The organism is Pseudomonas sp. C5pp (genome assembly GCF_000814065.1).
Classification (GTDB): domain Bacteria; phylum Pseudomonadota; class Gammaproteobacteria; order Pseudomonadales; family Pseudomonadaceae; genus Aquipseudomonas; species Aquipseudomonas asiatica.
In genome coordinates this window covers 171590-226600 of sequence record NZ_JWLN01000004.1, presented here as the reverse complement: position 1 = coordinate 226600, position 55011 = coordinate 171590, and the positions used below count along the sequence as shown (strand labels likewise).

Here is a 55011-nt window from a genome sequence, read left to right as displayed (position 1 = left end):
TCAAACGAGCGATAGTTGTTATCTGCGCGACAGCGCAGCCCAAAAGGAGCTTCGCCCCCAAAGGCCTTGGCCAATGGGCATTCAGTCCATCTCTCCCGATTTGGACGCAGGCGGCTCTTCGCCACCGGTGAGTCCGTGCCGCACCGCATACATCAGCAAGTCGATGCGGTTGGTGAGGTTGAGCTTCTGATAGATGCTGCTGAGGTGATTGTGCACGGTGTGTTCGCTGATGCCCAAGCGCCCGGCGATGCACAGGTACTTGGCAGACGGATCGCCAACGATGGCGCGAACGAGTTCCCGCTCGCGCAACGTCAGCCGTGCATGTTTCGCCTGCGCCGGATTACACCTGAAGGGTATATGCCTGGCCGAAGCATAACCGGAAAGCCCACTGACCCAGGCCCTGTCCAGCCCGATGTCGCAATGGTGGACTTTGATGATGGCCTGGATAATCGACTCCGTTGAATCCTCGGCCAGCACGATGCCAAGCGCGCCCGCCTCAATGGCCTGTGCAACGGGGGCGGCCTCATACACCCCTTTGAGTACCAGCACTTTCATGTCGCCAGAGCGCGCGAGTTCGGCAACTACCTCGAGCGGGTCCAGCGCATCTGGAAAAAAGCTGAAGAAAATGACATCGGGCCGCAACTGGTCGGCAAGTTCCAGCGCATGGGTATAGGTGGTGGCCTGACCACTCACTTCCATACGGGGCTTTCTGGCATTTATCAGATCGTGAAGCCCCAGGAGCACCAGAGGCCGACAATCGATCAGCATCACACGTATCATCTTTATATGGTCCGGCATCATCTGCTTGCCTCCCATGAAAAACGTTCCATGTCCTCCCCTTGTAAGCCTTTTCCTACAGACCCTTCGGTGGAGTCTAGGCGAACCTTGCCTGCTGCCAGTCCCTCGCGCCGGCAGGCAGCACCTCAAGACCCATGTGGATGGGAGCCATGCTCACCCCGTCCCGCCGCTGAAAATCAATGGCTTGGGCTCATCGGGCGCCCCCATGAGGGCACTTCTGCATTCGACGAAAAGTCAACTAATCGACGAATGGCGCGAAGTTACACACGTTAAAATTATCTCGTCAATTTACCGCCACACAGGTTTTCCCCGCAGGCTTTAGCCGGATGGCGCCTGAACCGTTAAGATGGTGTTTCTTCAACCAGATGCAGACCACAATGTCCAACGACGCACCCATCGGCCCGGGCCGGCCCAAGGACCTGGCCAAACGCGAGGCAATTCTCGAAGCAGCCAAAGCCCTTTTCCTCAGCCTCGGCTACGCCAACACCAGCATGGATGCGGTCGCTGCGGCGGCAGGTGTTTCAAAGCTCACCGTATACAGCCACTTCACCGACAAGCAGACGCTTTTTGGCTCGGCGGTCATGGCAACCTGCCAGATCCAGTTGCCCGACATGCTGTTCGAGTATCCCGAGGGGGTGCCGGTGGAAGAGGTGCTACTGACCATTGCCCGTGGTTTCCAGGCGCTGATCAGCAGTGATGAGGCGGTCAAGCTCAGCCGCTTGATCATGGCCCAGGGCAGTCTGGACCCGAGCTTTGGCGAGTACTTCTACGAAGCCGGGCCCAAGCGCGTGCTGGCGGGGATGGAAGCTTTGCTGCGCGGGGCGCATGAGCGCGGGCTGCTGCGCATCGACAACCCGCTGCGAGCTGCCGAACACTTCTTCTGCCTGGTCAAGGGCGCGCCGGATTATCGGTTGCTGCTGGGGTGTGCCGGGCCGCTGGAAGGTGACGAGGCGGAAGCGCATGTGCGCGAGGTGGTGGGGGTATTCTTGCGAGCTTACCAGGCCTGAGGCATCTGCTGGCAAACGCGGTCTTTTTGCAGGCGTAACTTTCTTGCACACCCTCGAAAGCTGTCGCGGTCCCTGTGGGAGCGGCTTTAGCCGCGAACACCGGCAAAGCCGGTGCCATCCACCACGTCAGCTTCTTCGCGGGTAAAACGCTCCCACAGGCCCAGCGCGGCCTTCAAAGGCGGCATAGTGCCTGCAGGAACGCGTCCGTCAATCACCGTGCTGGAAACCAGCACACTTACCTGACAGTTTTGCCAGTATCCAATTAGGCATCTTCGTGACAGGCTCGCATGCACACCCTGCACATGAGCGTCACCACCATGCGATTGCAAGCACTCAAGCTCTTTTACAAGGGCAGCAAACTCTCGGTATTGCATACGAGCGGTGCTCACCACACAGTGGTCAGTGCCAACCACCAGAACCTGTGCGAAACGAATAGTAAAACTGCGCAAAAACGACTACTGGCCACCGATGCACAAGATTCAACAGTCGCAATCAATTCGCAAGGCCAGACCACCATTGCCTACAGCCCCTTTGGCAAAGACAGTTACCCACTTGGCAGCTCATTGTTATCCCGATTCACGGGCCAGAGTTTGTTGGCCTCTGGAATAGGTTACTTACTAGGTAATGGCCACCGCCTTTTCAACCCTGGAATAATGCGTTTCCATAGCCCGGACAGTTTGTCGCCGTTTGATAGAGGTGGTATCAATGCCTATGCCTACTGCGCCAACGACCCCATAAACAGAGTAGACCCTAGTGGTAAATCTTTCAGATCAATTTTCAAATGGAAACGTGGTGGATATTCATACGAAAAGCTTGCGCCACGATTGGAGGAAAGAAACCCTACACTTTCTAAAAACGAATACAAGGCTTTAAAAAAATCAATCGCAAAACGCGAAAAGCAAGTGATAGAGGAGCTGAACTGGGCTCTCTCAAACGGCGAGCAGAGCACAGTAAACAATACCATCGCCAAAAATGATATTCTCCAAGGACAACGCAGCAAACTGGACAATTTAGTGCTCGACGAGCACAACCGATATAATCCAGACATTATCAAAGAATTTATTGACAACGTCCCGAACTTGAAAAATACAACCGGCATACTTTCTGAAGAGCTACTAGCCCCTCCGACACCACAATCGCTTATCAATATGATACCGGAGGATCTGCTAATAGAGGATATGCAGGTACGCTTGCGCCGTCTGCGTGATGGCTAAGCCTTTAACGCTTTCTTCGGATAAATGTCATACCGACTCGACTTGCCCTCCAGGCTATGGCTCGGCTTCGGCCCGTCGATGATCGGCGCCTTGCGCGGCCGCTTCACCACCACCCGGTGGCTGGCCAGGGCCAGGGCAGCTTCGAGCAGGGCCGGGGCATCCAGGTCATCACCGACCAACGGGCGGAACACACGCATTTCCTTCTTCACCAGCGCACTCTTGTCCCGGTGCGGGAACATCGGGTCGAGGTAGATCACCTGGGGCGCCTCGCCTTCCCAGGAGCGCATGCGCTCGATGGCGTTGCCGGTCAGCAGGCGCATGCGCCCCACGATCGGCCCCACCTCTTCATCCGACCGCGCCCGCGCCAGGCCGTCCTCCAGCAGCGCGGCAATCAGCGGCTGGCGCTCGATCAGGGTCATCTGGCAGCCCAGGCTGGCCAGCACGAACGCGTCCTTGCCCAGCCCGGCAGTGGCATCCAGTACCTGCGGACGCACGCCCTGAGCAATGCCCACCGCCTTGGCGATCATCTGCCCGTTGCCACCACCGAACATGCGCCGGTGCGCGGCCTGGCCTTCGACAAAGTCCACCCGCACCGGCCCCGGGGCCTGCGGGCCCAATTGCTGGATCTGCAAGCCATCAACGCCCACCTGCACGGCGAACCCGGCAGCATCGTCCTGCAGCGGCAGCTCAAGGCGCTCGGCCCACGCAGCAGCTTGCGCCTCGAATTCAGCCGACATCGCCTCGACCCGGATACCTGTGCCCTGCTCTTCCATCATTCACACCTAGAAATTAAACCCAGCCCTTAATGTATCGGCTACTTCGGCCGATACAGGCAATATCCCGCTATTCTGCCAGAGCACAACGCGCGCGACTGCCATGTCAGATACTCTTCCCATCGGCTTGACCTACCTGTCGCCTGTCGGCAACTACAGTCAGCACAACACTCAGGCACTCGGGGGCGTCAGCCACCTGTGGCAGGATTTCTTTGCCCGGGCCATGGCCGAGCAGCAGGAAGAGCCCGTAGACAGCGTCAGCCAGTCGTTCGTGCAATACGACCAGAGCAGTGGCGAGCCGATCGGCGGCGCCCGGGCGCTAGCCCTGATCGACGCCCAGCGTGCCTGCCCGGTGCATGACACCATCGTGGCACCGCCCGAGCCACTGTTCCTGCCCAAGGCAGAACTCGAAGCCAACCTGCTGCCGCCCGCCCCCGAGCCGTTCAGCGCAGTCGAGCTGATCGAGCAGCAGCGCCAGCTCGATATCAGCAACAGCTGGCTGCGCCCGGTGGTGATGAGCCAAGGTCACCCGATTGCCGAGCCCGGCCCCGGCCCTGCTCCGCGCTCGCTGTTCCTGCCGATCGCCGAGTTCGAGACCAACCTGCTGGACCCGGCGCCCGAACCGTTCGATGACGCCACCCTGGCCAAGCAACAGAACGACCTGGAGTTCGACATCCACTGGGCACGCCCGGTGGTGCTTAACAACGTGCGCGCCCACGCCTGAACGCGCCCACGCTCAGCGACAGATCTGCCAGCGGCCCATGTCCACATGAAAGTGGTTATGGTGTGCAGCGTTGTAGTCCGGCCCCAGTACCGTGCTGAAGCTGTCGCAGGCCGCCCGCTGCACCTGTCGAAGGAATTCCGCTTTCTGCCCGCCCGCCTGCCAGTCCCGCGCAAGGACGATGCGCTGGCCGTCCCGCAGGCGAAAGCCACTGATGTCCAGGGCATCGGCCGTGGCGTGCTGGCTCAGCCGGCCCTGCTTGCGGTGGTAGACATTGCGGCAGGCAAAACTGCCCAGGTGGTCGACCTGAGCCACCGGCTGCCCCAACACCCGTTGCGCCACAGGCTGCAGCCCATGGTTTTCGAACAGTGCATATGCCACTGCCAACGGACAACTGGCCAGGAAGCTGCCGCCGAGCCGCGCCTGACCACTGTCGATACGCCATACATTCCGCAATGGGCAGTTGGCAGTAGCCGAACTGTCGGCTTGTGCCCGGTAGCGCAGCTGGCTGGTTTGAAGTGCCAGGCGACACAGCATCGGGTCATCGCGAAGGCGGGACAACTTGTATGGGGTCAGCAGGTTGGGGGGCTGACGCACGTCCAGCGGCGCCCACGGGTTCCACGCGGCGGGCAGCCGCCAACCCAGGTGCCAGGCCAGCCCCGCAAGCAGCGGCAGGCTGGCCAGCAACGCCAGCACGGCCCTCATCAGCGGCGGAACAGGTCGTTGAGTTGTGCGAACGGCAGCGCCTGCTCCCCATAGCCGAAGGTGCCCTCATCGCGAATCTCCAGCGCGGCACGGTGGAAGGCCCCCAACGCGGCACGGGCAAGCGACGAGCCGACGCTGATGCGGCGTACACCCAGATCCTGCAACTGGTTGACGCTCAGCGGCACGCCCGCCATGCCCATCAGCACATTCACCGGCCGCGGCGCTAGGGCCTGCACCACCGCGCGGATTTCCTCGACAGTACGCAGCCCTGGCGCGTACAGCACATCAGCACCGGCCTCGGCGTAGGCCTGCAGGCGCAGGATGGTGTCGTCCAGGTCCATGCGCCCGTGCAGCAGGTTCTCTGCCCGGGCGCACAGGGTGAACGGGAACGACAGGCTACGCGCTGCCTGCACAGCTGCACGAATGCGCTCCACGGCCAGCCCGAAGTCGTAGATGGGCGCTTCACTGCGGCCACTGGCATCTTCGATGGAACCGCCTACCAGGCCAGCCTCGGCAGCGCGCAGGATGGTCTGGGCACAATCTTCGGGCAGGTCACCAAAGCCGTTCTCCAAGTCGGCAGCCACCGGCAGCGGGGTGGCATCGACGATCTCCCCGGCATTATCAAGGGTATCGTCCAGGCTCAAGGCGCCTTCGGCGTCCGGACGGCCCAGGCTGAAAGCCAGGCCTGCACTGGTGGTGGCCAGCGCCTCGAAGCCCAGGCTGGCCAGCAACTTGGCCGAGCCGGCATCCCACGGGTTGGGGATGACGAAGGCGCTGTCGCGCTCGTGCAGGGCCTTGAAGGCTTCGGCTCGCAGGGTTTGCACATCCATGGTTCAACCTCCGGCAGTCAGGGGAAGGTCAGAGTAGCCCCAATTGTTCGACCTCGGGGGTGCGCGGCAATTCCGGCAACGCGGCAAGGCCTGGCAGGCGCTGCATCAGGCGTTGATGAAAGCGCTGGGCCAGCGCCGCGGCCAGGTGGTTGTCCGAGGTGTGCAGGAAGATGTATGGGTTGCGGCCTTCCTCGATCCAGGCGGCGACCTTGTCCACCCAGGGGGTAAGAAAGGCCTCGTTGGCCTCCAGCTGCGGGTGGCCGATGAAGCGCACCTGCGGGTGCTGGGTGAAGGCTGCCGGGCGAGGCGGTACTTTGGGCTTCTTAGCCTGCGCATGCAGCACGGCAGGGTCACGAGAGGTGCAGCTGAACAAGGCGCGCGGGTCCAGGCAGATACGCTCCACACCGCGCTCATGCAGCAGGCGGTTGAGCAACCGCTCTTCTTCACCCTTGGCGAAGAAAGCCTGGTTGCGCACCTCCACGGCCACCGGCACTCCGACTTCGTCAAGGAAGTGGCAAAGCTCGCCCAGCCGTGCGGGGCTGAACTGGGCCGGCAACTGTAGCCAGTACGGCGCTACGCGCTGGCCCAGCGGGGCCATCAGGCGGGTGAAGTCAAAGGCCGGTTCCAGCTGATCGCGCAGGTCGCCTTCATGGCTGATGTCCCGGGGGAACTTGGCAGTGAAGCGAAAGTGTTCGGGCATGATCTGCGCCCAGCGCGCAATGGTGCCGGGTGCGGGACGTGCGTAGAAAGTGGTATTGCCCTCGACGGCGTTGAACACCTGGCTGTAGTAGCCGAGCATTTCACCGCTGTTGGCGTCGGCGGGATACAGGTAGTCGCGCCAGGCGTTTTCGCTCCATGACGGGCAACCGAGAAAATAAGGCAGTGGTGATGGACTCATCCACTAAATGTACAGGTCGAGCCCCAGTACTTCCATGTCCCAGTCGGTAAAACCGGCAGTGCTCAGGTAGCTGGCCAATGCGGTAGCGGTGCGGCGGTCACGGGCGCGGGGGAAAATCATGTCCTGCTGGCGGGCTGGCAGGCCACCGCTGCGACGGCGGGCGGTGGCTTCCTGAGGGGCGGTTTCGACCTCCTCGATCACCTCGGCATCATCGATGGCCTCGTCACGCACCGCTGCCTTGCGCGGGGTGCGCTTGATCGGATAGGACTGCGATGAGAAACCGTCGATACGCATGGCATGAGCACTCAGAACCAATGATGGCAATTTAGCAGCATCAGGGTTCCATCGCTAATGCTCGAGTGATAACTGGACCACAGATCGCGCAAAAGGTTTTAGTGTCATCGGCGATAACCGACGAACAACACTCAGCGCTTCTTGGGTGTCGCTACATTATCGCGCAGGTAGACCGGTTGCGCCTGTTCGGCAACGATCGCCTCGCCACGCGCCCAGGCAAAGCTGGCCAGGCTGAGGATGTCCAGGGCGTTGGGCAAGGCACTGGCATTGCTGGCGGCCACCTGCACTGCCAGGCGCTCGGCATAACCCCAACCGGTACCGGCGCCGAACCACTCGCCAGCGCTGCCCACCGGCAGCGCCACCTGCTCGGGCGGCAGCACTGCCTCCTGGCCGACCAGGCGCATTTCACCTTCGGCGGCCTGGTAGCAGCCCCAATACACTTCATCCATGCGCGCATCAATGGCGGCCGCCACTTGCTGTACACCGTGTTCGCGCAGCGCGCCCTGGGCCAGCGCGGCCAGGTTGGACACCGGCAAAACCGGGCGTTCCAGTGCGAAGGCCAGGCCCTGGACCACCCCGATGGCAATGCGCACGCCGGTGAAAGCGCCCGGCCCACGGCCAAAGGCGATGGCATCCAGCGCATTCAGCGCCACGCCGGACTCGGCCAGCAGCTGCTTGATCATCGGCAGCAGCTTCTGGGCATGCATGCGCGGGATCACCTCGTAATGGCTGGTTACCTTGCCGTCATGCAAAAGTGCGACGGAACAGGCTTCGGTGGCGGTATCCAGGGCCAGGAGGGTGGTCATCGAACGGGTATCCAGGTACTAGGGGGAAAAGAGCGGCAGTATAGAGCAGCGGCGGCGTTGTGTCCCGAAGGGGCAGCTGTACGGCCATTGCCCGCTCGGCTGGCGCGGTCCCTGTAGGAGCGGCCTTGTGTCGCGATGGGCCGCAAAGCGGCCCCTGCAATTTTCGCGGCGAAGCTGAGTTTTTGGGGCCGCTGCGCGCCCCATCGCGACACAAGGCCGCTCCTACAGGGATCGCATTTGGCAACAGGGCCACAAACGACAACGGCCCGCAAGCGGGCCGTTGTCGAGGTGCGTCAGGCGCTGGATCAGCTCAGGGCTGCCAGGACCTTGGCGGTGATGGCTTCGACCGAGCCGACGCCTTCGATGTGGCTGTACTTCGGCTTGCCGGCATTGGCGGCCGACAGCTTCTGGTAGAAGTCCACCAGCGGCTTGGTCTGGCTGTGGTAAACCGACAGGCGATGGCGAACGGTCTCTTCCTTGTCGTCATCACGCTGGATCAGGTCTTCACCAGTCTCGTCGTCCTTGCCTTCCACTTTCGGCGGGTTGTACTGAATGTGGTAGGTGCGGCCCGAAGCCAGGTGCACGCGGCGGCCAGCCATGCGGCCGACGATTTCCTCGTCGTCCACGGCGATTTCGACCACGGCGTCGATGTCGACACCGGCAGCGACCATGGCTTCGGCTTGCGGGATGGTGCGTGGGAAGCCGTCGAACAGGCAGCCCTTGGCGCAATCAGGCTGGGCGATGCGCTCCTTGACCAGGCTGATGATCAACTCGTCGGAGACCAGCTGGCCGGCATCCATGACTTTCTTCAGTTCCAGGCCCAGCGGGGTACCAGCCTTGACGGCGGCACGCAGCATGTCACCGGTGGAAATCTGGGGGATACCGAACTTTTCGGTGATGAACTTTGCCTGAGTACCTTTACCGGCCCCGGGAGCTCCCAGCAGAATTACGCGCATCTCGTGCTCCTCAAATTTTGTTATGAAATTCAATGGATTCGGCGACCAGGGCCAAGTCCGGAAAATCGGGTATGACCATAAATCGGTCAGAAGGCTGCTCAAGATACACAGCGCCCGGCAGCCAGACAAGCGTCCCAAAGTTGCAGGATTGCGCCACCTACGGCTGGCCTGGCAGGCGGTTGCGCCCGGCGCAACCACCCTCTTCGCCCACTTGCATCCCCCGCACGGCACCTGCCCGGTGCTCCCCGGGCCTGCCCTCAGCCGGTGTTGCGCAGGCCGGCCGCAATACCCGCCACAGTGACCAGCAAGGCCTGCTCCAACGGGCTGTCCAGAGCGGCTTCGCGGCTGCGCGAGCGGGCCAGCAACTCGGCCTGCAGGCGGTGCAACGGGTCCAGGTAGGTATTGCGCAGGCTGATGAATTCCAGCGTCTCGGGGCTGTGCGCCAGTAGCACCGGCTGCCCGGTAAGGCCCAGTACCACCTGGCAGGACTGCGACAATAGGTCGCGCAGGTGCGCACCCAAAGGCAGCAGGTGCGGTTGCACTAGACGTTCGTCGTAGGCCTCGGCGATCTGCGCATCGGCCTTGGCCAGCACCATCTCGAGCATGTCGATGCGGGTGCGGAAGAACGGCCATTGCTCGCGCATCTGTGCCAGCAGTTCACCCTGGCCACGCGCCAGTGCATTGTTCAATGCCGTTTCCCAACCAAGCCAGGCTGGCAGCATCAGGCGGGTCTGGGTCCAGCCGAAGATCCACGGGATGGCCCGCAGGCTTTCGATGCCACCGGCGCGGCGCTTGGCCGGGCGGCTGCCCAGCGGCAGGCGCCCCAGTTCCTGCTCCGGGGTGGACTGGCGGAAGTACTCGACAAAATCGGGGTTCTCCCGCACCACGCCGCGGTAGGCCTTGACGCCATCGGCGGCCAGTTGGTCCATCACCTCGCGCCAGGCCGGCTGCGGTGGTGGCGGTGGCAACAAGGTGGCTTCGAGCACGGCGGCCAGGTACAGGTTCAGGTTCTGCTCGGCGATGCCCGGCAAGCCGAACTTGAAGCGAATCATCTCGCCCTGCTCGGTGGTGCGGAAGCGTCCCGCCACCGAACCGGGTGGCTGCGACAGTATCGCCGCGTGGGCCGGGCCACCGCCGCGGCCTACCGTGCCGCCACGGCCGTGGAACAGCAGCAACTCGACCTGGTGCTCGGCGCAGATACGCACCAGGTTTTCCTGGGCCCGGTACTGCGCCCAGGCCGCAGCCGTGGTACCAGCGTCCTTGGCCGAGTCGGAATAGCCGATCATCACTTCCTGCGGGCCGCGCAGGTTGGCGCGGTAGCCTGGCAGGCCGAGCAGGCGCTGCATCACCGGGCCGGCATTGTCGAGGTCGGCCAGGGTCTCGAACAGCGGCACCACGCGCATGGGCCGAGTCAGGCCGGCCTCCTTGAGCAGCAACTGCACCGCCAGCACATCCGAGGCAGCACCGGCCATCGAGATGACGTAAGAGCCCAGCGAGGCGGCCGGCGCAGCGGCAATTTCCCGGCAGGTGGCCAGTACCTCGGCGGTATCGGCCTGCGGCTTGAAGTGCGCGGGCAGCAGTGGCCGGCGGTTTTTCAGCTCGGCCTGGAGGAACTCGATGCGCTGCTCTTCATCCCAGTCGGCATAACGCCCCAGGCCCAGGTAGTCGGTAATCTCGCTCAACGCATCACGGTGGCGAGCGGCGTCCTGGCGCACGTCCAGGCGGCCCAGGAACAGGCCAAAGGTCACGGCGCGGCGCAGGCAGTCGAGCAACGGGCCTTCGGCGATCACACCCATGCCGCAGGCGTGCAGGGACTGGTAGCACAGCTCCAGCGGCGCGATCAGGTCGCGGTTGTCCACCAGCACCTCGGCGCTGGCCGGCTGGCTGCTGGTCAATGCCGAATGCGCCCACGCGCGCGTTGCTCGCAGGCGATCGCGCAGTTGCTTGAGCAGGGAGCGGTAGGGTTCGGCACTGTCGCCGACCTGCTCACGCAGCGCATCGTCCGCCTGCTGCATGGACAACTCGGAAGCCAGCGCATCGATGTCGCGCAGGAACAGGTCGGCAGCCATCCAGCGCGCCAGCAGCAGGACTTCGCGGGTGACCGCTGCGGTCACGTTGGGGTTGCCATCGCGGTCACCGCCCATCCACGAGGCGAAGCGGATCGGCGCCGCCTCCAGCGGCAGGCGCAGGCCGGTAGCCTCCAGCAGGGCCTTGTCGACCTTGCGCAAGTGGCTGGGGATGGCGTGCCACAGCGAATGCTCGATTACCGCAAAGCCCCACTTGGCTTCGTCCACCGGCGTCGGTCGGGTGCGGCGGATTTCTTCGGTGTGCCACGCCTCGGCGATCAGCCGGCGCAAGCGCTCGCGCACCTGCTGGCGTTCCCCCGGGGTCAGGTCGCGGTGGTCCTGGGCAGCCAGTTGGCCGGCGATGGCGTCGTACTTCTGGATCAGGGTGCGGCGAGCCACTTCGGTGGGGTGCGCAGTGAGCACCAGTTGGATGTCGAGCTTGGCCAATTGCCGGGCCAGGGCATCATTGCTGTGCCCGGCCTGCTTCAGGCGCGCCAGCAACTCGGGCAGCACCCGGGCCTCGAACGGCTCGGGCTGGTCGGCGTCGCGGCGGCGGATCAACTGGTACTGCTCGGCCATGTTGGCCAGGTTGAGGAACTGGTTGAAGGCCCTGGCCACGGGCAGCAAGTCTTCATCGGCCAGGTCCGCCAGGGTCGAGCTCAGTTGCTCGCCGGCGCTACGGCGGTCGGCCTTGGCACTGTGACGGATGTCCTCGATCTTCTGCAGGAACGCCTCGCCATGCTGCAGGCGAATGGTATCGCCAAGCAGTTCACCCAACACATGGACATCTTCACGCAAACGCACATCGATATCGGTCATTGGCCCTCTCTCCGGCGCGGCTCTGGCGCATTGCATCCCTTTTTCAGCCCTTACGCGATCCCCTGTGGGAGCGGGTTCACCCGCGAAGGATCCAGCGCGGTGCCTGGCACCGGCGGCGCCGGTGTTCGCGGGTGAACCCGCTCCCACAGGGGGCTCGGTATTCGCTCCAAGAGTGCCCACAGCCAGGCGCCGATGGCAAGCCGTGATCGGCCAAAGCAAACTAAAGTGAAAGCACGACACTCCCATGCATTGCAGCCCTTTCAGGCGTCAACAGAGGTCAGCATGAAAATCCGTGAACTCGCCCAGCACTGGGAACAGAATGCCGCCGGCACCCTCAGCCCCACGGGCCATGTCCTGCATCTGGACCTTGAGTCCGAAGCGCGACTGGCCGCGCTGATCGACATGTACCCCAAGCGCACCGCCGAGGAACTGCTCGGTGAGCTCGTCGCGGCAGCCCTCGAGGAACTGGAAGCCAGCTTCCCCTATGTGCAAGGCCGCCAGGTCATTGCCATCGACGAGGAAGGCGACCCGCTGTACGAAGACATCGGCCCTACTCCGCGCTTTCTGTCACTGTCGCGACAGCATCTGCACGCCCTGAGCAACCCGCCAGCCGACAGCGAGAAGTAACCCGCCGCCCCCGCTCCGGGCCTGGCAAAGGCCCGGAATACCGCTACGCCGCGCGAAAGTTCCAGGCGAATCGCACTGACCGATTAGTCAGAAATAGTTATCCGCTCAGGATGATTTTTTCTGAACTATCCGAAAAACGCGTCAGTCACAGCCAATAGCCATCACGCTAAAACCCTGCACACCTGCCGTTGTGCACCGTTGAGCTGAAGCGCGCGCACGTGTCAGGGAACGAGCGATGGACTGCTACGGACAACGTCGTAAACAGGAGTGATCCAATGGAACTGACCACCAAGAACACCCGCATCTACAAACCCTCATCCACTCATGTGCGCGGGTTCAAGCTGGCAGCGCTGGCCTTGGGCAGCAGCCTGGTCCTGGCCGGCTGTGCGGGCAACCCGCCCACCGAGCAGTATGCAGTCACCCAGTCCGCCGTGAACTCGGCCGTCAGCGCTGGCGGCACCGAGTTCGCCGCCGTGGAAATGAAAGCGGCCCAGGACAAGTTCAAGCAGGCCGAGATCGCCATGCATGACAAGAAGTACGACGACGCCAGGCGCCTGGCCGAACAGGCCGAATGGGACGCCCGCCTCGCCGAACGCAAGGCCCAGGCGGCCAAGGCCCAGAAGGCCGTGCAGGATGCCCGCCAGGGCGTTCAGGACGTACGTGAGGAAGGGCTGCGCAGCGCTCAGTGAGCCCTGCCCCGCCCACCTCGGTCTTCGCACACGATCAAAGGATGAACACTATGCGCAACTACGTCATGATTCCCGCCCTGCTGGCCCTGAGCGTCGGCCTTGCCGCCTGCTCGCACGACCCTAACGCCAACCTCGAATCGGCCCGCACCAACTTCTCCTCGCTGCAGAGCGACCCGCAATCGAGCAAGGTTGCGGCGCTGGAGACCAAGGACGCCCAGGACTGGCTGAACAAGGCCGACAAGGCCTACATGGACCGTGAAGACGAGAAGAAGGTCGACCAATTGGCCTACCTGACCAACCAGCGCGTCGAAGTGGCCAAGCAGACCATCGCCCTGCGCACTGCCGAAAGCGAACTGAAGAACGCTTCGGCCCAGCGCGCCCAGGCCAAGCTTGACGCACGCGACGCACAGATCGCCAAGCTGCAGGACAGCCTCAACGCCAAGCAGACCGACCGCGGCACGCTGGTCACCTTCGGAGACGTGCTGTTCGACTTCAACAAGGCCGAACTCAAGAGCAACGCCTACCCGAACGTCACCAAGCTGGCGCAATTCCTCCAGGAAAACCCGGAACGCAAGGTGATCGTCGAGGGTTACACCGACAGCGTCGGCTCGGCCAACTACAACCAGGGCCTGTCGGAGCGCCGCGCCAACAGCGTACGCATGGCACTGGTACGTGCCGGCGTCGACCCGGCGCGCATCGTCGCCCAGGGCTATGGCAAGGAGTACCCCGTCGCGGACAACTCGAGCAATTCGGGGCGTGCGCAGAACCGCCGGGTGGAGGTGACCATCTCCAACGACAACCAACCGGTGGCACCTCGCTCTGTGAGCCAGGTACAGCAGTAAGGCTGGCTAGCTGAACTGACAAGCCCCGCGATCGAAGCGGGGCTTTCTTTTGCCTGTGCTGGCCCTTTCGCGGCTGAAGCCGCTCCCACAGGGACTGGCGCGGTCCTTGTAGGAGCGGCTTCAGCCGCGAAAGGGCCAGCACAGGCAGCAGAGATAATGGCTCACTGCACCTGCTGCGGGGTTTCCTCGCCCATGCAACGCACCGCGCGCTTGCGGTTGTCCACCAGCACCCCTGTCAGGCCTTTCTGCTGGGTATCGAACAGCACCAACACGCCGTCGACGCACTGGGCCATTTGTGGTGCCGGGTCCAGCGAGACCTTGTAGTCCTCGCCGGGGATGGTCTTGAGCATGGTGAAGTCCTGCAGCAACAGGGCATCTTCGGGCTTGGCGAAATGCAGGTAACCGTAGTACCACAAGGCCCCCACCGTCACGATGATGCTCCCGACACCGGTCAGGATCAGCGGGATGGCGTTGTGTTCTTCACTCATTGCTTGTTCTTCTCGTCAGGGTAATTGGGCACTTCGGCCAGCCGCCGCAGGCCGTTGAAATGGCTGGGGTCGTCAAGAAAACGCAGCATAACCTGGCGCCAGGTCGGGTCGGCGAAGGTCTGCACGTGGCCACCACGGGTCAGTTGCAGCACCCGCGGCGCTGGCGCGTGCTGGTACAGGCGGATGCCGTTGTCCATCGGCACCAGGGTATCGTCGATGCTGTGGAAGAACAGCTTGGGCGGGCTGCTCAGCTGCTCGATCGAGCGGATCGCGCTGTCGCCGTCCGGCACCAGCCACGACAGCGGCACCTGCAGCGGCCAGGTCATCCACGAGGTGCTGAGGGCAAAGCGCCCGACCGCACGGTAACTGGCCGGCACACCATCGAACACCAGGGCGTTGAAACGCTGGCGCTGCTCCGGATGGGCCGCCAGGTAGTGAATGGCCATGGCCCCGCCAAGGCTCTGCCCCAGCAGCACCAGCGGCTTGCCCTTGACTTCGGGCGCCTGCTCCAGCCAGGCCATGGCCGCGGCGATGTCCTGGTACACCTCGGGCAGGCTCGGCTCGCCCTGGGACAGGCCATAGCCGCGGTAATCGATCATCAACACCTGGTAGCCCTGCTCCGGCAGCCAGTAGCTGCCGCCCAGGTGCCCAGGCAGGTTGCCGCCATTGCCATGCAGGTGCAGCACCGTCCCCTTGACCTCGACCCCGTCCTTGGCCGGCAACCACCAGCCGTGCAGGCGGATACCATCAGCAGTGATCAAGGTGACATCGCGGTACTCGAGCCTGGCCCGCTCGGGCGTGAACGGCTGGCCGCGCTCGGGATAGAACAGCAGGCTGCTGCAACCGCCCAGGCCCAGCAGGATCAAACCCAGGGCCAACAGGCGGCAGCACTCAGAGAATGTTCGCGTAATCGGCTTCAATACGGTCCAGGCTCAGGTGGTTGAGGAAGTTGGAGAAGCACATCCAGGCCGACAGCGCATTGAGGTCGCGGAACTGCTCGGGCAGGTACTTGGGCGGCTCGACCAGGCCTTCCTCGACCAGCTGTCGCAGGGTACGCATGTCTTCCAGGGTGGTCTTGCCACAGAACAGCAACGGGATCTGTTCGAGCTTGCCCTTCTTCACGGCCAACTGAATGTAGTTGTAAACCATGATGAAGCCTTTGAGGTAGGACAAGTCCTTGGTAAATGGCAGGCCATTGGGCACCGACCCGCGGAACACACGGCTGGCGTTGCTGTAGCTCTGCGCCATCTCGAACCCCTGCTCGCGGAAGAAGTTGTAGATCTGCATGAAATCGGCACCCTCCTCGACCATGTGGATGGCGCGGGTGCGGTTGGTGAGCTTGCGCAGGCGGCTGGGGTAGGAGGCGAAGGCGATCACCTCCATGAGGATGGCCAGGCCTTCCTGGGTGACCGTCGACGAGGGCGGGCCCTTGGCCAGGAAGGTACAGATCGGCTGGTTCAGGCCGTTGAGCGTGGTGCCGACATGCACCAGCCCTTCGTGCACCTCCAGGGCGCGCACGTCACGGGAGTTGAACATGGCGTCGGCACGCACCTTGATGTAGTCGGCCCCGGCCGCGGCATCGGCGACGATACCGTCGGACTCGAACACACGGATGGTCTCCTCGGCCTCGCCGAATACCTTGTTCAACCGGTGCTGGAGGATTTCCACGGCTTCCTTGGCAGTGAGGTTCTTCGGCTCGTCCTTGAGGTCGCCACGGCCATCGATGTTGTTCAGGTAGTCCGACAGCATCAGGCCGAGGTCGGCCAAGGTCGGATCACCAGCGTGAAAGGCATCCGAGGCAGCGCCGTACAGTTCCTGGGAGATCAGCCCGAAATCCTCGGTTCCACGCGCTTCGAGCATGCGCACCACCATGCGGTATTCGCGGCACATGCGCTTCATGATCTGCCCGACCGGGTTGAACTGGCCGAGCTGGCGAATGATGTCGCGCTCGATGCCCTGAAACTCGGCCTTTACCGCGCTGGAATCGAACGCCAGCGGGCGCGACTGGTAGTAGGCACGGTCGACAGCCGGCGGCTCCTTGCCCTTGGCCTTGAGGAACCCCTGGCGGATGTTGTCGTCCCACTTCACCGCGTCCAGAACCCGGATCGGGGTCTGTGCCGCAACGATGCGGTCGGACAGGGCACGGATGGTTTGCTGGTATTCGTCCACCGGGGACTCCTTTCTAGTACAAGAAACCTGTACCGGCCTCTTCGCGGCTAAAGCCGCTCCCACAGGTACTGCATCAGGCTCGAAACCGGTGCGGTCCCTGTGGGAGCGGCTTTAGCCGCGAAGAAGCCAGCACGGTCATTTGCCTGAGCGCTGGAACCGCGCCACTTCAACGAACAGGTCGGAGTTGGCCGGGTCGTCCAGGTACGCCAGCACCCGCGCCGACGGGCTGTCGATCAGCACGCCGTCGCCGTTGTCTTCCGGCACTTCGGTGCTGCGCCCGGTCAGCTCCTTCTTGTCCACCGCCTGCTGCACCTGCTCGACATCCAGGTTGTAGACCACCAGTTCCTTGCCATCGACGATATCGAAACCGCCGATCAGGAAGTTGCCACCCAGGCGCTTCGGCACGCCAGCCGACAGGTACCAGCGGTTACCGTGGCGTGACACGGTGAACACGTATTCCTCAGGGGCCTTGCCCTTGGCCGTGGCCACCGCCTTGTAGGCATCGCCGCCGCTACGGCTGATTACCAGCTTCAGCGGCTCGCCCCAGGCGTCCTTGCTGCTCCACTTGCCCAGCAGGGCCTTGGGCGCTGCCTGGTTGCTCGGCAACGGCTCGTGGAAGGTCACCAGACAACCGCCCAGCAGCAGGAATGACAAAGTCAACAACACCACACGCCAGGCTTTCATCAGGTTCTCCTTGAAAAGTCGGTCTCGGCTCAGGCCGATGCCAGCACCAGCTGCAGGTATCGGCTAAGCATAGCGAGCATCTGCCCATCGGCTTGCGCGTTCGCATCCTTGAGCAGGCCCTGATATTCCATCTGCTCGATAATCGCCGTCAACATTTGGGCGTCCTGTTCCGGTTGCTGCGAGCCCACCACCTGCAGCAATTGGCGGGTGCCATGCAGCAGGATCTGTTCATGGGCGCACACCAGTTGAGCCAGGCGCGGGCACAGCAGCGCCTCCTGGCGGAAGGCCTGCTCGGCCATCAGGAAATCGCGGCGGGTCAGCAACTGTCGCTGCACGTAGTCGGCAGTCATGCGTGCTACCTCGTCAGCCAACCGCGCCCGCGCCTGCGGGCTGCCGTCACCCTGGGCCAGCAACTGGCGCAACAGCACCTCGGTATTGGCCCACAGCTTGGCCATGTAGGCGGCGCTGCGTTCGACGTACTGGGCGAAGGTATCGGTCAGCAGGTCCTCGATATCCTTGAAGTAGTAGGTGGTGGCCGACAATGGCACACCGGCCTCGGCGGCGACGGCGCGATGGCGCACACCGCGTACGCCATCGCGCACGACGATGCGCATGGCGGCGTCGAGGATAAGTTGGCGACGCTGCTCGCTGCCCTGGCGGGCAGTCTTGCGGCCTTGGTATTGCACGCTTTCGGCGACGGCGGTGGCGATGCCGGCGGCGCCCTGGTGAGGCATTGCGGGTGTCACGGGGGGGTACCTCATGGACAGTGTTTCGTCAGTGCCGGCCTCTTCGCGGCTAAAGCCGCTCCCACAGGGACCGCACCAGCCTGAGGGTAGTGGGGTCCCTGTGGGAGCGGGCGTGCCCGCGAAGAGGCCGGTACTGACAACATAAAGCTTCAGGCAAGAAAAAGCCGCCTCGAAAGGCGGCTCGTTCAATTCACTCAGGCCTGCGGACGCATGTGCGGGAACAGGATCACGTCGCGGATCGACGGCGAGTTGGTCAGCAGCATCACCAGGCGGTCGATACCGATACCTTCACCTGCAGTCGGCGGCATGCCGTACTCCAGTGCGCGAACGAAGTCGGCGTCGTAGTGCATGGCTTCGTCGTCACCGGCGTCCTTCTCGGCCACCTGGGCCAGGAAGCGCTCGGCCTGGTCTTCGGCATCGTTGAGCTCGGAGTAGGCGTTGGCGATCTCGCGGCCACCGATGAACAGCTCGAAACGGTCGGTAACAGCCGGGTTGTCGTCGTTGCGACGGGCCAGCGGCGATACTTCGAACGGGTACTCGGTGATGAAGTGCGGCTGCTCCAGCTTGTGCTCGACCAGCTCTTCGAAAATCATCACCTGCAGCTTGCCCAGGCCTTCGTGGCCCAGCACCTTGGCACCGGCCTTTTTGGCGATGTCGCGGGCGCGGTCGACGTCCTGCAGGTCGGCAGCAGTCAGCTCCGGGTTGTACTTGAGGATCGAGTCGAATACCGACAGGCGGGCGAACGGCTCGCCGAAGTGGAACACCTTGTCGCCATACGGCACGTCGGTAGTGCCAAGTACCAGCTGCGCCAGCTCGCGGAACAGTTCCTCGGTGAGGTCCATGTTGTCGCGATAGTCGGCGTAGGCCTGGTAGAACTCGAGCATGGTGAATTCAGGGTTGTGACGAGTCGAAACGCCTTCGTTACGGAAGTTGCGGTTGATCTCGAACACCTTCTCGAAGCCACCAACCACCAGGCGCTTGAGGTACAGCTCCGGCGCGATGCGCAGGAACATGGCCATGTCCAGGGCGTTGTGGTGGGTTTCGAACGGCTTGGCTGCGGCACCGCCCGGGATGGTCTGCAGCATCGGCGTCTCGACTTCGAGGAAGTCGCGCTCGATGAGGAACTTGCGGATGTGCGAGATCACCTGCGAACGCACACGGAAGGTGTGGCGGGTTTCTTCATTGACCATCAGGTCGACGTAACGCTGGCGGTAGCGCTGCTCGGTGTCGGTCAGGCCGTGGTGCTTGTCGGGCAGCGGGCGCAGCGACTTGGTCAGCAGGCGCACGTTGGTCATTTCGACGTACAGGTCGCCCTTGCCGGAACGGGCCAGGGTACCTTCGGCGCTGATGATGTCGCCCAGGTCCCAGGTCTTGACCGCGGCCAGGGTTTCTTCCGGCAGGGTCTTGCGGTTGACGTAGACCTGGATACGGCCGGTCATGTCCTGAATGACCATGAACGAGCCGCGGTTGAGCATGATGCGGCCGGCAACCTTGACCGGAATCGCTGCAGCTTCCAGTTCTTCCTTGGTCTTGTCCGCATACTGCTTCTGCAGGTCGTTGCAGTAGCTGTCGCGACGGAAGTCATTGGGGAAGGCATTGCCCTTGGCGCGCTCGGCGGCAAGCTTTTCCTTGCGCAGGGCGATCAGGGCGTTTTCTTCCTGTTGCAGGTCTTGCGCTTCGGTCTTGAGGTCGCTCATTTCGTCATTCTTTCCATCAGGTGTTCGGTGCCCCTTTCGGGCAGGGCACGCGGTACCGGCCCATGCCAGGTACCGCGGCGGTTGTGTGCGATTTACAGCCCTTGCTTGAGGCTCGCTTCCAGGTACTGGTCGAGATCGCCGTCCAATACCTTCTGGCAGTCGCTGCGCTCTACACCGGTACGCAGGTCCTTGATACGCGAGTCATCCAGCACGTAGGAGCGGATCTGGTGACCCCAGCCGATGTCCGACTTGCTGTCTTCCAGCGCCTGCGAGGCGGCATTGCGCTTCTGCATTTCCAGCTCGTACAACTTGGCCCGCAGCATTTTCATGGCGGTGTCCTTGTTGGCGTGCTGAGAGCGTTCGTTCTGGCAGGCCACCACGGTGTTGGTCGGTACGTGGGTAATACGCACCGCCGAGTCGGTGGTGTTCACGTGCTGACCACCGGCACCGGAGGAACGATAGGTGTCGATACGCAGGTCGGCCGGGTTGATCTCGATCTCGACCTTGTCGTCGATCTCGGGCGACACGAACACCGCCGAGAACGAGGTGTGGCGACGGGCACCGGAGTCGAACGGGCTCTTGCGCACCAGGCGGTGCACGCCGATCTCGGTGCGCAGCCAGCCGAAGGCGTACTCGCCCTTGACATGCACGGTGGCGCCCTTGATGCCGGCGACTTCACCTTCGGAAAGCTCGATGATGGTGGCATCGAAACCACGCTTGTCGGCCCAGCGCAGGTACATGCGCAGCAGGATGTTGGCCCAGTCCTGCGCCTCGGTACCACCGGAGCCGGCCTGGATGTCCAGGTAGGCGTTGTTCATGTCCATCTCGCCGCTGAACATGCGACGGAACTCGAGCTGCGCCAGTTTTTCTTCCAGGCCTTCCAGCTCGGTCACGACGTCGCCGACGGCGCCTTCGTCATTTTCCTCGACGGCCATGTCGAGCAGGTCCTGGCAGTCCGCCAGGCCGCCGGACAGCTTGTCCAGGGTCTCGACGACCTGTGCCAGCATGGCACGCTCGCGGCCCAGGGCCTGGGCGTACTCGGGCTTGTTCCAGACGTTGGGGTCTTCCAGCTCGCGGTTGACTTCGATCAGGCGGTCATGCTTGTGATCGTAGTCAAAGATACCCCCGAATGGACTGGGAACGCTCGGTGAGGTCCTTGATGGTGTTCAGGATCGGTTGGATTTCCATGGGCTGGCTACTCGCACGAATTCGGTGAAAAGCCTGCGAGTATAACCGAGTCCGCCGCAGGGCGGCAGACCCGCCGGGCGCCGAATGGCCGCAATTACCGTGCAGGCCCTGTCAGGCGATGCCAACCTGGTTGCGCCCGCCATTCTTGGCCTGGTACAGGCCTTTGTCCGCAGCCGAGATCAGTTGCCGGCTATGGCTGCCGATGGACGGAGTCTGGGTGGCCAGGCCAATGCTCACGGTCAGATACGAGTCGGGCACCGGCGCGGTGTGCGGGATGCCCAGGCCGAGCACGGTCTGGCGCAGCTTCTCGGCCACCAGGCGTGCCCCACCCGGCGAGGTGTTGGGCAATACCAGGACGAATTCCTCGCCGCCATAGCGCGCCGGCAGGTCGGTCGGCCGCGAGCACGAGCCGCGGATCGCCTCGGCCACCTGGCGCAAGGCCTCGTCACCGGCCAGGTGGCCAAAGCTGTCGTTGTAGGCCTTGAAGTAATCCACGTCGATCATCAGCAGCGACAACTGTTGCTGCTCACGCATGGCTCGGCGCCATTCCAGTTCCAGGTACTCGTCGAAGTGGCGGCGGTTGGACAACCCGGTCAGGCCATCGGAATTCATCAGCCGCTGCAGCATCAGGTTGGTATCGAGCAGTTGCTGCTGACTGACGCGCAAAGCACGGTAGGCCTCGTCGCGCTGCAACAGGGTAAGGTAGGAACGCGAGTGATAGCGGATGCGCGCCACCAGCTCGATGGTATCCGGCAGCTTGACCAGGTAATCGTTGGCCCCGGCAGCAAAGGCTGCGCTCTTGACCAGCGGGTCCTCCTTGGTCGACAGGACGATGATCGGGATATCCTGGGTAGCCGGGTTGTTGCGGTATTCACGCACCAGGGTCAGCCCGTCCAGGCCAGGCATGATCAGGTCCTGGAGGATCACCGTAGGCTTGATTCGCACGGCCTGGGCCACTGCCTGGTGCGGATCGGCGCAGAAGTGGAAGTCGATGTTCTCTTCGTTGGCCAGGCCACGCCGCACCGCCTCGCCGATCATGGCCTGGTCGTCGACCAGCAGCACCATCGCCGAGTTCTCGTTGGGGGTCGTGAAACCTTCGATCGGTAAATCATTCATACCTGTTCACCCGATCACTGCCGGCCTGGCGGCGTGATTCAATACACTTCGTCATTTTGCGAAAAATTCCATCAAGCGCCCGGCTATGCGTTCCAGCGGGCGGATCTCCACTGCGGCATCGATGGCCGCAGCGGCCTTGGGCATCCCGTATACCGCGCTGCTGGCCTGGTCCTGGGCAATGGTCAGGAAGCCCTGCTGGCGCATCAGCTTCAGGCCCTGGGCACCATCGCGGCCCATGCCGGTAAGCAACACACCCACCGCATCGCCGGTCCAATAGCGCGCCACACTCTCGAAGAACACATCGATCGAGGGCCGGTAAATTTCATTGACAGGTTCGGCAGTGTAGGCCAGTTGGCCGTTCTGTAGCAGGCGGATGTGGTGATTGGTGCCGGCCAGCAATACCTGCCCCGGCTGTGGTGGCTCGCCCTCACGGGCCAGGCGCACCGGCAAGCCGGCGGCGCTGCTGAGCCATTCTGCCATGCCCGCGGCAAATACCTGGTCCACATGCTGGACCAGCACGATGGCCGCCGGAAACGCCGCCGGCAGGCCCTTGAGCAGTACTTCGAGGGCCGCCGGGCCGCCAGCGGACGAACCGATCGCAACCAGCCCGCGGTGCTGTGACGCCGCCCGCACGGGTGCGGCGACCGGGCGTGCGGCCGGTGCGCGCTGCTGACCAATCAACCAGCTTATGTTGAGGATCTTGCGCAGCAGTGGCGCTGCCGCTTCACGCGGATCGCCCGCCCCCAGCGCCGGCGTGTCGACCACGTCGAGGGCGCCGTGGCCCATGGCCTCGAATACCCGGTGCACGTTCTGCTTGCGATCGACCGTGACGATGACGATGGCGCAAGGGGTTTCGGCCATGATCCGCCTGGTGGCCTCGACGCCATCCATGACCGGCATGATCAGGTCCATGAGGATCAGGTCTGGCTGCTGCTCGGTGCAGCGCTGCACCGCCTCGGCGCCATTACTGGCCACCCACACCACCTGGTGCGCCGGTTCGAGGGCAACCGCCCGGCGCAGCGCCTCGACGGCCATGGGCATGTCGTTGACGATGGCGATCTTCATCCCTGAGCACCTCCGATCAGCTCAACCACAGCATCCAGCAACGCATCGTCATGGAAACTGGCCTTTGCCAAATAGTAGTCGGCGCCGGCATCCAGGCCCCGCCGTCGGTCTTCCTCACGGTCCTTGTAGGACACCACCATCACCGGCAGCGATTGCAGGCGCTGGTCGCGGCGTACCAGGGTGACCAGCTCGATGCCGTCCATGCGCGGCATGTCGATGTCGGTGATCAGCAGGTCGAAGTCCTCGCCACGCAAGGCGTTCCAGCCGTCCATGCCATCCACCGCAACGGCCACGTCGTAGCCACGGTTGCCGAGCAGCTTGCGCTGCAGTTCACGCACGGTCAGCGAATCATCAACCACCAGGATGCGCTGGCGCGCCACGCCACGGGTGCCGCTGCTGCCGCGGTCGATGCGTTCCAGGCTGCCGGTGCTGAGCAGCTTCTCCACCGAACGCAGCAGATCCTCCACATCGACGATCAGCACCACCGAGCCATCGTCGAGCAGGGCGCCGGAAGAGATGTCCTGCACCTTGCCCAGCCGTGGGTCGAGCGGCATCACCACCAGCACCCGCTCGCCCACCAGTCGCTCCACGGCCACCCCGTACAGCTGCTCGCGCTCGCGGATCACCACCACGCGCAGGTTGCTCTGCTGCGTTTGCCCGGCCGGGCGATTGAGCAGTTGGCTGGCCGCGACCAGGCCTATGTGGCGGCCTTCGTGCCAGAAATGCTGGCGCCCCTCGATCTGCACGATCTCTTCGGCACTTACTTCGAGCGTGCGTTCGATATGAGCGAGCGGGAAGGCATAGACCTCGCCACCCACCTCGACCACCAGGCTGCGCACAACCGACAAGGTCAGTGGCACCTGCAAATGGAAACGACAGCCCTGCCCGGCCAGCTGGGTCAGCTCTATCGAACCGCGCAGCTCCCGGATCATGTGCTGCACCGCATCCAGGCCGACACCGCGCCCGGACACCTCGGTGACTTTGTCGCGCAGGCTGAAACCGGGCAGGAACAGGAATGTCAGCAACTCTTCCTCGCTCATGCGCGCCACCGTGTCAGCGGGCGACAGGGCGCGCTCGACAATGCTGCTGCGCAGGCGTTCGAGGTCGATGCCGGCACCGTCGTCGATCAGTTCAAGGCTGAGCATACCGGCCTGGTGCGAGGCCCGCAGGCGGATCACGCCCTCCTCCGCCTTGCCCGCCAGCAGGCGTCGCTCGGGCAGCTCGATGCCGTGGTCGACCGCATTGCGCAACAGGTGGGTCAACGGTGCCTCGAGCTTTTCCAGCACATCACGGTCGACCTGGGTCTTCTCCCCTTCCACCAGCAGCCGCACCGGCTTGCCCAGCGAACGGCCAAGGTCGCGCACCATGCGGCTCTGGCCGGTCAGCACATCGGCAAACGGCCGCATCCGGCAGGCCAGCGCGGTGTCGTAGAGCAGTTGTGCGCGCTGGCTGGCCTGCCAGCCGAACTCGTCCAGGTCGGCAGCCTGCTGCTGCAGGATTTGCTGGGTTTCTGCCAGCAGGCGCTGGGTTTGTGCCAGGGCTTCGAGCACCTCGCTGCTCTGGCCACTGTCCTCCAGTTGCATGCGCAGGCCATCAAGCGCTTGCATGCCCTGGCCGTGCATGCGCTTGAGGCGCTGCAGGGTGGCCAGGTAAGGCTTGAGCCGCTGGGTTTCCACCAGCGACTTGCTGGACAGGTCGAGCAGGCTGTTGAGGCGATCGGCGGTGACCCGCAGCACCCGCTCCGTACCTTCGCCGGTGCGCTTGCCGGCCTTGCGACGCGGGGCCAGCTCGGGCTCGGGCTCAGGCTCCAAGGGTTCGACGGGCAGCGGCAAAGGTTCGGCTTGCACGGTTTGCGCCGGCGTTTCCGGCAGCGCTGGCACGGCTGGCGGCGCGGGGGGCAAGGCTGCCGCCCCCGGGTCGAGCAGGTTGGCCATTTGCGCAAGGAACACCGGCAGGGTCGCCTGTGCCCCGGCATCGCCAGGCGTGGCGATGCGCATCAACAGGTCGGTGCCCTGCAACAGGGCATCGATATGCTCGGCGCTCAGCCGCAGGCGACCCTCCTGGGCGGCTACCAGGCAGTCCTCCATGACATGGGCGACGCTGACGCCAGCGTCCACTCCGACGATCCGCGCCGCGCCCTTCAGCGAGTGGGCCGCGCGCATGCAAGCCTCAAGCTGGTCGGCCTGCGTGGGATTACGCTCCAGCGCCATCAGGCCGGCACTGAGCACCTGGGTCTGCGCCTCGGCCTCCAGGCTAAACAGTTCGAGCAACGATGCGTCGCGCATTTGCTCTGGGGTCATGACAGGCTCCGCTGCACGGCAGACAGTAAATGTTGATCGTCCAGCACCCGCACGCTGCGGCCACGCCATTGCAGGACCGCTGCGGTGAAGTGGGAGGCGTCCTGCCCGCTGTTCAGCAGAAGCGGGTCGAGCCGGTGAATGCCGTCGATTTCCTCGACCGCCATCACCACCGGCCCGCCCTCCGCGGCCAGGATCAGCATGCGTGGCATCGCCCGGCCGCCACGTTGCTCGGCAGCGCTGGCCTGCACACCCAGCAAGTCAGCCAGTGACAGGCACGGCACCAGCGCACCACGTACGTTGGCCACCCCCTGCAGCACCCGCGAGCGCTGGTGCGGCAGCGAATGCACCGCCTGCAGCGGGGCAATTTCGGCCAGGCAGGCGGTGGGCAGCGCCAGCCATTCTTCGCCAAGGCGGAACAGCAGCATGGAGCGGCCAGTGTTCTCCTCGACCGGTGGCGCCGCGGCAGCCTGGTGGTCCTGGATCAGCGCGTAGCGGTCGAGCAGGCGTGTGGCCGCTGCGGCATATACCTCGCAGTTGCGGCAGTGAACGTGACGCTCCAGCAGCGGGCACTGCTTGTCGCCGTGCACGCCAATGCGGTTCCAGCAGTCGTCGATGTGCGCGTCATCCTCGGCGAGCAATTGCATCGCGGATTCCTTCATCGTTCAGACTCCCTGCCAACCCGTGCGGCGCGCTCCTGCAGGCGCCGGGCACCGGCCAGGTCACCCTGGGCTGCCAGCAAGGCAGCCAGGTGTACCAGCGCCTCGGAGTGCTGCGGTTCCAGGTACAGGGCTTTGCGATAATGGGTCAGAGCCTGCTGCGCATCGCCTTCGGTGTCGCTGAGCAGCCCCAGCCAGTAGTAAACCTGCGCCGAAGGCGCGAACTGGCCCAGGTAGCGCTGGCATTCGGCACGGGCCTGCTCGCTGGCGCCGGCATTGGCAAGCCGGGCGATGCTGGCCAGCAACTCGCTTGCCTCCTCGCGCTTGTGCTCGCGCGCTGGCGCTGGCTTGGAGGGCACGGGCAGCACCCGCAGTGGGCGCGGCGACGACGCTGCGCTCGGTAACGGATAGCCTGGCTTGGCCGGTGCTGGCGATGTGCGCCGCAAGGGCTGGACCGGGGGCGTAGCCAGCGCAGCGCTACCGCCCTCCTGGCGCACGTAGGCGAACGACTGGGCAATCCCCAGCGGGCGCATGCCCAACCGCGCCAGCAAGCTGCCTTCGGCGGGGCCGATGAACAGCACGCCCTGTGGATGCAGCAAGCGCTTGAGCACCTCAAACACCCGTTGCTGGGTCGGCACGTCGAAATAGATCAGCAGGTTGCGGCAGAACACGAAGTCGTACAGGCCATCGCGGCTGGCCAGGGCCGGGTCGAGTACGTTGCCCACCTGTAGGCTGACTTGGTCACGCACCCGCTCATGCAGGAGGTGGCCTTCGTCGAGCGCATCGAAGTAACGCTCGCGAAAGCCCAGGTTACTGCCACGGAAGGCATTGCGCCCGTACACGGCCTGCCCGGCCTTGGCCACGGAACTGGGGCTGATGTCCATGCCGTCGATCATGAACGCCCCCGGCGCGATACCGGCATCGAGCAAGGCCATGGCCAGCGAATAGGGCTCCTCGCCGGTCGAGCAAGGCAGGCTGAGCAAGCGCAGCGGGCGCGCCCCGGCCAGCTCGGCCAGGCGCTTGTGCGCCAGGCTGGCCAAGGCGGTGAAGGATTCGGGGTAACGGAAGAACCAGGTTTCCGGGACGATGACCGCTTCGATCAGCGCCTGTTGCTCATCCGTCGACTGCTGCAGATGCAGCCAGTAATCATCCAGGTCCGCGGCGTCCACGGCCACGCAACGCTGGCGCAGCGCACGCTCGACCATGGGCGCGCCCACCGACTCCACGTCCAGGCCAATGCGCTCGCGCAAATAGCGGAAAAAATGCTGTTCGTTCATGTCGGCATCCCTGTCGGATCACCCGCATACAGCAACTCGTGCACGGCATCGGGGAGCAGGTCGTTGACTTCGATGCGCTGCAACAAGCCCTGCTCATCCTGACGCACCGGGCCCAGATACGGGGCCTCGCCGCTGTCCACGCCATACGGCTGGAACTCGTCGGGGTGGCAACGCAGGGTTTCGGTGGCCTGCTCCAGTATCAGGCCAAGCTGCAGGCCGACTCGGTAGTGCACCAGAACCAGGCGGGTACTGGTGCGCTGCGCTGCCGGTTGGCCGAAGCTCAATGCCGCCAGGTCGACCACTGGTACCAGCAGGCCTCGGTGCGCAAGGATGCCTGCGACCCAGGCAGGTGCCTTGGCGATCGGTTTCAGCGGCTGGCGCGGCAGCACCTCGATCACCTCGTGCACGCTCAGGGCAAAGCGTTGCTCCCGAATGCGAAACTGCAGGTACAACGCCCCCTTGGCGTTGCCCGCCCGCGCGGCGCGCGATTGCAAGTCGTTCATCGCGGTCAGACTTTGAAGCGCGATACGCCGCCACGCAGGCCTGCGGCCACCTGGCTCAGCTCATCGATGGCGAAACTGGCCTGGCGCAGCGACTCGACTGTCTGGGTGCTGGCATCACTGAGCTGGGCCAGCGCCTGGTTGATCTGCTCGGCACCGGTGGCCTGGGCCTGCATGCCTTCGTTGACCATCAGCACGCGCGGCGCCAGGGCCTGCACCTGGTGGATGATCTGGCTGAGCTGTTCGCCCACCTGCTGCACCTCGAACATGCCGCGGCGCACTTCTTCGGAAAACTTGTCCATGCCCATGACCCCGGCCGACACCGCCGACTGGATCTCGCGCACCATCTGCTCGATGTCGTAGGTGGCAACGGCGGTCTGGTCGGCCAGGCGGCGCACTTCGGTGGCCACCACGGCAAAGCCGCGGCCGTACTCGCCGGCCTTTTCCGCTTCGATGGCAGCATTGAGCGACAGCAGGTTGGTCTGGTCGGCAACCTTGACGATGGTCACCACCATCTGGGTGATGTTGCTGGCCTTTTCGTTGAGGATGCCCAGCTTGGCGTTGACCAGGTCGGCGGCACCCATCACCTGGTGCATGGTTTCTTCCATGCGTGCCAGGCCCTGTTGGCCGGAGCCGGCCAGGCTGGAGGCCTGGTCGGCGGCGGAGGTGACTTCGGTCATGGTGCGCACCAGGTCACGCGAAGTGGCGGCGATTTCCCGCGAGGTGGCGCCAATTTCGGTGGTGGTGGCGGCCGTTTCAGTGGCGGTGGCCTGCTGTTGCTTGGAGGTTGCGGCAATTTCGGTCACCGAGGTGGTCACCTGCACCGACGAACGCTGGGCCTGGGCCACCAGGTTGGCCAGGGCCTCGGCCATTTCGTTGAAGCCGCTTTCGATGGCGCCGAACTCGTCCTTGCGGTCCAGGCTCAGGCGCATGCTCAGGTCGCCGGAGCGCAGTTTGTCGAGGGCATGAACAATGCGCTGCATGGGCGCGGTGATGGCGCGCATCAGCAACAGGCCGCAGATACCGGCGGCGATGATCGCCAGCAGCAGCGAAACCATCATGCTGCCCTTGGCGGTGCTCACGGCACCGACAATCTCGTTGGTGTCGGCGTCAGCAGCGGCACGGTTGTGCTCGATCACTTCGTTCAGAAGCTTGCGGCCTTCTACCCAGGCCGGGGTCAGCACATCGGTGATCAACCGCTGGGCTTCGGCATAGTCGTGCTTTCGATAGGCTTCCAGCACCTGCTCGATGATCTTGAGGTAGGCAACCTCCATCTGGATGAAGGCGTCGAACCGCGCCTGGTCGTCATCATCCTGAATGGTGCCCTGATAGCTGGCCATGTGCTCTTTCAGGCGGTCCTGGAAGCTCTTGAACAGTTCCGCATCGGCCGAGGTGAATTCACGCTGGTTGGACAGGCCTACCAACTGCTGGCTAGCCACGTAACCGTCGACCCAGGCACTGCGGATCATCGAGCTGTAGTAGAGGCCGGGAATGCTGTCGGTCCCCACTGCCTGTTCGGCGGATGCGATGGTCACCAACCGCGAATAGGCGGCCACGATCATCAGCAGCATGATGGCGATGATCACGGCGAAACTTGCCAGGATCCGTTGGCGCAAGGTCCAGTTCTTCACATTCAGCCCTCAGGAATTCACAACGAGCGGGAAAAATCGCCGAAGTATAGCCCAGGCGCCCAGTGCTCATGCGGCTGAAATGCGGGAATGGAGTAAAAGCTACCGGGTGCTTGTCGCGATATTTTCAGCGCCTGTGAGATCGAGCGCCGCCCGCGCGGCGCTCGATCTCACAGGCGCTGAAAATGTCGTGACAAGCGCTGCTACTGCACTACCGCCTGCCTTGCCTGGCTTTCCAGCTCCTGGCGCAGGGCCGGGTCCAGGCGCAGCTGGCGGGCCAGTTCGTCCAGGTAGGCGCGCTCCATGAAGTTTTCCTGATCGACCATCATCACGCTGGCCAGGTACATCTCGGCGGCCATTTCCGGCGTTTGCGCGGCACGGGCCACTTCGGCCGGATCCAGCGGCTTGTTCAGCTCGGCATGCAGCCAGTGCTGCAACTCGCGGTCGTTGTCCAGGCGGGTGAATTCGCCCTCGATAAGCGCACGTTCGCGTTCGTCGATATGGCCATCTGACTTGGCCGCCGCCACCAGCGCCCGCAGTACCGCCTGGCTGTGCAGCTCGGCCTGGGCCGGCGGCAGGCGGTCGACGGTCTGTGGCTCGGTGGCGGCCACCTGCTGGCGCGCCTGCCAGTTGCCGTAGGCCTTGTAGGCCAGCACACCGAGCGCGGCCAGGCCGCCATAGGTGAGGGCCTTGCCGCCATATTTGCGGGCTTTCTTGTTGCCCAGCAGCAAACCCATGGCGCCCGCTGCCAGGGCACCACCACCGGCACCGGAAAGCAGGCTGCCAAGGCCGCCGGCACTGGCGCCTGGCTTGCCAGAGCTGCCCTTGCCGGCCTGGCTGGCGAGCAGGTCCTGGCCGGACTTGAGCAACTGGTCGAGCAATCCCCGGGTGTTCATCAAACGGTCTCCACGTTGGCCAAGGGAACCGTCAGGTTAAGCCCTGCCCGCCCGATCGCCATGGGGGGATTTGCTTCCGGATGTTGCATTGGCTGGCAAAAAGCCAACTAGACTCGATATCGCCAATACCGCGCGTAAACCGCACTACGCCTATAACGCTCGCTTCACGGCTTGCTTGATGACTGCCCCGACCAAAATCTCCAAGAAGAGGGAACACCATGTCAGTGCACAAGACCGCATTGCTCGGCGCAACCGCCTGCGCCGTGCTGGCCAGCGCCAGCCTGCAGGCTGCCGAACCGCCCAAGGCCCTGGGGCCCGGCGAGGGCCGCCTGGACATCGTCGCCTGGCCCGGCTACATCGAGCGCGGTGAAAGCGACAAGGCCTACGACTGGGTGACCGGCTTCGAGAAGGAAACCGGCTGCAAGGTCAGCGTCAAGACCGCCGCCACCTCGGACGAGATGGTCAGCCTGATGACCAAGGGCGGCTACGACCTGGTCACCGCCTCGGGCGATGCCTCGCTGCGGCTGATCGCGGGCAAGCGGGTACAGCCGATCAACACCGACTTGATCCCCAACTGGAAGAACATCGACCCACGGCTGCAGAACGGTGGCTGGTACGTGGTCGACAAGCGGGTCTACGGCACCCCGTACCAATGGGGCCCGAACGTGCTGCTGTACAACACCGACGTGTTCAAGCAGGCGCCCACCACCTGGGGTGTGCTGTTCGAGCCGCAGAACCTGCCCGACGGCAAGCCGAACAAGGGCCGCGTGCAGGCCTACGATGGGCCGATCTACATCGCCGATGCGGCGTTGTACCTGAAGACGGCCAAACCGGAACTGGGCATCCAGGACCCGTACGAGCTGAGCGAAGCGCAGTACAAGGCCGTACTGGAGCTGCTGCGCCAGCAGCAACCGCTGATCCACCGCTACTGGCATGACGCCACGGTGCAGATGAGCGACGTGAAGAACGAAGGCGTGGTTGCCTCCAGCTCCTGGGGCTACATGGTCAATGGCCTCAAGGCCGAGAAGCAGCCCGTGGCCTCGACCATTCCCAAAGAAGGCGCGACCGGCTGGGCCGACACCACCATGCTGCACAGCGAGGCCAAGCATCCCAACTGTGCCTACAAATGGATGGACTGGTCGCTGCAGCCGAAGGTACAGGGTGACGTGGCGGCCTGGTTCGGTTCGTTGCCGGCGGTGCCGGCGGCCTGCACCGGCAACGAGCTGCTGGGGGCCGAGGGCTGCAAGACCAACGGTTTCGACAACTTCGACAAGATCGCCTTCTGGAAAACCCCGCAGGCCCAGGGCGGCAAGTTCGTGCCTTATAGCCGCTGGACCCAGGATTACATTGCGATCATGGGCGGGCGCTGAGGTTGCCTGAATGCCTGTGCCTGCCTCTTCGCGGGTGAACCCGCTCCCACAGGTAGAGCACCACCCTTACAGGCGGTGATGAACCTGTAGGAGCGGGTTCACCCGCGAAGAGGCAGGCACAGGAGTAAGCCAGTTGTCCGGAGCACACGCATGCCCCTAGCCGTCCAGTTCACCCAGGTTTCCCGCACCTTCGGCGAGGTCAAGGCCGTCGACCAGGTCAGCATCGACATCATCGATGGCGAATTCTTCTCCATGCTCGGCCCCTCTGGCTCGGGCAAGACCACCTGCCTGCGCCTGATCGCCGGCTTCGAGCAACCCACCAGCGGTTCGATCCGCATCCACGGTGTCGAGGCTGCGGGCGTACCGCCCTACCAGCGCGACGTCAACACCGTATTCCAGGACTACGCCCTGTTCCCGCACATGAACGTACTGGACAACATCGCCTACGGCCTGAAGGTAAAAGGCGTGGCCAAGGCCGAACGCCACAGCCGCGCCGAAGAAGCCCTGGCGATGGTGGCCCTGGCCGGCTACGGCGCGCGCAAACCGGCGCAGTTGTCCGGCGGCCAACGCCAACGCGTGGCCCTGGCCCGCGCGCTGGTCAACCGGCCACGGGTACTGCTGCTGGACGAGCCGCTTGGCGCGCTGGACCTGAAGTTGCGCGAACAGATGCAGGGCGAGCTGAAAAAACTTCAACGCCAGCTGGGCATCACCTTCATCTTCGTCACCCACGACCAGACCGAGGCGCTGTCGATGTCCGATCGCGTCGCAGTGTTCAACCGCGGCCGTATCGAGCAGGTCGACACCCCGCGCAACCTGTACATGCAGCCGGCCACCACCTTCGTGGCGGAATTCGTCGGCACCTCCAATGTGCTGCGTGGCGAACTGGCCATGGCGCTCAATGGCAGCCCGGCCCCCTTCTCCATCCGCCCCGAACATATCCGCCTCGGCGACCCGGCCACAGCCAGCCAGCACGTCCAGGTCAGTGGCCTGCTGCGCGATATCCAGTACCAGGGCAGTGCCACCCGCTACGAGCTGCAGCTGGACAGCGGCCAGCTGCTGGCGGTGAGCCAGGCCAACGACCGCTGGCAGGCCCAGGCACAGGCATGGCAAACAGGGCAACGGGTACAGGCGCACTGGCCCCGCGAAGCCATGACGGTGCTGCAGGAAACGGAGGGCCGCTGACATGAGCACGCTGCGCGGCCTGTCCAACCTGCTGTACCGGCGCCCCAACCTGTACCTGGCCCTGCTGCTTATCCCACCGCTGACCTGGTTCGGCGCCATCTACCTGGGCTCGCTGCTGAACTTGCTGTGGCAGGGCTTCTATACCTTCGACGACTTCACCATGGCGGTGACCCCGGACCTGACCCTGGGCAATTTCGCCGCGCTGTTCAACCCGTCGAACTTCGACATCATCCTGCGCACCCTGGGAATGGCGCTGGCGGTGTCGCTGGCCAGCGCGGTGCTGGCCTTCCCCATCGCCTACTACATGGCGCGCTACACCAGCGGCAAGACCAAGGCATTTTTCTACATCGCAGTGATGATGCCGATGTGGGCCAGCTACATCGTCAAGACCTACGCCTGGACCCTGCTGCTGGCCAAGGGCGGCGTGGCCCAGTGGTTCGTCCAGCAGCTGCACCTGGATGCCCTGCTGCAAACGGTGCTGACGGTGCCGGGCGTGGGCGGCAGCACGCTGTCGACTTCGCACCTGGGGCGCTTCATGGTGTTCGTGTACATCTGGTTGCCGTTCATGATCCTGCCGATCCAGGCCTCGCTGGAACGCTTGCCGCCGTCGCTGCTGCAAGCCTCTGCAGACCTCGGCGCCCGGCCCGGGCAAACCTTCGTGCAGGTGATACTGCCGCTGTCGATCCCGGGCATTGCCGCCGGCTCGATCTTCACCTTCTCGCTGACCCTGGGCGACTTCATCGTGCCGCAGCTGATCGGCCCACCCGGCTATTTCATCGGCAGCATGGTCTATGCCCAGCAAGGGGCGATCGGCAACATGCCGATGGCCGCCGCGTTCACCCTGGTGCCGATCGTGCTGATCGCGGTGTACCTGTCCATCGTCAAGCGACTGGGGGCCTTCGATGCACTCTGAAAAAGCCTCGACCGGGCTGCGCCTGGCGGCCTGGGGCGGGTTACTGTTCCTGCACTTCCCGATCCTGATCATCTTCCTGTATGCCTTCAACACCGAAGACGCGGCGTTCAGCTTCCCGCCCAAGGGCTTTACCCTGAAGTGGTTCGCCGTGGCCTTTGCCCGGCCCGATGTGCTGGAAGCGATAAAGCTGTCGCTGCAGGTGGCCTGCCTGGCCACGCTGATCGCCCTGGTGCTCGGCACGCTGGCCTCGGCGGCGCTGTACAGGCGCAGCTTTTTCGGCAAGGAGAGCATTTCGCTGATGCTGATACTGCCTATTGCCCTGCCTGGCATCATTACCGGCATCGCCCTGCTCTCGGCGTTCAAGAGCCTGGGGATCGAGCCCGGCGTGTTCACCATCGTGGTCGGCCACGCCACGTTCTGTGTGGTTATCGTCTACAACAACGTGATCGCCCGCCTGCGGCGCACTTCGCAGAGCCTGATCGAAGCTTCGATGGACCTGGGCGCCGACGGTTGGCAAACCTTCCGCTACATCATCCTGCCCAACCTCGGCTCGGCGCTGCTGGCCGGTGGCATGCTGGCCTTTGCCCTGTCGTTCGACGAAATCATCGTCACCACCTTCACTGCCGGCCACGAACGCACCCTGCCGATCTGGCTGCTCAACCAGCTCAGCCGCCCGCGCGACGTGCCGGTGACCAACGTGGTCGCCATGCTGGTGATGCTGGTGACCATGCTGCCGATACTTGGCGCCTATTACCTGACCCGTGGCGGCGAAAGCGTCGCGGGCAGCGGCAAATGACCCTGGAGGAGTCCCCGATGCAAACGCAGATGCTGATCAATGGCCAACTGGTCGCTGGCGAAGGCCCGGCCTGGACCGTGCTCAACCCGGCGCTGGGCAGTGCCCTGGCGCAGATCAACGAAGCCAGCGAGGCCCAGGTGGACAGCGCCGTGCGCGCCGCCGACCAGGCCTTCGACAGCTGGTCGCAAACCAGCCCCAAGGAACGCTCGCAAGCTTTGCTGGCACTGGCCGACGCTATCGAAGGCCATGGCGACGAACTGGCCCGACTGGAATCGCAGAACTGCGGCAAGCCGCTGAGCGCCGCGCTGAATGACGAGATCCCGGCAATTGCCGACGTGTTCCGCTACTTCGCCGGTGCGGCGCGCTGCCTGGGCGGCTCGGCAGCCGGCGAGTACCTGCCGGGCCATACTTCGATGATCCGCCGCGACCCGCTGGGCGTGGTGGCCTCGATCGCGCCGTGGAACTACCCGTTGATGATGCTGGCGTGGAAGATCGCCCCGGCCCTGGCTGCCGGCAACACGGTGGTGATCAAGCCCTCCGAGCTGACCCCGCTGACCGCCCTGCGCCTTGGCGAACTGACCCGGGACCTGCTGCCACCGGGGGTGCTGAACATAATCTTCGGCCGTGGCCAGACGGTCGGCAACCCGCTGGTCAACCACCCCAAGGTGCGCATGGTGTCGCTGACCGGCTCGATCCCCACCGGCGCGCACATCATCAGCGCCACCGCCGACAGCGTGAAACGCATGCACATGGAACTGGGCGGCAAGGCCCCGGTGCTGGTGTTCGACGATGCCGACATCGACGCGGCCATCGACGGCATCCGTACCTTTGGCTTTTACAACGCCGGCCAGGACTGCACTGCGGCCTGTCGGCTGTATGTGCAGGATGGCATCTACGAGCGCTTCGTCGAACGCCTGGGGGCCGCAGTGGCCAGCCTCAAGCCGGGCCTGCAGGAAGACGAGGACACCGAACTGGGGCCACTGATCAGTGCCCAGCACCGCGACAAGGTCGCGGGCCTGGTGCAACGCGCGGTTGCCCAGCCGCACATTCGCCTCGTTACGGGCGGCAAGGCGATTGATGGCGACGGTTTCTTCTTCGAGCCGACTGTGCTGGCCGATGCGCTGCAGGATGACGAAATCGTGCGCAACGAAGTGTTCGGCCCGGTAGTGTCGGTGACCCGCTTCAACGACGAAGCGCAGGCGCTGGAATGGGCCAACGACTCCAACTACGGCCTGGCCTCATCGGTATGGACCCGCGACACCGGCCGCGCCCACCGCCTGGCGGCGCGCCTGCAGTATGGCTGCACCTGGGTGAACACCCACTTCATGCTGGTCAGCGAAATGCCCCATGGCGGGCAGAAGCATTCGGGGTATGGCAAGGACATGTCGATGTATGGGCTGGAGGACTACACCTGTGTGCGGCATGTGATGATCAAGCACTGAGGGTAAAGCCTGGGCTGAGACCGGCACCTCAGCCCAGGAGCTTTCCTGCAATCGGTTCGGCCCATTCCTAATGCCACATCCTTTAGCTTGTAGTCATCGAAACTGGATTATCACGAGGCTGGATGACATGGAATATCGAGGACAACGAGCAAAGGTGAAATACAGCAAGGAAGACCATTCATGGGTCGGGCACCTTTGTACAACTTGCGATATCGTCGGGTTTCACGCTCGGTCGCGCAGGCTATTGCCTGCCGCGTTCAAAGAGGCAGTGGACGACTATTTGGAAGTAGCCAATAGAAAAGGCGTAAGTATCAACGCCTGACTTTGCGCGACCTCTGTGGGAGCAGGTTCACCCGCGAACACCGGCAAAGCCGGTGCCATACACCGAGTCGCCTTCTTCGCGGGCATGCCCGCTCCCACAGATACCGCATCGCATTCAAAGGCGGTGCAATACCTTGTAGGAGCGGCCTTGTGTCGCGAAAGGGGCGCGAAGCGGCCCCGGCAATATCAGCGGCGGAGCTGGAAACCCGGGGCCGCTTCGCAGCCCTTTCGCGACACAAGGCCGCTCCTATAACGACCGTGTAATGCTTGGGTCAGGTCAATCCCGCAGGTCCGACTCGTGAATCGGGTTGGCCCGGCTGGTGGCGCGCTGGTACTGCGCAGGCCAGGTAGCTTTGTTGCCGCCCAGGTCGTCGTCGGCGTGCAGCGGCCAGTACGGGTCGCGCAGCAGTTCGCGGGCGAGGAAGATGATGTCGGCCTGGCCAGTGCGCAGAATGTGCTCGGCCTGGGCCGGTTCGGTGATCATGCCCACGGTGCCGGTGGCGATTTCCGATTCCTTGCGCACACGCTCGGCGAAGCGCGTCTGGTAGCCCGGGCCGGTGGGGATTTCGGCGTTGACCGAGGTGCCGCCGGAGGACACGTCGATCAGGTCGACGCCCAAACCACGCAGGCGGCGGGCCAGTTCGACGGTTTCATCCGGGTTCCAGCCGTCCTCGACCCAGTCGGTCGCCGACACCCGCACGAACAGCGGTAACTCGGCAGGCCAGACTTTGCGCACGGCCTCGACCACCTGCAGGGTCAGGCGGATGCGGTTTTCGAAGCAACTGCCGTATTCGTCGCGACGCTGATTGCTCAGCGGCGACAGGAACTGGTGCAACAGGTACCCGTGGGCGGCATGGATTTCGACCACCTTGAAACCGGCCTTGAGGGCGCGCTCGGTCGAGGCGACAAAGGCGGCGATCACAGCCTGAATCTCATTGTGGTTCAACTCGTGCGGCGTCGTGTGTTGCGGGTCGAAGGCGATTTTCGACGGGCCCACCGGTTGCCAGCCGCCCTCCTCGAGCTTGACGCTGCCTTGCTTGCCCAGCCATGGGCGATAGGTGCTGGCCTTGCGCCCGGCGTGAGCCAGCTGGATGCCGGGCACGCTCCCCTGGGCGGTGATGAAACGGGTGATGCGTTGCAGCGGGGCGATCTGAGCGTCGTCCCACAGGCCGAGGTCTTCGGCGGTGATGCGGCCATCGGCGGTCACCGCCACGGCTTCAGTGATTACCAGGCCAGCGCCGCCCACGGCGCGGCTGCCTAAATGGACAAGGTGCCAATCGTTGGCCAGGCCATCGACGGCGGAATACTGGCACATCGGCGAAACGGCGATGCGGTTGGGCAGGGTCAGCTGACGCAGGGTGTAAGGCTCGAGCAGCAGGCTCATGAGGGCACCTCCCAAGGACTCCAATGGTGATCCGGCCCGGACATTCAATTGCACGTCCCTGGCCCAGGTCCGGTCATAACTTCAGACTAGACCAGAATGGTTGGGGGGGAGGTTCCATGGGATTTGGTAGAGGTTGAACGGCTCTGCGTTATCAGCGCCATGTCTGGTCAGAGTTTCAGATATCCCTTACGGCCCAGATCTGGTGAAGCCTAGGCTGAGGAAATAACCTACAAGTCCTGTCGACTCGCGTCTGATTGTTACTGGAATCTCTGACTCTCTAGCCTTTGCTGGTCGCTGGCATTCAGCGGCCGGGGGTGGAATCCCGATCAATTACCGAGTAGCTGTCGTCATGGCAGTTGTGCGCGGAAGGCCGCAAAGCCTACCGGGTTTACTCGTAGCCTGGATTCCACACCGCGTACAACTGCCACCCTTCGTGTGGAATCGGAGAGGCGGTCAATCAGCAACCATACGAGTGATTGATATGAAAATGACAGTCCCTGATCCTCCCTCATTTCTTCTCCTTCGACAAAACGCTCAGAATGATCAGGAGAGGGATTAATGAACACAGACGACACCCAGTTCACCGTCGGCAAGACCACTTTCTTTCAGGGTGAAAACCAGACCCACCCATTATTTCGCATCGAAGCGGGCATTCCGTGCCGAGACGCCCGTGATCAGGCTTCGGAATTGATGGGCTATGTGCGGGAGTTGACCATCGTCGGGCTAATGGATGAGAAACCCATGATGATCTGGGCTGCGCACTATCTCAGTGCGATGGCCAAGGCACTGATGGATGATGCCGAGTTAGGTATGGCGCGCTGAGTTTGATGTGATCATCGATCGCACATGGAGCACATTAGCCAGCCCGCCGCAGAGCCTTGTGGGAGCGGGTTTACCCGCGAAGAATGCGACTTGGTGCATGGCACCGGCTTCGCCGGTGTTCGCGGGTGAACCCGCTCCCACAGGTACAGCGCAGGCCTTGAGCCCGGTGCAGGCCCTGTGGGAGCGGGCATGCCCGCGAAGCAGCGACGCGGTGGATGGCACCGGCTTCGCCGGTGATCGCCGGCAAGCCAGCTCCCACAGGTACAGCGCAAGTCTCAAGCCCGCCGCAGGCCCTGTGGGAGCGGGTTTACCCGCGAAGCAGGCGACGCAGTGGATGGCACCGGCTTCGCCGGTGTTCGCGGGTGAACCCGCTCCCACAACGGGCCTGCGCCAGGCCGTCAGCAGCGGCGGTATCTACCCTCAACGCGGCTCCATGTGGGCAATCATCAACTGCACACTTTCATTGCCACGAAACTCGTTCACATCCAGCTTGTACGCCAGCTCGACCCAACGCACCGTCGGGTTCGGCCACACTTCGCGGTCAATGCCAAAGGCAATGCCGTCCAACCGCACCGAGCCGCACTCGCTCTTGAGCACCACCTTCAGGTGCCGCTCGCCCACCACGCGTTGCTCCACCAGCTGGAACACGCCATGGAACAGCGGCTCGGGGAAGTGCTGCCCCCAGGGCCCGGCATGGCGCAGGGCCTTGGCCAGGTCGAGGTGGAACTCCTCCACCGCCAGGCTGCCGTCGGACAACAGCCGACCGGTCAGGTCCTCTTCGCGCAGCTGGCGTCGCACTTCTTCATCGAACGCCTCGGCAAATGCCGGGAAATTGGCCTCGGGCAACGACAACCCCGCCGCCATCGCGTGGCCGCCGAATTTGCTGATCAGGTGCGGGTGGCGCGCCGCCACCGCATCCAGCGCATCGCGAATATGGAACCCCGGCACCGAACGCGCCGACCCTTTGAGCATGCCCTCGCCAGCGTCGGCAAAAGCGATGGTCGGCCGGTGGTAACGCTCCTTCAGGCGCGAAGCCAGAATACCGATTACCCCCTGGTGCCAGTCGGCATCGAACAGGCACAGGCCATATGGCATCGACTCGACAGGCAGGTCCTTGAGCTGGGCCAGGGCCTCGCGCTGCATGCCCTGTTCGATGGACTTGCGGTCCTGGTTCAGGTCGTCCAGCTGCTGGGCCATGTCCTGAGCCAGGGCCGCGTCTTCACACAGCAGGCATTCGATGCCCAGGCTCATGTCGTCCAGGCGCCCGGCAGCGTTCAGCCGCGGGCCAAGGATGAAGCCGAGGTCGGTCGAGGTGATGCGCCGGTGATCGCGACGGGCCACTTCAAGAATGGCCTTGAGCCCCGGCCGGGCACGGCCGGCGCGAATGCGCTCGAGGCCCTGGTGCACCAGGATGCGGTTGTTGGCATCCAATGGCACCACGTCGGCGACGCTGCCCAGGGCAACCAGGTCGAGCAATTCGCCGATGTTCGGCTGCGGCTGCGTTTCGTAGCGCCCCAGGCTGCGCAGGCGCGCACGCAGGGCCATCAGCACGTAGAAGATCACCCCTACCCCGGCCAGCGCCTTGCTCGGAAAACTGCAGCCCGGCTGGTTGGGGTTGATGATGGCGTCAGCGTCGGGCAACTCCGCGCCCGGCAGGTGGTGGTCGGTGACCAGCACCTTGAGCCCGGCGGCCTTGGCGGCAGCCACACCGTCGACGCTGGAAATCCCATTGTCCACGGTGATCAGCAGCTGCGGCTGGCGTTGCAGCGCCACCTCGACGATTTCCGGGGTCAGGCCGTAACCGTATTCGAAGCGGTTGGGCACAAGGTAGTCGACATGAGCCGCGCCCAACAGGCGCAGGCCCAGCACGCCGACAGTACTGGCAGTGGCGCCGTCGGCATCGAAGTCGCCGACGATGAGGATGCGCTGGCGCTGGTCGATAGCCTCGACCAGCAGATCCACGCCGGCCTCGATGCCCTTGAGCTGCTGGTACGGCAGCAGGCGCGCGAGGCTTTTGTCCAGCTCGGCCTCGCTCTGCACGCCGCGCGCGGCGTACAGGCGGGTCAGCAAGGGTGGCAGGTTACCCAGGAATGGCAGGGTCGGCGGCAGCGGGCGAGGTTCGATACGCATGAGGGGCTTCAGCCGCGCTCACCAAGCAGCCACTCCAGCTGCACTTCGTGCTGGCCACGGTCGTCGGTGACGAACAAGGTGCCTTCACTGATCATCACGTCCCACTTGATGGTGCGGGGCATGTCGGTGGCGAGGGTTTCCAGCACCTCCTGCGGCACAGCGGCGATGCTCAGGTTCTTCAGCCCCTTGACCGCGTCTACCACCTTGTTCTGCCATACGCGCAGGCTGCCGTAGGCCAGCAGGCTGGTACGCTCGGTGCGGCGCGAGCACCAGGTCAGTCGGTCGGCGTCCGGCTGGCCCACTTCGATCCAGTGCAGGATGCGATCGTCCAGGCTCTTTTCCCACAGCGCCGCCTCGTCCACGTCGGACAGGCCACGGCCGAACGACAGGTTTTCGTTGTACCAGAGGGCGTAGGCCAGCAGGCGTACGGCCATGCGTTCTTCGGTTTCCGAAGGGTGGCGGGCAATGGTCTGACGGACGTTTTCGTACACGCCGCGGTCGAGGTCGGTCAGGTTCAGTTCGAATTTGTAGGTGGTGGACGGCTGGGCCATGGTCGACGGGCTTCTTGCGCAGAGAAAAAGTGACACAGTCTAACCGATACTGCCCTTCGTTGCCCCGCAGCAGTATCTGCCGCTGCGGACCTATGATAAAACCACGCATCTGCCCAGCTGCCACGGATGCCCCATGACTACGCCCAGCAAACCCCTCGCCGGTCTCAAGGTTGTCGAACTCGGCACCCTCATCGCTGGCCCGTTCGCCTCGCGTATCTGTGCCGAATTCGGCGCCGAGGTGATCAAGGTCGAATCGCCCGATGGCGGCGACCCGTTGCGCAAATGGCGCAAGCTGTACGAGGGCACCTCGCTGTGGTGGTTCGTGCAGGCCCGCAACAAGCAGTCGCTCACCCTCAACCTCAAACACCCAGAGGGCCGCGAGATTCTCAAGCGCCTGCTGGCCGAGGCCGACATCCTGATCGAGAACTTCCGCCCGGGTGTGCTGGAAAAACTCGGCCTGGGCTGGGACGTGCTGCACGCGCTCAACCCGCGCCTGGTAATGGTGCGCCTGTCGGGCTTCGGCCAGACCGGGCCGATGAAGGACCAGCCGGGCTTCGGCGCCGTGGGCGAGTCGATGGGCGGCCTGCGCTACATCACCGGCTTCGACGACCGCCCACCGGTGCGCACGGGCATTTCCATCGGTGACTCGATTGCTGCCTTGTGGGGGGTGATCGGCGCACTGATGGCGCTGCGACACCGGGAAGTCAACGGCGGCCAGGGCCAGGTGGTGGACGTGGCCCTGTACGAAGCGATCTTCGCCATGATGGAAAGCATGGTCCCGGAGTTCGATGTGTTCGGCTTTATCCGCGAACGCACCGGCAACATCATGCCAGGCATCACGCCCTCCTCCATTCACACCAGCGCTGACGGCAAGCATGTACAGATCGGCGCCAACGGCGATGCGATCTTCAAGCGCTTCATGCAGGCCATTGGCCGCACCGACCTGGCCGACGACCCGACCCTGGCCACCAACGATGGCCGCGACCTGCGCCGTGACGAGCTGTACGGGGTAATCGACCGCTGGGCCAACAGCCTGCCGCTGGAGCAGCTGATACAGGTGCTGAACACCGCCGAAGTGCCGGCCAGCCGCATCTATTCGGCCGAGGACATGTTCAATGACCCGCAGTACCTGGCACGCGAAATGTTCCTGCAGGCCAAGCTGCCGGACGGCAAGCCATTCCGCATGCCGGGGATCGTGCCCAAGCTGTCGGACACCCCCGGCTCCACCGAGTGGGTAGGCCCGGCACTGGGCGAACACACCGAGGCACTGCTCGGCACCCTGGGCTACGACGCGGCGGCCATCGCCAACCTGCGCGCAGCAGGCACGGTCTGACACTGGCGCGGCCCTGGTCCATGCGCGCTGCCCGTTGCCTACGCCACCTGGCCCTGCTGTGCGGGCTGCTGCCCGCATTGCTGTTGCAGCCTGCCAGCGCCAAGGAGCGCCTCTTCTGGCTGGTGCGCGACCTGCCGCCGTTCACCATTCTGGAAGGGCCGGAAAAAGGCCAAGGGGTGATCGACCAGTTGCTGCCCCTGCTGTTCAGGCAGATGCCTGAGTACGACCACAGCATCCTGCGGGTCAACCGCGCCCGCGGCATCCAGATGCTGCAGGACCCGAATAGCTTCACCTGCGACCCGACCCTGCTGTGGACGCCGGAGCGCGCCGAATATGTGAGGTTTTCCGTGCCTTCCCTGGGCGTGCTCAGTGGCGGCCTGGTGCTGCGCAAGGACAGCGAGGCGCTGGTGGCGCCTTACCTAGACGGCCAGGAGGTAGACCTGCTCAACCTGCTGAGCAAGACCCCGCTGAAGCTGGGTGTTGTCGCCGAGCGCAGCTATGGCACACAGATCGACGCCATCCTGGGCCAGTTGCCCGATACCGCGTTCAGCCGCCACTACGGCAACGACGCCACCGCCAACCTGCTGCAGATGCAACAGCTCGGGCGCCTGCGCATGGTGCTCGGCTACTGGCCCGAGGTGCGCTACCTGGTCGACCTGCAAGGCGGGGCGCTGGCTGACTACCAGTTTCACCCTGTGAAGGGGGTAAACCGCTACCAGTTTCTGCATGTGGGCTGTTCAAACAGCGAGCTGGGGCGTGAAGCCATTGCGCACATCGACCAGCTGCTGCCTGCCCTGCGTCGGGATGTGTTGCCGGGGTTGTATGCACGCTGGCTGGACCCGGCGTTGCAGGAAGACTACCTGGAAGAGAGCAAGCGCTTCTTCGAAGACCACTGATTGCCTGCACCGGCCCTATCGCCGGCAAGCCAGCTCCCACCTCGACCGCATCAACCTCAAGCCATGTGCAGCATCTGTGGGAGCTGGCGCAGACAACCCAAAAAGAAACCCCGGGCGCTGGGGAAACACGCCCGGGGCCAAGCGAAAGCCCTTGGGGGCTTCCCGTGACAGCCTTGCCAGCGCCGGAGCAAAGCACTGGCCCGGCTGCCCCTACAGTGTCTGATAAACCACTCAGGCAAAGGTTCCATGGGGTTGCTGGCGCTGCTGCAATGCCGCGATCACACAGGGCTGCAAACGCCCTTCGGCGATCTGCAGGTCACGGTGAAGGCCATCCACCAGGTCGACCAACAGGCGTTGTTCCTGCAACTGGCGTTCGCTCACCGTGCGCCGCAAGGTGATGCCGGCGAGGCGGTCATGAACGGTCAGTTGGCGATTACCCTGGGCATCGGCGACGCCGAGGTGGGTCTGATAGGGGGTCAGGGCTTCGTTGAGCAGTCTGCAGATTCTTTCCATCCGGATCACTCGCTGCGTGGTGGGATATAGAGGAACTGACCAACAGACGCAGCGGAAAGTTCGTTACACCGCGGCTGCTTCAGTGAGCATGCGGGGCGGACGTGACAGTTTGAATACGCCGCCACGGGCGCACCTGCAGTGCCTGCAGAGCGCGCTGCAGGCATGGCATCGACAGCGGCCAGGACAGTTCGGCGAGCACCCACAGGCCCCGGTTTCTGGCCTCTTGGGCAAGGTTGCGGCGTTTGGGGGTAGCCTGGCCGACGAACAGCAAAGCACGAGTTCGGTGCTGCTGTTCGAGCAAGGCAAGGCCGGCCCGGGTTGGCATGGCGTGGTCAAGGATCAGCAGATCGGGGCGGTGATCGGCGTTCAGGCAGGCGTCGAGGTCTGCACTGGTTTCGCTGATGCGCACATGGAACATGCCCTGAGCGTTGAGGGCCTGGTGCAGGAGGATCTGATGGGATGGGCGAGCCTGGTGGATCAACACGTAGGGCTGGTGCATGAGCCGCTCCTGATGGGAGGACCGGCTAATTTAGGCGTTGCGCTGGGCGGCCTGAATAGGATGTTTCTGATGGAGCAGTGGGAAGATTCGGATAATTAGGGCTGCTCCGCAGCCCATCGCCGGCAAGCCAGCTCCCACAGGGATTGCACATGACCTTGGGTCTATGCGGTCGGGGTGGGAGCTGGCTTGCCGGCTATGGGCCGCAGTGCGGCTCGATGCTTACAAAGGCTTGCCGCGGTTACCATGCTGGCTGACAAAGCCCTGCACGGCCTTCAGGTCATTGGCCAGCACCGTGCAACGCTCTTCACGGCTGAACAGGTCGCTGAGGTGCGCCGGCAGCTCCAGCGCCTTGCCAACACCAGCCTTCTCCACCGCTTCCGGGAACTTGACCGGGTGCGCGGTGCCCAGCACCACCATCGGCGTGTCCAGGCTGCGGCGGCACTCGCGGGCGGCCTTGACGCCGATAGCGGTGTGCGGGTCGAGCACTTCGCCGGTAGCAGCGAACACTTCGGCGATGGTTTCGCAGGTCTGCTCGTCGCTCACTGCCAGCGAGTCGAACAGCTTGCGCGCTTCGGTCCAGCGGTCTTGCTCGACGCTGAAGCCGCCACCTTGCTTGAAGTTGGCCATCAGCTCGGCAATGGCGCCGCCGTTGCGGCCGTGCAGGTCGAACAGCAGGCGCTCGAAGTTGGACGAGACCATGATGTCCATCGACGGCGACAGGGTCGCGTGCAGGGTTTCCTTGACGTACTGGTTGCCGCTCATGAAGCGGTGCAGGATGTCGTTGCGGTTGGTGGCGACGATCAGCTGGCTGACCGGCAGGCCCATGTTACGTGCCAGGTAGCCGGCGAAGATGTCGCCGAAGTTGCCGGTCGGCACCGAGAACGCCACGGAACGCGCCGGGCCACCCAGCTGCAGGGCAGCGTGGAAGTAGTAGACGATCTGGGCCATGATCCGCGCCCAGTTGATCGAGTTGACCGCAACCAGGCGGGTGCCCTTGAGGAACGACTGGTCGGCGAAGCTGGCCTTGACCATTTCCTGGCAGTCGTCGAAGTTGCCTTCGATGGCGATGTTGTGGATGTTGTCGCCGAAGATGGTGGTCATCTGCCGGCGCTGCACTTCCGACACGCGCTGGTGCGGGTGCAGGATGAAGATGTCGACGTTGTCGCAACGGCGGCAGCCTTCGATGGCAGCGGAACCGGTGTCACCGCTGGTGGCGCCGATGATCACCACGCGCTCGTTGCGCTTGGCCAGCACGTGGTCCAGCAGGCGGCCGAGCAGTTGCAGGGCGAAGTCCTTGAACGCCAGGGTCGGGCCGTGGAACAGCTCCAGCACCCACTCGTTGCTGTTCAACTGACGCAGCGGGGCAACCGCAGCGTGGGCGAACTCGCCGTAGGTTTCCTCGAGGATCTTCTTGAAGTCGGCGTCGGCGATGCAGCCTTCGACGAACGGGCGCATCACCCGGAAAGCAAGTTCGTGGTACGGCAGGCCAGCCCACGAGGCGATTTCTTCCTGGGTGAAGCGTGGCAGGTTTTCCGGGACGTACAGGCCGCCGTCGCTGGCCAGGCCAGCCAGCAGGACGTCTTCGAAATTGAGGGCCGGAGCCTGGCCGCGGGTACTGATATAGCGCATGGGTGCAAACCTTCGATACTGGGGCCGGGGCCGCGCTGGCGGCCCCACGGCACTATTGTTAGTTGAGCTGCTCGACGCGAATGCGCACGACCTTGCCGATGACGTCCTGCAGGGCTTCCAGGGCGACGATGGCGTCGTTGATGCGCTGCTCGACCACGCGATGGGTCAGCAGGATCATCGGCACCAGGCCGTCCTGTTCCTCGGCTTCCTTCTGCATGATCGACTCGATGTTGATGCCACGCTCCGAGAGGATGCTGGCCACCTGGGCCAGTACGCCAGGGTGATCCTTGGCCTGGATGCGCAGGTAGTAGGCACTTTCGCAGGCTTCGATCGGCAGGATCGGGTGGGCCGACAGCGAATCCGGCTGGAAGGCCAGGTGCGGCACGCGGTTTTCCGGGTCGGAGGTCATGGCACGGACCACATCCACCAGATCGCCGACTACCGACGAAGCGGTAGGCTCCATGCCGGCACCGGCGCCGTAGTACAGGGTGGAGCCAGCGGCGTCGCCGTTGACCATGACGGCGTTCATCACGCCGTTGACGTTGGCGATCAGGCGGTCGGCCGGGATCAGCGTCGGGTGTACGCGAAGCTCGATACCTTCGGCAGTGCGGCGGGCCACACCCAGGTGCTTGATGCGGTAGCCCAGGGCCTCGGCATAGTTCACGTCAGCAGTGGTCAGCTGGGTGATGCCTTCGGTGTAGGCCTTGTCGAATTGCAGCGGGATGCCGAAAGCGATCGAGGCCAGGATGGTCAACTTGTGCGCGGCATCGATACCTTCAACGTCGAAGGTCGGGTCGGCTTCGGCGTAACCCAGCGCCTGGGCTTCGGCCAGCACGTCCGGGAAGGCGCGGCCCTTCTCACGCATTTCGGTGAGGATGAAGTTGCCGGTGCCGTTGATGATGCCGGCCAGCCAGTTGATGTGGTTGGCCGACAGGCCTTCGCGGATGGCCTTGATCACCGGGATGCCACCGGCCACGGCCGCTTCGAAGGCAACGATCACGCCCTTCTCGCGGGCCTTGGCGAAGATTTCGTTGCCGTGCACGGCAATCAGCGCCTTGTTGGCGGTGACCACGTGCTTGCCGTTCTCGATGGCCTTGAGCACCAGTTCGCGGGCCACGGTGTAGCCACCGATCAGCTCGATGACAATGTCGATCTCCGGGTTGCTCGCAACTTCGAACACATCAGCGGTAATGGGGGTACCGGTAATCTGGCAGTTCGGGTTCTGCGAGCGCATGGCAATCTGTGCCACTTCAATACCGCGCCCGGCACGGCGGGCGATCTCCTCGGCGTTGCGCTGAAGTACATTGAAGGTTCCGCCACCGACGGTCCCCAACCCACAGATGCCTACTTTGACCGGTTTCACTGTGAACTCCCCATTGAACGGCCGGCACCTATGCCGACCGTGAAACATGCCGTCACCCCATGACGACGGCGTACTAAATTGGATTACTTGGCCAGTGCCAGCTTGGCGACCTGCGGTGCCGGCTGGTAGCCCGGAATGACCTGGCCGCTTTCAAGGACGATCGCCGGCGTGCCATTGACGCCGATCGACTGGCCCAGCTGGAACTGCTTGCTGACCGGGTTGGCGCACTTGGCGGCCTTGATTTCCTCACCCTCGACCATCTTGTCCATCGCCGCACGGCGGTCGCTGGAACACCAGACGGCCTGCAACTGCTGGTCACCCGACGAACCGAGGCCCTGGCGCGGGAAGGCGACATAGCGCACTTCGATACCGCGGCGGTTGAGCTCGGGCACCTCGGCGTGCAGCTTGTGGCAGTACGGGCAGGTGGTGTCGGTGAACACGGTGATGTGCGACTTGGTCTCGCCTTTGGCAGGATAAACCACCATCTCGGCGGCTGGAATGCCGTTGATGAGCTTGGCAATGCCCAGGCGCTCGGTCTTCTCGGTGAGGTTGACCGGCTTGCCGTCCTGGATCTGGAACAGGTAGCCCTGCATCACGAACTGGCCGTCGCCGCTGGCATACAGCACGCGTCCGCCCTGCAGCTTGACTTCATAGAGGCCGCTGACCGGGCTGCTGGCCACGCTTTCGACGGGCACTTCCAGCTCGAGGTTCTGCAATGACTTACGGATGGCCTGCTCGGCAGCAGCATTGCTATCGGTTGCCGCGGCAGCGGCAAAGGTACTGGCCAGCGCCAACGCGGCGGCGGCGAAAAACTGGGTCACGCGCATGGGAACTCCTGAAGGCGGACAGGGGCCGGAGGGCGCCACCTGCGGAAAATACGCGGTGACCGTGCGGCCCTTGGTGCAAACCGCTCAAGCCTACCACATCACACCGCCGGTGAAGGGCCTTGCAAGGACCGGTCGGCGGAACATGAAAAACATTCATCCACGCGGGTGGTGCTGGGCATGCAATTGCTGCAGGCGGGCCTTGGCGACATGGGTGTAGATCTGCGTGGTCGAAAGGTCACTGTGGCCCAGCAGCATCTGCACCACGCGCAGGTCGGCACCATGGTTGAGCAGATGAGTAGCGAAGGCATGGCGCAGGGTATGCGGCGACAGCGGTTTGTCGATACCGGCGACCCGGGCATGGTGCTTGATGCGATGCCAGAAGGTCTGGCGGGTCATCTGCTCGCCACGCTGGCTGGGGAACAAAACGTCGCTGGGGCGGCCATTGAGCAGTTCGGCGCGGCCATCGCGCAGGTAGCGCTGCAACCAAAGCACCGCCTCTTCGCCCATGGGCACCAGGCGCTCCTTGCTGCCCTTGCCCATCACCCGTAGCACGCCCTGGCGCAGGTTGACCTGGTCGAGGGCCAGGCTGACCAGTTCGGTGACCCGCAGGCCGCAGGCGTAGAGAACTTCGAGCATGGCGCGGTCACGCTGGCCAATGGCTTCGCCCAGGTCCGGGGCCTGCAGCAAGGCTTCGACGTCGGCTTCGGACAACGACTTGGGCAGCGGCTTGCCCAGTTGCGGCATGTCGACTTGCAGGGTCGGGTCGATGGCCACCAGTTTTTCCCGCAGCAGGTAGCGGAAGAAACCGCGCAGGCCGGACAGGAAGCGTGCCGTGGAGCGCGGCTTGTAGCCTTGGTCGAGGCGCCAGGCCAGGTGGTCGATAATCAGGTCGCGGCCGGCGTCGGGCAAGCTGACGCCGTGTTCCTGCAGCCAACCGTTGAACAGGGCCAGGTCGCTGCGGTAGGACATACGAGTGTTGTCGGACAGGCCCTTTTCAAGCCACAGGGCGTCGAGGAACTGGTCGATCAGGGGGTGGTCTAGGGCGGGCATTCGGGGCTGCTGGGTGTTGGAGGTGGCTTAGTGTTTCACAGCAGCATAATTGTTGTCTGTACCGGCCTCTTCGCGGCTAAAGCCGCTCCCACAGAGATATCACCGCCCTTGAGGTATGTGCGATCCCTGTGGGAGCGGCTTTAGCCGCGAAAGGGCCAGTGCAGGAGAACTCAGGCCTGGGGCAAAACCGGCACCGGCCGCTTGTCCTCGTCGATGGCGACGAAGCTGAACACCCCGTGAATCGCTCGCTCGCGCCCATCCAGGTACATATTCTCGACGAACACATCCACCTGCACCTGCAAACTGGTATTACCCACCTTGATGACCGTCCCCACCAACTCGACGATCGAGCCCGCCGGGATCGGGTGCTTGAAGTCGATGCGGTCAGTGGACACGGTCACCAGTGGCAGGCGGCAGAAGCGCGTGGCAGCAATGAACGACACTTCGTCCATCCAGGCCAGGGCGGTGCCGCCGAACAGGGTGTTGTGGTGGTTGGTGGTGTTGGGGAACACCGCCTTGGTCACGCGGGTCACCGACAGCTCGGTGCGGCGCAGGATTTCCTGGTCTCGGGTAGTCATGGCAATCACATCTTCGGGGGTCAAAACGCAAAAAAGCAGCCCGAAGGCTGCTTTTTTCTCGCTAGGCGGCCTCGGCCACCGGGCAAACTGCACTCAGGACAGTTTTTCCTTGATGCGAGCGGCTTTGCCGGACAGGTCGCGCAGGTAGTACAGCTTGGCTTTACGCACGTCACCACGACGTTTCACGGCCAGGCTGTCGATTTGCGGGCTGTAGGTCTGGAAGGTACGCTCTACGCCAACGCCGCTGGAGATCTTGCGCACGGTGAAGGCGCTGTTCAGACCGCGGTTACGCTTGGCGATAACGACGCCTTCGAACGCCTGCAGACGGGAACGCTCACCTTCCTTCACTTTAACCTGAACGACAACGGTGTCGCCTGGTGCGAAGGTCGGGATTTCCTTGCTCATCTGCTCGGCTTCGAGCTGCTGGATGATCTTGTTGGTCATGCTGTGCTCCTAAGATGGATACGTGATCCACCATCGATACGTTTAACTATCGTCCCGCTCGCGGAGATATTCCTCGAGCAGCTTCTTCTCTTCTCCAGAAAGCGAGCGACTTTCCAGAAGATCGGCGCGTCGTTCGAAGGTCCTACCAAGGGACTGCTTCATTCTCCAACGCCGGATGTGTGCATGGTTGCCACTTAGCAACACGTCGGGAACACGCTGATCCGCATACACCTCAGGCCGGGTGTAGTGCGGGCAATCGAGCAGACCGTCGGTGAAGGAATCTTCTTCCGCCGAGTCCACATGCCCTAAAGCTCCGGGCAGCAGCCGTGTAACCGCATCGATCAGTACCATGGCCGGCAGCTCGCCACCGGAAAGCACATAGTCGCCAATCGACCACTCCTCATCGACATGAGCCTCGATAAAGCGCTCGTCGATGCCTTCATAACGACCGGCGATCAGGATCAACGATTCCTGTTCGGCCAGGCCTTTGACCGCCTGCTGAGTCAGCTTGCGGCCTTGTGGCGAAAGGTAGATCACCTTCGCCGCTGCTCCGGTCGCTTGCCTGGCGCTAACCAGGGCGTCTTCCAGAGGCTTGATTTTCATCACCATGCCCGGACCACCGCCAAACGGCCGATCATCCACCGTGTGGTGACGATCTGTGGTGTAGTCCCGCGGGTTCCAGCAAGTCACCTGAAGCAACCCCTGTTTCACCGCGCGGCTGGTAATGCCGTACTCCGTGATGGCCGAGAACATCTCGGGGAACAACGTGATGACGTCTACGCGAAGGTTACCCATCGTTTAGAAGTCCGCGTCCCATTCAACCCGCATCACGCCTGCTTCCAGGTCGACGTCGAGCACGCACTGCGCCGTATAGGGCAACAGACGCTCGCGATCATCCAGGCTGCCTGCGCAGGGCTTGACCACCATTACATCGTTCGCACCGGTCTCCAACAGGTGATCGACCTTGCCGAACAGTTGTTCGTCCTGGTTGATGACCTTCAGGCCGACCAACTGGTACCAGTAGTACTCGTCAGCAGCCAGGTTGGGCAAAAGGCTCCGCGGAATGCAGATTTCGTAACCGCTCAGAAGACGGGCTTCATCGCGATCATCGAGGCCTTTCAGCTTCACGACCAGGCCCTTCTGGGAGCCACGACCGTTGACCAGCTCGACCTGCTTTACCTTGCCTTCGTGCCGAAGCGTCCAGCGCGGATAATCCAACAGGTTTTCAATCGGATCGGTAAAGGAATACACCTTCACCTCGCCGCGAACGCCGTGAACCGAAAAAATCTTGCCAACGACGATGAGGTCGTCAGCCTTTTCTGGCGTCGCGTTCATACTTCTCAGGCAGCAGCCTTGGCAGCGTCCTTCAGCAGCTGAGCAACGCGCTCAGACGGCTGTGCACCCTGGCTCAGCCAGTAGTTGACGCGCTCTTGGTTGACCGACAGCTTGACTTCGGCGCCAGCAGCGATCGGGTTGAAGAAACCTACGCGCTCAACGAAACGGCCGTCACGGGCGTTACGCGAGTTGGTCACGGTCAGGTGGTAGAATGGGCGCTTTTTCGAGCCGCCACGGGCCAGACGAATGGTTACCATGTGAACATCGTTCCTATAGTCGGTGCTGCAGTTGATACAGCAGCTGGTACTGCAAATCTGAATGCCAAATAGGCACACGGGTGCCCAAAAGGCCGCATATTCTCGGGGAATACACGGACATTTGCAAATGACTTTTTCGGCAAGGCCCTGCCCTGCCGTCCAGATCTGCCGGTTGAGCCGCGAAATCCGCGGCCATTGCCCCGCCACGGCGGGGGTTCTGGGCGCCTGCCGGACAAACGGCAGGCCCCCGGAATAGGGGTTACAGCTTCGGCATGCCGCCGCCCGGCAGCATCCCGCCAAGGCCGCGCATCATCTTGGCCATGCCGCCCTTGGCGGAGAATTTCTTCATCATCTTCTGCATTTGCTTGTGCTGCTTGATCAGGCGGCCGACGTCCTGCACCTGGGTGCCGGAACCGATGGCGATGCGGCGCTTGCGCGAGCCGCTGATCAGCTCCGGATCACGGCGCTCGGCCGGGGTCATGGAGTTGATGATCGCTTCCATCTGCTTGAACTGCTTCTCGGCGGCGCCCTGGGCGTTGCCCATCTGCGACAGGTTGACCCCGCCGATGCTCGGCAGCTTGTCCATCAGGCCGCCGAGGCCGCCCATGTTCTTCATCTGCTGCAGCTGGTCACGGAAGTCTTCGAGGTCGAAGCCCTTGCCCTTCTTCAGCTTCTTGGCCAGCTTGTCGGCCTTGGCCTTGTCGATGTTCTGCTCGGCCTGTTCGATCAGGCTGAGCACGTCACCCATGCCGAGGATGCGCGAGGCGACGCGGTCGGGGTGGAACGGTTCGAGGGCTTCGGTCTTCTCGCCCATACCGATGAACTTGATCGGCTTGCCGGTGATGGCACGCACCGACAGCGCGGCACCACCACGGGCGTCACCGTCGACCTTGGTCAGCACCACGCCGGTCAGCGGCAGCGCCTCGCCAAAGGCCTTGGCGGTGTTGGCCGCGTCCTGGCCGGTCATGGCGTCGACCACGAACAGGGTCTCGATCGGCTTGACCGCGGCATGCAACGCCTTGATCTCGTCCATCATGTCGGCGTCGATGTGCAGACGGCCGGCGGTATCGACGATGACCACGTCGATGAACTTCAGCTTGGCTTCGCGGATGGCCGCTTCAGCGATGGCCACCGGCTTCTGGCTGATGTCGGACGGGAAGAAGGTGACGCCGATGTCGTTGGCCAGGGTTTCCAGCTGCTTGATCGCCGCCGGGCGGTAGACGTCGGCGGACACCACCATCACGCTCTTTTTCTTGCGCTCCTTGAGGAAGCGCGCCAGCTTGCCGGCGGTGGTGGTCTTACCGGCACCCTGCAGGCCGGCCATCAGCACCACGGCTGGCGGAGCGGCGTTCAGTGCGAGGTCTTCGTTGGCCGCGCCCATCAGGCTTTCCAGCTCGGCCTGGACGATCTTCACGAACGCCTGGCCCGGGGTCAGGCTGCGCGACACCTCGGTGCCGACTGCACGATCCTTGACGCTGTTGACGAAATCCTTGACCACCGGCAGGGCAACGTCGGCCTCGAGCAGGGCCATGCGCACTTCGCGCAGCGTGTCCTTGATGTTGTCTTCGGTCAGCTTGGCCTTGCCGGTGACATGGCGCAGCGTCTGTGACAGGCGGTCGGTCAGGTTTTCGAACATGGTGATCCTTTCAGGCCCAGTAAAAGCCGAGGTTTGTCAGGCGCCCAGGGGGGAATGCATACCCGCCGGGCACAGCAAGGCGGCGATTATAGCGAAGTGCAGCGGCGGCGCACACCTTGCTGGCGGCCTGGTAGATATTCGGTGGCTGTGCCGGCCTCTTCGCGGGTGAACCCGCTCCCACAGGGCCTGCACCACATTCGAAACCGGCGCCGTACCTGTGGGAGCGGGTTCACCCGCGAATGCCGCACCGCAGTCTGCCAGTCTTCCTAGACCAGCGCGATCTATGCCAAACTCCGTCTCTTTAAGGCTCGCCAACCAGGACTTATGTTCTCCTCACCCAGCCTCATCCCCAACCTGATCGCCGCCGGCCTATATATAGCAGCGGCCATCTACCAGGGCTCTTACCTTGCCCAGAACCGCAAGGCCGACAAGCGCCTGCTTGCCCTGCTGGGTACCTTCGCGGTACTCGCCCAGGCCGGTGCGCTGTTCTTCCAGCTGATCACCCCGCTGGGCCTGAGCCTGGACTTCTTCAGTGCCGCCAGCCTGATCGCCGTGGCCGTCATCGCCCTGACCCTGCTGGCCTGCTTGCGCATACCCGTGGAAAACCTGCTGGTGCTGCTGTTCCCGCTGGGCGCGGTGACCGCGCTGCTGGCCCAGTTCGCGCCCCCCGGCACGGTGCCGCTGGTCAACGAAGAGCCGGGTATCCTCGCGCATATCCTGCTGTCGATCCTGGCCTATGGGCTGTTCACCATTGCGGTGTTCCAGGCCCTGCTGTTGCTGCTGCAAGACCGCCAACTGAAGAACAAGCACCCGTCCGGGCTGATCCGCAACTTCCCGCCGCTGCAAACCATGGAAAGCCTGCTGTTCGGCTTCCTCTGGGCTGGCTGGTGCCTGCTGTCGCTGTCGCTGATCTCCGGCTGGCTGTTCCTCGACAACCTGTTCGCCCAGCACCTGGTACACAAGACCCTGCTGGCCTGTATCGCCTGGGTGGTGTTCAGCGTGCTGCTGTGGGGCCGCACCCGCCTGGGCTGGCGTGGCCACAAGGCCATCCGCTGGACGCTGGCCGGTTTCTGCCTGCTGATGCTGGCCTATTTCGGCAGCAAGCTGGTTCGCGAATTCATCCTGCATATCTGACGGCCGCCCATGGATACCCTGCCGTACGCACCGCTATTCGGCACCCTGGCACTGGCCCTGTTGTGGTCGGCGCTGTTCACCGCGGTGGACGCCGCCCGCCTGCAACTCAATGGCACGCTGCGCACCGGCGAGGACGGCCAGCCCGTGCTGC

At 63.7% G+C, this 55011-nt stretch carries 55 protein-coding genes (1 of these 55 running past the window's edge); 16 read left to right on the top strand and 39 right to left on the bottom strand.

What is annotated here, in order from left to right; genetic code table 11:
• Window positions 1-81: 81 nt before the first annotated feature.
• Window positions 82-798, bottom strand: a complete 717-nt coding sequence (locus tag RR51_RS05300; RefSeq protein ID WP_039612821.1) for a response regulator transcription factor — start codon at window positions 796-798, stop codon at window positions 82-84.
• 365 nt (window positions 799-1163) lie between these two features.
• On the opposite strand from RR51_RS05300, the gene RR51_RS05295 reads away from it, so the two are divergent.
• Both RR51_RS05295 and RR51_RS05290 read left to right on the top strand, forming a co-directional pair.
• Window positions 1164-1805, top strand: a complete 642-nt coding sequence (locus RR51_RS05295; protein ID WP_039612816.1) for a TetR/AcrR family transcriptional regulator — start codon at window positions 1164-1166, stop codon at window positions 1803-1805.
• Window positions 1806-2107: 302 nt separating this feature from the next.
• Window positions 2108-3019, top strand: coding sequence for an RHS repeat-associated core domain-containing protein (locus RR51_RS05290; RefSeq protein WP_236693252.1), 912 nt, complete (start codon window positions 2108-2110; stop codon window positions 3017-3019).
• Here RR51_RS05290 and RR51_RS05285 read toward each other — a convergent pair.
• Entirely contained in the window at window positions 3016-3792 is a 777-nt protein-coding gene (locus RR51_RS05285; RefSeq protein ID WP_039612815.1) for a class I SAM-dependent methyltransferase, read from the bottom strand. The two genes, RR51_RS05290 and RR51_RS05285, sit on opposite strands and share 4 nt — an antisense overlap.
• A 103-nt stretch (window positions 3793-3895) precedes the next feature.
• On the opposite strand from RR51_RS05285, the gene RR51_RS05280 reads away from it, so the two are divergent.
• Window positions 3896-4516 carry a hypothetical protein gene (locus RR51_RS05280; protein WP_039612814.1) on the top strand — a complete coding sequence of 207 codons (621 nt, stop codon included), beginning with the start codon at window positions 3896-3898 and terminating at the stop codon, window positions 4514-4516.
• Window positions 4517-4528: 12 nt separating this feature from the next.
• Here the strand turns inward: RR51_RS05280 and RR51_RS05275 are convergent, their stop codons facing one another.
• From RR51_RS05275 to ppc, 7 genes are all read right to left on the bottom strand, one after another.
• Window positions 4529-5218 carry an extensin-like domain-containing protein gene (locus tag RR51_RS05275; protein ID WP_039612813.1) on the bottom strand — a complete coding sequence of 230 codons (690 nt, stop codon included), beginning with the start codon at window positions 5216-5218 and terminating at the stop codon, window positions 4529-4531.
• Window positions 5218-6048, bottom strand: a complete 831-nt coding sequence (locus RR51_RS05270) for an isocitrate lyase/PEP mutase family protein (RefSeq protein WP_039612812.1) — start codon at window positions 6046-6048, stop codon at window positions 5218-5220. Before RR51_RS05270 ends, RR51_RS05275 begins: the two co-directional genes overlap by 1 nt.
• 28 nt (window positions 6049-6076) lie before the next feature.
• Complete coding sequence (locus tag RR51_RS05265; protein ID WP_039612811.1) at window positions 6077-6946, bottom strand: DUF72 domain-containing protein; 870 nt, start codon at window positions 6944-6946, stop codon at window positions 6077-6079.
• 3 nt (window positions 6947-6949) lie between these two features.
• Window positions 6950-7240: a hypothetical protein gene (locus RR51_RS05260; RefSeq protein ID WP_025337946.1), complete on the bottom strand. Its 291-nt coding sequence runs from the start codon at window positions 7238-7240 to the stop codon at window positions 6950-6952.
• 131 nt (window positions 7241-7371) lie between these two features.
• On the bottom strand, window positions 7372-8046 hold the full coding sequence (tsaB, locus tag RR51_RS05255; RefSeq protein WP_015269167.1) for a tRNA (adenosine(37)-N6)-threonylcarbamoyltransferase complex dimerization subunit type 1 TsaB: 675 nt from the start codon (window positions 8044-8046) through the stop codon (window positions 7372-7374).
• Between the two features lie 305 nt (window positions 8047-8351).
• Complete coding sequence (gene adk / locus RR51_RS05250) at window positions 8352-9002, bottom strand: adenylate kinase (RefSeq protein WP_003259830.1); 651 nt, start codon at window positions 9000-9002, stop codon at window positions 8352-8354.
• Between the two features lie 257 nt (window positions 9003-9259).
• Complete coding sequence (ppc, locus tag RR51_RS05245; RefSeq protein ID WP_039612810.1) at window positions 9260-11887, bottom strand: phosphoenolpyruvate carboxylase; 2628 nt, start codon at window positions 11885-11887, stop codon at window positions 9260-9262.
• A gap of 282 nt (window positions 11888-12169) precedes the next feature.
• On the opposite strand from ppc, the gene RR51_RS05240 reads away from it, so the two are divergent.
• The 3 genes from RR51_RS05240 (at window position 12170) to RR51_RS05230 (ending at window position 14045) form a co-directional block, all read left to right on the top strand.
• The gene (locus tag RR51_RS05240) at window positions 12170-12514 is read left to right on the top strand and encodes a pilin assembly protein (protein ID WP_039612809.1); all 345 of its coding nucleotides are present in this window, start codon (window positions 12170-12172) and stop codon (window positions 12512-12514) included.
• 275 nt (window positions 12515-12789) lie between these two features.
• Window positions 12790-13203, top strand: a complete 414-nt coding sequence (locus RR51_RS05235; protein ID WP_003258911.1) for a DUF4398 domain-containing protein — start codon at window positions 12790-12792, stop codon at window positions 13201-13203.
• A 50-nt stretch (window positions 13204-13253) separates the two neighbouring features.
• Complete coding sequence (locus tag RR51_RS05230; protein ID WP_015269164.1) at window positions 13254-14045, top strand: OmpA family protein; 792 nt, start codon at window positions 13254-13256, stop codon at window positions 14043-14045.
• Window positions 14046-14206: 161 nt separating this feature from the next.
• On the opposite strand, the gene RR51_RS05225 is transcribed toward RR51_RS05230, so the two are convergent.
• The 15 genes from RR51_RS05225 to RR51_RS05155 all read right to left on the bottom strand — a co-directional run bounded on the left by RR51_RS05225 (window position 14207) and on the right by RR51_RS05155 (window position 30455).
• Window positions 14207-14533 carry a hypothetical protein gene (locus RR51_RS05225; RefSeq protein WP_039612808.1) on the bottom strand — a complete coding sequence of 109 codons (327 nt, stop codon included), beginning with the start codon at window positions 14531-14533 and terminating at the stop codon, window positions 14207-14209.
• Window positions 14530-15453, bottom strand: coding sequence for an alpha/beta hydrolase (locus RR51_RS05220; RefSeq protein WP_039612807.1), 924 nt, complete (start codon window positions 15451-15453; stop codon window positions 14530-14532). Before RR51_RS05220 ends, RR51_RS05225 begins: the two co-directional genes overlap by 4 nt.
• Complete coding sequence (locus tag RR51_RS05215; protein ID WP_013971219.1) at window positions 15425-16702, bottom strand: flavohemoglobin expression-modulating QEGLA motif protein; 1278 nt, start codon at window positions 16700-16702, stop codon at window positions 15425-15427. Before RR51_RS05215 ends, RR51_RS05220 begins: the two co-directional genes overlap by 29 nt.
• A gap of 135 nt (window positions 16703-16837) precedes the next feature.
• Window positions 16838-17386 (bottom strand): hypothetical protein, encoded by a 549-nt coding sequence (locus RR51_RS05210; protein WP_003258915.1) that lies wholly within the window; start codon window positions 17384-17386, stop codon window positions 16838-16840.
• 29 nt (window positions 17387-17415) lie between these two features.
• The gene (locus RR51_RS05205) at window positions 17416-18120 is read right to left on the bottom strand and encodes a TetR/AcrR family transcriptional regulator (protein WP_039612806.1); all 705 of its coding nucleotides are present in this window, start codon (window positions 18118-18120) and stop codon (window positions 17416-17418) included.
• A gap of 206 nt (window positions 18121-18326) precedes the next feature.
• Complete coding sequence (gene lysS / locus RR51_RS05200) at window positions 18327-19829, bottom strand: lysine--tRNA ligase (protein ID WP_013971217.1); 1503 nt, start codon at window positions 19827-19829, stop codon at window positions 18327-18329.
• A 92-nt stretch (window positions 19830-19921) separates the two neighbouring features.
• Window positions 19922-21017 (bottom strand): peptide chain release factor 2 gene (gene prfB, locus RR51_RS30050; protein WP_123084286.1). Its coding sequence is split into 2 segments (ribosomal slippage): window positions 19922-20944 and window positions 20946-21017, totalling 1095 coding nucleotides; the frame shifts between segments, so codons are not numbered across the junction.
• A gap of 111 nt (window positions 21018-21128) precedes the next feature.
• Window positions 21129-22133, bottom strand: coding sequence for a Wsp signal transduction system regulator diguanylate cyclase WspR (wspR, locus tag RR51_RS05190; protein WP_003258607.1), 1005 nt, complete (start codon window positions 22131-22133; stop codon window positions 21129-21131).
• Window positions 22134-22184: 51 nt separating this feature from the next.
• Window positions 22185-23198 carry a Wsp signal transduction system protein-glutamate methylesterase WspF gene (gene wspF / locus RR51_RS05185; protein WP_013971215.1) on the bottom strand — a complete coding sequence of 338 codons (1014 nt, stop codon included), beginning with the start codon at window positions 23196-23198 and terminating at the stop codon, window positions 22185-22187.
• A complete protein-coding gene (locus RR51_RS05180; protein WP_039612804.1) occupies window positions 23195-25498 on the bottom strand; it encodes a hybrid sensor histidine kinase/response regulator in 2304 nt (767 codons plus the stop codon). The genes wspF and RR51_RS05180 overlap by 4 nt, the downstream gene beginning before the upstream one ends.
• The gene (locus RR51_RS05175; protein WP_039612803.1) at window positions 25495-26157 is read right to left on the bottom strand and encodes a chemotaxis protein CheW; all 663 of its coding nucleotides are present in this window, start codon (window positions 26155-26157) and stop codon (window positions 25495-25497) included. The genes RR51_RS05180 and RR51_RS05175 overlap by 4 nt, the downstream gene beginning before the upstream one ends.
• Window positions 26154-27431 carry a CheR family methyltransferase gene (locus tag RR51_RS05170; RefSeq protein WP_039612802.1) on the bottom strand — a complete coding sequence of 426 codons (1278 nt, stop codon included), beginning with the start codon at window positions 27429-27431 and terminating at the stop codon, window positions 26154-26156. Before RR51_RS05170 ends, RR51_RS05175 begins: the two co-directional genes overlap by 4 nt.
• The gene (locus RR51_RS05165; protein WP_039612801.1) at window positions 27428-27934 is read right to left on the bottom strand and encodes a chemotaxis protein CheW; all 507 of its coding nucleotides are present in this window, start codon (window positions 27932-27934) and stop codon (window positions 27428-27430) included. Before RR51_RS05165 ends, RR51_RS05170 begins: the two co-directional genes overlap by 4 nt.
• A gap of 5 nt (window positions 27935-27939) precedes the next feature.
• Complete coding sequence (locus tag RR51_RS05160; protein WP_039612800.1) at window positions 27940-29562, bottom strand: methyl-accepting chemotaxis protein; 1623 nt, start codon at window positions 29560-29562, stop codon at window positions 27940-27942.
• A 200-nt stretch (window positions 29563-29762) separates the two neighbouring features.
• Window positions 29763-30455 carry a tellurite resistance TerB family protein gene (locus RR51_RS05155; protein ID WP_039612799.1) on the bottom strand — a complete coding sequence of 231 codons (693 nt, stop codon included), beginning with the start codon at window positions 30453-30455 and terminating at the stop codon, window positions 29763-29765.
• 218 nt (window positions 30456-30673) lie between these two features.
• On the opposite strand from RR51_RS05155, the gene ydcS reads away from it, so the two are divergent.
• The 5 genes from ydcS (at window position 30674) to RR51_RS05130 (ending at window position 36158) form a co-directional block, all read left to right on the top strand.
• Window positions 30674-31825 (top strand): putative ABC transporter substrate-binding protein YdcS, encoded by a 1152-nt coding sequence (ydcS, locus tag RR51_RS05150; RefSeq protein ID WP_039612798.1) that lies wholly within the window; start codon window positions 30674-30676, stop codon window positions 31823-31825.
• Between the two features lie 150 nt (window positions 31826-31975).
• Window positions 31976-33007 (top strand): ABC transporter ATP-binding protein, encoded by a 1032-nt coding sequence (locus tag RR51_RS05145; protein ID WP_039612797.1) that lies wholly within the window; start codon window positions 31976-31978, stop codon window positions 33005-33007.
• 1 nt (window position 33008) lies between these two features.
• On the top strand, window positions 33009-33920 hold the full coding sequence (locus tag RR51_RS05140) for an ABC transporter permease (protein WP_039612796.1): 912 nt from the start codon (window positions 33009-33011) through the stop codon (window positions 33918-33920).
• Window positions 33910-34716: an ABC transporter permease gene (locus RR51_RS05135; RefSeq protein WP_013971205.1), complete on the top strand. Its 807-nt coding sequence runs from the start codon at window positions 33910-33912 to the stop codon at window positions 34714-34716. The genes RR51_RS05140 and RR51_RS05135 overlap by 11 nt, the downstream gene beginning before the upstream one ends.
• Before the next feature lie 17 nt (window positions 34717-34733).
• Window positions 34734-36158 carry a gamma-aminobutyraldehyde dehydrogenase gene (locus RR51_RS05130; RefSeq protein ID WP_039612795.1) on the top strand — a complete coding sequence of 475 codons (1425 nt, stop codon included), beginning with the start codon at window positions 34734-34736 and terminating at the stop codon, window positions 36156-36158.
• Window positions 36159-36756: 598 nt separating this feature from the next.
• On the opposite strand, the gene RR51_RS05125 is transcribed toward RR51_RS05130, so the two are convergent.
• Complete coding sequence (locus RR51_RS05125; RefSeq protein ID WP_039612794.1) at window positions 36757-37863, bottom strand: NADH:flavin oxidoreductase/NADH oxidase; 1107 nt, start codon at window positions 37861-37863, stop codon at window positions 36757-36759.
• A 558-nt stretch (window positions 37864-38421) separates the two neighbouring features.
• Here RR51_RS05125 and RR51_RS05120 point away from each other — a divergent pair.
• Window positions 38422-38685, top strand: a complete 264-nt coding sequence (locus RR51_RS05120) for a DUF3077 domain-containing protein (RefSeq protein WP_003258594.1) — start codon at window positions 38422-38424, stop codon at window positions 38683-38685.
• 420 nt (window positions 38686-39105) lie between these two features.
• Here RR51_RS05120 and recJ read toward each other — a convergent pair whose 3' ends face one another.
• On the bottom strand, window positions 39106-40815 hold the full coding sequence (gene recJ / locus RR51_RS05115) for a single-stranded-DNA-specific exonuclease RecJ (protein ID WP_013971199.1): 1710 nt from the start codon (window positions 40813-40815) through the stop codon (window positions 39106-39108).
• A gap of 8 nt (window positions 40816-40823) precedes the next feature.
• Window positions 40824-41366 carry a YaeQ family protein gene (locus tag RR51_RS05110; protein WP_013971198.1) on the bottom strand — a complete coding sequence of 181 codons (543 nt, stop codon included), beginning with the start codon at window positions 41364-41366 and terminating at the stop codon, window positions 40824-40826.
• Window positions 41367-41499: 133 nt separating this feature from the next.
• Here RR51_RS05110 and RR51_RS05105 point away from each other — a divergent pair, with 133 nt between their 5' ends.
• Entirely contained in the window at window positions 41500-42699 is a 1200-nt protein-coding gene (locus tag RR51_RS05105) for a CaiB/BaiF CoA transferase family protein (protein ID WP_039612793.1), read from the top strand.
• Window positions 42700-42719: 20 nt separating this feature from the next.
• Window positions 42720-43595: a TIGR02285 family protein gene (locus RR51_RS05100; RefSeq protein WP_039612792.1), complete on the top strand. Its 876-nt coding sequence runs from the start codon at window positions 42720-42722 to the stop codon at window positions 43593-43595.
• 231 nt (window positions 43596-43826) lie between these two features.
• On the opposite strand, the gene RR51_RS05095 is transcribed toward RR51_RS05100, so the two are convergent.
• The 12 genes from RR51_RS05095 to ffh form a co-directional block, all read right to left on the bottom strand.
• Window positions 43827-44108 carry a DUF3509 domain-containing protein gene (locus RR51_RS05095; RefSeq protein ID WP_015269143.1) on the bottom strand — a complete coding sequence of 94 codons (282 nt, stop codon included), beginning with the start codon at window positions 44106-44108 and terminating at the stop codon, window positions 43827-43829.
• A 79-nt stretch (window positions 44109-44187) separates the two neighbouring features.
• Window positions 44188-44607, bottom strand: coding sequence for a response regulator (locus RR51_RS05090; RefSeq protein WP_039612791.1), 420 nt, complete (start codon window positions 44605-44607; stop codon window positions 44188-44190).
• Between the two features lie 219 nt (window positions 44608-44826).
• On the bottom strand, window positions 44827-46236 hold the full coding sequence (gene thrC, locus RR51_RS05085) for a threonine synthase (RefSeq protein WP_039612790.1): 1410 nt from the start codon (window positions 46234-46236) through the stop codon (window positions 44827-44829).
• A 58-nt stretch (window positions 46237-46294) separates the two neighbouring features.
• A complete protein-coding gene (locus RR51_RS05080) occupies window positions 46295-47599 on the bottom strand; it encodes a homoserine dehydrogenase (protein ID WP_003259434.1) in 1305 nt (434 codons plus the stop codon).
• Between the two features lie 83 nt (window positions 47600-47682).
• Window positions 47683-48426 carry a DsbC family protein gene (locus RR51_RS05075; protein WP_003259432.1) on the bottom strand — a complete coding sequence of 248 codons (744 nt, stop codon included), beginning with the start codon at window positions 48424-48426 and terminating at the stop codon, window positions 47683-47685.
• A 153-nt stretch (window positions 48427-48579) separates the two neighbouring features.
• Window positions 48580-49476, bottom strand: coding sequence for a site-specific tyrosine recombinase XerD (gene xerD / locus RR51_RS05070; protein ID WP_013971192.1), 897 nt, complete (start codon window positions 49474-49476; stop codon window positions 48580-48582).
• Window positions 49477-49646: 170 nt separating this feature from the next.
• Entirely contained in the window at window positions 49647-50054 is a 408-nt protein-coding gene (locus RR51_RS05065; RefSeq protein ID WP_023660491.1) for an acyl-CoA thioesterase, read from the bottom strand.
• Between the two features lie 93 nt (window positions 50055-50147).
• The gene (gene rplS, locus RR51_RS05060; RefSeq protein ID WP_003252148.1) at window positions 50148-50498 is read right to left on the bottom strand and encodes a 50S ribosomal protein L19; all 351 of its coding nucleotides are present in this window, start codon (window positions 50496-50498) and stop codon (window positions 50148-50150) included.
• Between the two features lie 42 nt (window positions 50499-50540).
• Window positions 50541-51293, bottom strand: coding sequence for a tRNA (guanosine(37)-N1)-methyltransferase TrmD (trmD, locus tag RR51_RS05055; RefSeq protein ID WP_003252146.1), 753 nt, complete (start codon window positions 51291-51293; stop codon window positions 50541-50543).
• Window positions 51294-51296: 3 nt separating this feature from the next.
• The gene (rimM, locus tag RR51_RS05050; protein WP_013971190.1) at window positions 51297-51833 is read right to left on the bottom strand and encodes a ribosome maturation factor RimM; all 537 of its coding nucleotides are present in this window, start codon (window positions 51831-51833) and stop codon (window positions 51297-51299) included.
• 5 nt (window positions 51834-51838) lie between these two features.
• Complete coding sequence (rpsP, locus tag RR51_RS05045; protein ID WP_003259424.1) at window positions 51839-52090, bottom strand: 30S ribosomal protein S16; 252 nt, start codon at window positions 52088-52090, stop codon at window positions 51839-51841.
• A gap of 259 nt (window positions 52091-52349) precedes the next feature.
• Complete coding sequence (ffh, locus tag RR51_RS05040; RefSeq protein ID WP_013971189.1) at window positions 52350-53726, bottom strand: signal recognition particle protein; 1377 nt, start codon at window positions 53724-53726, stop codon at window positions 52350-52352.
• Between the two features lie 324 nt (window positions 53727-54050).
• Here ffh and RR51_RS05035 point away from each other — a divergent pair, with 324 nt between their 5' ends.
• Both RR51_RS05035 and RR51_RS05030 read left to right on the top strand, forming a co-directional pair.
• Window positions 54051-54860, top strand: a complete 810-nt coding sequence (locus tag RR51_RS05035; RefSeq protein ID WP_015269139.1) for a cytochrome C assembly family protein — start codon at window positions 54051-54053, stop codon at window positions 54858-54860.
• A 9-nt stretch (window positions 54861-54869) separates the two neighbouring features.
• A protein-coding gene (locus RR51_RS05030) for a transporter associated domain-containing protein (RefSeq protein ID WP_039612789.1) crosses the window boundary here: on the top strand, window positions 54870-55011 show its 5' portion. The gene runs 1064 nt beyond the window's last position; only the first 142 of its 1206 coding nucleotides appear in the window; it begins with the start codon at window positions 54870-54872; its stop codon lies off the right edge, out of view.

Bases quoted from the DNA above. Each gene is read 5' to 3' on its own strand.
- RR51_RS05300 (WP_039612821.1), bottom strand. From the start codon at position 798: ATGCCGGACCATATAAAGATGATACGTGTGATGCTGATCGATTGTCGG.
- RR51_RS05295 (WP_039612816.1), top strand. From the start codon at position 1,164: ATGCAGACCACAATGTCCAACGACGCACCCATCGGCCCGGGCCGGCCC.
- RR51_RS05290 (WP_236693252.1), top strand. From the start codon at position 2,108: ATGAGCGTCACCACCATGCGATTGCAAGCACTCAAGCTCTTTTACAAG.
- RR51_RS05285 (WP_039612815.1), bottom strand. From the start codon at position 3,792: ATGGAAGAGCAGGGCACAGGTATCCGGGTCGAGGCGATGTCGGCTGAA.
- RR51_RS05280 (WP_039612814.1), top strand. From the start codon at position 3,896: ATGTCAGATACTCTTCCCATCGGCTTGACCTACCTGTCGCCTGTCGGC.
- RR51_RS05275 (WP_039612813.1), bottom strand. From the start codon at position 5,218: ATGAGGGCCGTGCTGGCGTTGCTGGCCAGCCTGCCGCTGCTTGCGGGG.
- RR51_RS05270 (WP_039612812.1), bottom strand. From the start codon at position 6,048: ATGGATGTGCAAACCCTGCGAGCCGAAGCCTTCAAGGCCCTGCACGAG.
- RR51_RS05265 (WP_039612811.1), bottom strand. From the start codon at position 6,946: ATGAGTCCATCACCACTGCCTTATTTTCTCGGTTGCCCGTCATGGAGC.
- RR51_RS05260 (WP_025337946.1), bottom strand. From the start codon at position 7,240: ATGCGTATCGACGGTTTCTCATCGCAGTCCTATCCGATCAAGCGCACC.
- tsaB (WP_015269167.1), bottom strand. From the start codon at position 8,046: ATGACCACCCTCCTGGCCCTGGATACCGCCACCGAAGCCTGTTCCGTC.
- adk (WP_003259830.1), bottom strand. From the start codon at position 9,002: ATGCGCGTAATTCTGCTGGGAGCTCCCGGGGCCGGTAAAGGTACTCAG.
- ppc (WP_039612810.1), bottom strand. From the start codon at position 11,887: ATGACCGATATCGATGTGCGTTTGCGTGAAGATGTCCATGTGTTGGGT.
- RR51_RS05240 (WP_039612809.1), top strand. From the start codon at position 12,170: ATGAAAATCCGTGAACTCGCCCAGCACTGGGAACAGAATGCCGCCGGC.
- RR51_RS05235 (WP_003258911.1), top strand. From the start codon at position 12,790: ATGGAACTGACCACCAAGAACACCCGCATCTACAAACCCTCATCCACT.
- RR51_RS05230 (WP_015269164.1), top strand. From the start codon at position 13,254: ATGCGCAACTACGTCATGATTCCCGCCCTGCTGGCCCTGAGCGTCGGC.
- RR51_RS05225 (WP_039612808.1), bottom strand. From the start codon at position 14,533: ATGAGTGAAGAACACAACGCCATCCCGCTGATCCTGACCGGTGTCGGG.
- RR51_RS05210 (WP_003258915.1), bottom strand. From the start codon at position 17,386: ATGAAAGCCTGGCGTGTGGTGTTGTTGACTTTGTCATTCCTGCTGCTG.
- RR51_RS05205 (WP_039612806.1), bottom strand. From the start codon at position 18,120: ATGCCTCACCAGGGCGCCGCCGGCATCGCCACCGCCGTCGCCGAAAGC.
- lysS (WP_013971217.1), bottom strand. From the start codon at position 19,829: ATGAGCGACCTCAAGACCGAAGCGCAAGACCTGCAACAGGAAGAAAAC.
- wspR (WP_003258607.1), bottom strand. From the start codon at position 22,133: ATGAATGATTTACCGATCGAAGGTTTCACGACCCCCAACGAGAACTCG.
- wspF (WP_013971215.1), bottom strand. From the start codon at position 23,198: ATGAAGATCGCCATCGTCAACGACATGCCCATGGCCGTCGAGGCGCTG.
- RR51_RS05180 (WP_039612804.1), bottom strand. From the start codon at position 25,498: ATGACCCCAGAGCAAATGCGCGACGCATCGTTGCTCGAACTGTTTAGC.
- RR51_RS05175 (WP_039612803.1), bottom strand. From the start codon at position 26,157: ATGAAGGAATCCGCGATGCAATTGCTCGCCGAGGATGACGCGCACATC.
- RR51_RS05170 (WP_039612802.1), bottom strand. From the start codon at position 27,431: ATGAACGAACAGCATTTTTTCCGCTATTTGCGCGAGCGCATTGGCCTG.
- RR51_RS05165 (WP_039612801.1), bottom strand. From the start codon at position 27,934: ATGAACGACTTGCAATCGCGCGCCGCGCGGGCGGGCAACGCCAAGGGG.
- RR51_RS05155 (WP_039612799.1), bottom strand. From the start codon at position 30,455: ATGAACACCCGGGGATTGCTCGACCAGTTGCTCAAGTCCGGCCAGGAC.
- ydcS (WP_039612798.1), top strand. From the start codon at position 30,674: ATGTCAGTGCACAAGACCGCATTGCTCGGCGCAACCGCCTGCGCCGTG.
- RR51_RS05145 (WP_039612797.1), top strand. From the start codon at position 31,976: ATGCCCCTAGCCGTCCAGTTCACCCAGGTTTCCCGCACCTTCGGCGAG.
- RR51_RS05140 (WP_039612796.1), top strand. From the start codon at position 33,009: ATGAGCACGCTGCGCGGCCTGTCCAACCTGCTGTACCGGCGCCCCAAC.
- RR51_RS05135 (WP_013971205.1), top strand. From the start codon at position 33,910: ATGCACTCTGAAAAAGCCTCGACCGGGCTGCGCCTGGCGGCCTGGGGC.
- RR51_RS05130 (WP_039612795.1), top strand. From the start codon at position 34,734: ATGCAAACGCAGATGCTGATCAATGGCCAACTGGTCGCTGGCGAAGGC.
- RR51_RS05125 (WP_039612794.1), bottom strand. From the start codon at position 37,863: ATGAGCCTGCTGCTCGAGCCTTACACCCTGCGTCAGCTGACCCTGCCC.
- RR51_RS05120 (WP_003258594.1), top strand. From the start codon at position 38,422: ATGAACACAGACGACACCCAGTTCACCGTCGGCAAGACCACTTTCTTT.
- recJ (WP_013971199.1), bottom strand. From the start codon at position 40,815: ATGCGTATCGAACCTCGCCCGCTGCCGCCGACCCTGCCATTCCTGGGT.
- RR51_RS05110 (WP_013971198.1), bottom strand. From the start codon at position 41,366: ATGGCCCAGCCGTCCACCACCTACAAATTCGAACTGAACCTGACCGAC.
- RR51_RS05105 (WP_039612793.1), top strand. From the start codon at position 41,500: ATGACTACGCCCAGCAAACCCCTCGCCGGTCTCAAGGTTGTCGAACTC.
- RR51_RS05100 (WP_039612792.1), top strand. From the start codon at position 42,720: ATGCGCGCTGCCCGTTGCCTACGCCACCTGGCCCTGCTGTGCGGGCTG.
- RR51_RS05095 (WP_015269143.1), bottom strand. From the start codon at position 44,108: ATGGAAAGAATCTGCAGACTGCTCAACGAAGCCCTGACCCCCTATCAG.
- RR51_RS05090 (WP_039612791.1), bottom strand. From the start codon at position 44,607: ATGCACCAGCCCTACGTGTTGATCCACCAGGCTCGCCCATCCCATCAG.
- thrC (WP_039612790.1), bottom strand. From the start codon at position 46,236: ATGCGCTATATCAGTACCCGCGGCCAGGCTCCGGCCCTCAATTTCGAA.
- RR51_RS05075 (WP_003259432.1), bottom strand. From the start codon at position 48,426: ATGCGCGTGACCCAGTTTTTCGCCGCCGCCGCGTTGGCGCTGGCCAGT.
- xerD (WP_013971192.1), bottom strand. From the start codon at position 49,476: ATGCCCGCCCTAGACCACCCCCTGATCGACCAGTTCCTCGACGCCCTG.
- RR51_RS05065 (WP_023660491.1), bottom strand. From the start codon at position 50,054: ATGACTACCCGAGACCAGGAAATCCTGCGCCGCACCGAGCTGTCGGTG.
- rplS (WP_003252148.1), bottom strand. From the start codon at position 50,498: ATGACCAACAAGATCATCCAGCAGCTCGAAGCCGAGCAGATGAGCAAG.
- trmD (WP_003252146.1), bottom strand. From the start codon at position 51,293: ATGGGTAACCTTCGCGTAGACGTCATCACGTTGTTCCCCGAGATGTTC.
- rimM (WP_013971190.1), bottom strand. From the start codon at position 51,833: ATGAACGCGACGCCAGAAAAGGCTGACGACCTCATCGTCGTTGGCAAG.
- rpsP (WP_003259424.1), bottom strand. From the start codon at position 52,090: ATGGTAACCATTCGTCTGGCCCGTGGCGGCTCGAAAAAGCGCCCATTC.
- ffh (WP_013971189.1), bottom strand. From the start codon at position 53,726: ATGTTCGAAAACCTGACCGACCGCCTGTCACAGACGCTGCGCCATGTC.
- RR51_RS05035 (WP_015269139.1), top strand. From the start codon at position 54,051: ATGTTCTCCTCACCCAGCCTCATCCCCAACCTGATCGCCGCCGGCCTA.